Raw genomic sequence first — 52504 nt, forward strand, 5'->3', positions numbered from 1 at the left:
TATATACTTGGCCTGGTGGTCCTAACAAAAAAGCACTAAGTGGAACACCAAAAAAAATAATAGCTACAATGTAACGTTGAAGAAATAAAGAACGCTTTACTGTTTTAGAATGCCTCGCATAATGCAGATTAAATGCAATAAAATCTTGTTCCGTTAACGTATATTCTATTTGCATTTCTCCATCTCCATTCCCTACTAAAAGTTCCCTCTATTGTATCATTCATACATTTCTATTTCTCTAGATTTTTCTCGACAAAAAAGCCATCATGTACATGATGGCTTCATACATATAAACATATTATTTCTTTAATACAAATCCAAATTTATCCCACGCTTGTAAATAGTCCAATAAAAAAATCTCTTCTTCTACAACACGGCCAACTACATTTGTCTTCCCTGTATTCACCATATCTTTTAAAGCAATCTGCAATTCCCCTTTATACTGGCCATACTGTTCATTATCAATGAGAATATCGCCACGTTTAATCGGTCTTGTGTTATGAGGTTTAAACTCTTCTTTTTTATATTTTACACGGCTTTGTGTTGAACGAATCATATATTCAGACACATCCCCGCGGTAGAAATGTGGTTCTTCTACTACAATCTTTCTTTCTAATTCTGTTGTTGTTTCATAAATTTCTACATCAAACGTTTGCTTTTCTTTATTTACTTCTCCGAGCACCTTTAATTCTTCTTCTGATGCATATGCATTCGCAATGATTACATCATCAATCAATTCTGTTGCAAATAAATGTTTCGCCTGCGTTGTCATTGGCAATTCACGATGTTGTTCGATTGTACATAACCCTTCTGTTACTGGCCATGGTCCATATGTCGCATCAAATGATGTAATAAAAGCAGCAGTTCTCATGCCGTAATCTTTAAATTGTTTTGAGCATTTCATAAAATGATCATACGAAAGACCAGAATAACGATGCGGGTAAAAATTATGACAACCAATTAAATTTTCACAGTTTGGGCGATGACTCATAATATTATCAACATATTTCGTACCGTTACTCATATTAATCTCAATTTTTAATCCATATGGGTTATATGTCATAATGGATTCTTCTAATCCTGAAAAACCAACATCTAGACGAATACCATATGCACCTAATTCATGGAAGAATGAAAGGTCGTTATAAGAAATACCAAGCTGTTCAAAAACAGCTGGACTAATATCAACAAGTACTTGGAAACCTAATTCATTCGCATGCGAAATCGTTTCCTTAAACTCTTTAACAATGTTCTCTTTTTCTCCATCCACTGATAATAAACATGTGAATACACGTGTAAAACCATATTGATGTGCTAATGTTAAATATTCCTTATCTTTCTCTACTGTAGAATGTTCTGGATAAATAGAAATACCTAATCGTCTCATGCATATACGCCTCTTTCTTCATCGTCATTTTGTAAACCCTTTCAAACGGATAGTAAAGTAGTAGAAATCCCCTTCTACTTTACTATCCGTTTGAATCCGCTTTCTTTTCAGAAAAAACATCTCTATCAATCTTAACAACCAGCAGACTATACATCTATACTTTACCTTTTTTAAGAGCATTTGTGTATCATTTACACAAATTTGTAAATTTTTTCTCCCGAAAAATTGTTACATCATTTTAGCTCACCTTTCTTGACTGTTACATTGACCTCTACATATACTCGAAAGAACAGAGAAAAATATTTAGGGGATGAATATATGGGAGAAGCAGCACTCGTAAAACGAGAACCATTATGGACAAAAGAATTTATTGCGCTCATTTTAGCAAACTTATGTATGTTTTTAGGCTTTCAAATGTTAATTCCAACATTACCTGTTTACGTGAAAGAAATTGGTGGCACGAGTTCAAACATCGGATTTGTTGTTGGAATGTTTACTGTGGCAGCTTTAATTATTCGGCCGCTCACTGGAAATGCACTACAAAAATTTAGTAAAAAACTGATTTTAATGACTGGTACTGCAATTTGCCTACTAGCGATGGGCAGCTACCTATTTGCCTCTACTGTCTTCCTCCTTCTTGCTGTTCGCATTTTACACGGAGCTGGTTTTGGTATTACAACCACAACATATGGAACTGTAGTCTCCTATTTAATTCCTGCAGCCCGCCGTGGTGAAGGTATGGGATATTTCGGTCTCTCTGGAACGATCGCTATGGCACTTGGTCCTCTTATCGGACTCTGGCTTATGCAAACTTATAACTTTACGATTCTTTTTTTATGTGCACTATCTTGCACAGTCGTTTCATTAATATTAACAAAGCTACTCAAAATTCAAACTACTGAGAAACCAATTCAACAAACACACGAAACGTTTTTAGATGGATTTATCGAAAGAAAAGCTTTACTTCCTTCATTATTAATATTGTGTATTACATTAATGTACGGAGGAATTGGGAGCTTTATCACGTTATTTGCTACGCAAGTCGGTATCGCTGATATTAGCCTTTTCTTCTTATTTAACGCCCTTGCCATCGCTGTAACACGCCCCTTCTCAGGAAGACTATACGATGTAAAAGGCCATGCATTTGTTATTATTCCCGGTGTTATCTTAACATTCGCAGGGATTATCCTGTTATCGTATACAACAACAATACCAAGTTTAATCATTGCAGCAAGCTGTTACGGAAGTGGATTCGGCGCTATTCAGCCGGCCTTACAAGCATGGATGATTGACCGTGTAGCTCCGCATCGCCGTGGCGTTGCTACCGCAACATTCTTCTCGGCATTTGACCTCGGCATTGGAGCAGGTGCAATTATCTTCGGATTCATCGCACACTTTACAGACTATGCAACTGTATATCGGTACTCTTCTGTGTTACTTATCGCGTTTCTCTTTATTTACATTACAAATGTACGGAAACAAAAACAACTTAATAAAAAAAATGAAAAAGCTGCTGGATGATTCAGCAGCTTTTCATTTTATCTATACACTGATTTCAAATGTACATATTCCTATGGTTCTTTACATACCACCATTAAACTTCCACTTTTTTGCTCAGTGCGTATTCTCATTTAATACATACACATAATATGACTATTACAAGTAATTTGTACAGAATAACATTACATTTAAGCTATAATTTCCCATAATATAAACGGTCTTTTTTTAAAGTTACGTAAATTTTTTAAAGCTTTGTAAATTTAATGTAAAGTTTACATTGATATCATTTACACCGCCTCAAATTTTAGTTAATAATTACACCGTACATGAAATTTTAAGGAGTGAAATGTGTGGAATTTAATGTTCAAGACATGATCTTCCAGTTTATTGGTGGATTAGGTATTTTCTTATTTGGGATTAAGTACATGGGAGACGGTCTGCAACAAGCAGCTGGTGATCGCCTACGTGACATTCTCGATCGTTTTACAACTAACCCACTTATGGGCGTACTAGCAGGTATGTTAGTTACCGTACTGATTCAATCTAGCTCAGGAACAACCGCTTTAACAGTTGGACTTGTAAGTGCTGGATTTATGACGCTCAGACAAGCAATTGGTGTTATTATGGGTGCTAACATTGGTACGACCGTTACAGCATTTATTATCGGAATTAAAATCGGAGAATATGCTCTTCCAATTATGGCAGTTGGGGCAATCTTACTATTCTTCTTTAAAAATAAAAAAGTACAATCTCTTGGACAAGTCGTATTCGGATTTGGTATGTTATTCTTCGGTTTAGAATTAATGAGCACAGGTATGAAGCCACTACGCTCTTTAGAATCATTCCAAGAATTAACTGTTAGTATGAGTAACAGCCCAGTCCTAGGAGTTATCGTAGGTACAATCTTTACATTAATTGTACAAAGCTCAAGTGCAACAATTGGAATCTTACAAGAATTATTCGGCCAAGGTGCAATCGATTTAAAGGCTGCTCTACCTGTACTATTTGGTGATAATATCGGAACAACAATTACAGCTGTATTAGCAGCGATTGGTACTTCTATTGCAGCAAGGCGCGCAGCATTAGTACACGTTATCTTTAACATAGTTGGTACCATCATCTTTACAATTTTATTAGTACCATTTACAAACTTAATTCAATATTTCCAAACATCGTTAAACTTAAATCCAGAAATGACAATTGCTGTTGCGCATGGAACATTCAACGTAACGAATGCGATTATTCAGTTTCCATTCATTGCAGTTTTAGCGTGGATTGTAACAAAAATTATTCGCGGAGAAGATGCCGCTATTGACTTTAAACCGCAGCATTTAAATCCAATCTTTATTGAACAATCTCCTGCTATCGCCTTAACAGAGGCACAAAAAGAGATTATTCGTATGGCAGAGTTCTCATTACACGGCCTAAAAGAAGCAACTCAATTTTTAAATACAAAAGAAAAGAAACATGCTGATATGGCAGCTCAACTAGAGGGCGCTATTAACAACTTAGATAGAAAAATTACGGAGTATTTAGTGTTACTTTCTGAAAAACCACTTTCACCAATGGATTCCGAAAAACATTCTGTCTTAGCATCTGTTGTCGGAGATATTGAACGCGTTGGCGACCATGTAGAAAACGTTGTAGAACTTGTGGACTCCCAAATTTCTAACCGTGTCACGCTATCAGATGAAGCAATGGCGGAACTAAATGAAATGCTTGAACTAACAATTTCAACATTACAAAATGCAATTGGCGCTTTAACAAACTTCGACACTGAACTTGCACAAACAGTCATTACGAAAGAACGTAAAATTGACCAAATGGAACGTGTATTGCGTAAGCGCCACGTGCTACGCCTGAATGAACGTAGTTGCTCAGGTGATGCAAGCATCATCTTTGTTGATATGGTAAGTAATTTAGAGCGTATCGGTGATCACGCTGTAAATATTGCAGATGGAGTTTTAGGGGAACAAGGAAAAGTTGCATTAAAACAAACACTATAGTACAAAAAAAGACGATCTGGATGAAGTGCACCCCAATTGTTAGACACAGTCTAATAATTGAAGGTGCACTTCATGATGATAAGGTCGTCTTTTTCTATAAATACAATTTGAAAAAACAAATATAAACCTCTCCTTTTTGAGCGAGAGAGAGCGTCCGGTCTTGCATAGAAGCGGTCAGGGCCTTTTTTAGCCCCATTCCAGGTTAAAACAAATGGAGAAAGTAAGTGCAAGCCTCCTTTTGTTTTCATAGCAACGACTTATATGCCAGCAAATCAAATTGCTCGAAATGATGCATGATTCATTATGTCTATCTCCTTTACTCTTAACAAACAGTATTTCTACTTCATTATATAAGACCTATAGAAAATGATATAATCTTCCTCTTGAACATATTTCAACAAATCTTACTTCTTTATTATTTTTTCATAATATGTATTTCTATTTCTAATACGACAAACTATAATTGTTCTATTGCTTATTCTCCTAAAATTAACTTTGCGAAAGGCGGAAAAATCTGACTTTTCGTAAAATAAATCGGATATTAGCGAAATGTAAATGATTTGTAATGTTCTTTTTCGCTAATATTCATTATAATTAGGTGATATGAGTATCGTATTTCAATCCAAATGAAGGAGTATATGAAATGGATCAAAACCCATCTTTGCAAGAAAATATACGAAATAATAAGAAAAAAGGAAAGAAAAAAACAAAAATTATTATAAGTGTCCTTTTATTATTTTTAATAATAGGAGGCAGTTATACTTGGTTTTTAGTAAATAAAGCATCCTCTGCTGTTTTTAATGCCGCCCACGATTTAGCACGCGGTGATAAATCAGATTTACGTGATAAAGCAGTTAAACCTATTTCTAATAATGTATCTGTATTAATCATGGGCGTTGATGAAAGCGATGTACGTGGCAAAGAATACGGTGCTGCTATAAGAACAGATGCAATGTTACTTGCAACTTTTAATAAAGATAGTAAAACTGTAAAACTTTTAAGTATTCCACGAGACACATATACTTATATCCCAATAGAAAAGAAAATGGATAAAATTACGCATGCACATGCATTTGGTTCGGCTAAAAATGGAAAAGCTGGTGGCCCGCAAGCTAGTATTGATGCGGTAGAAGATTTACTCCACGTTCCTGTTGATTACTTTGTAAAATTCAACTTTAAATCATTTATAAAAATTGTGGATGATTTAGGTGGTATTGAAGTAGACGTTCCTGTTGAATTTACTGAACAAGATAGTAACGATAATGCAGGTGCAATCCACTTGAAAAAAGGCGTTCAAAAATTAAACGGTGAAGAAGCTCTTGCTCTTGCTAGAACACGCCATATTGATAGTGATGCAATGCGTGGTCAACGTCAACAACTTGTTATCGAAGCCATTCTGAAAAAACTAACAAACATTGATTCTGTAACAAAAGTAGGAAATATTATTGATCACATTAATGGACAATTCGTTACAAACTTAACATTTGATGATATGTTATCATTCTATAAATACGGTTCAGATTCTTCACTTGAAAAATTACAAATTAATGGTGAAGATTGTTATATGGAAGCCGGTGATGATACATGCGGTCGTCCTAACGGCAAACGTACTTATTACTATATGCCAGTAGAAAAAGATTTAGAAGATTTAACAAAACAACTTCGTACTCATCTTGGACTACCTGAGTATAAGAAAGTTGATTCTGATGATAAAGAGAACAAGAAAAAAACAAGCTCTGAGAAAACAAAAGATACGAAACAAGATAACGATAATCGTCAAAATTCTACTAACCAAAAAAGTAACAATAACGATGAAAACGTAAAGACCAAAACAACATCGAATGAGAAAACAAAAGATACGAAACAAGATAACGATAATCGTCAAAATTCTACTAACCAAAAAAGTAACAATAACGATGAAAACGTAGAGACCAAAACAACATCGAATGAGAAAACAAAAGATACAAATCACGATAACGATAATCGTCAAAATTCTACTAACCAAAAAAATAACAATAACGATGAAGACACAGAGACAACATCGAATAAAAATTAATAAAAAACCCAGCTCTATAGAGATAGAGCTGGGTTTTTTATACATCCTAATATAATTTTGAAAACAACAAAAATTCTAACTTTTTTAACTATCAATTTCAATATCTTTAAATTATAATAAAAGGTAGAGTTATATTCTAATTAACAGGAGGCACAAACATATGAAAGCCGCAGTAAAGCATAATGTTTCAGACTTTAAAGATTATCTACAATCCAATGAAATACATATGGAAGAAAACATAGATGAGAATGATGGCTCTGTATTTTTTTCAGTGAACTTAGACACAGAGAGTGGTGCAAAAGTTCGTCTTATCGCTGCCTTTCATAACGAGCATCCTACTGTCGATATATATTGCTTCAATGTCGCTCAAGTTCCTGATTCAGCTAAGAAAAGCGAAATATTGCATGTAATCAACGAACTAAATACAGCATATAGATTCGCAAAATTCACAATTAGTAACAGCGACTCCATTGATATTTCAACTTCCCTTGTATTTACAGAACCATACTTTAATCCTGCCCTTGTATTTGAGCATACTAGACTATTATATAAAGCTGCAAATGATGAATATGAAAGATTAATGAAACTTATTTGGGCTTAATAACTTGAACGCCACTGGAGAATCAGTGGCGTTCATACTTTCTATACTAGCCTTCTTCTTAAAGTATCTATATACTACTCTGTAATATCAGATAACAACCTTCCAACGAATCATATTACAATGCGATATCCATCCAAATTTTAATAGATGTTGAAACAATCAAAATCGCTAATATCCACTGCAATACTTTTTGATTTAATCTCTTCCCTACACTTGCCCCAAGTGGTGAAGCGATTAAACTTGCAATAGCAATCATTATAGACGGCAGTACCACTACTTGTCCTGTAGTTACTTTTCCGGCCGTAATACCGATAGATGAAATAAAGGTAATTGCTAATGAAGTTGCAATTGTCATATGTGTAGGAAGTTTGAGAATGACAAGCATAATGGGCACAAGAATAAATGCCCCTCCTGCTCCAACAATACCAGAAGAAGCACCGACAATAAATGCTAACATACTAGCTAATCCTTTATTATACGTCAGTTCTTCTAAAGGAAGCTCGCTGCGATTTTTTTTCGGAATAAACATCATAATAGCTGCTATCGTAGCTAAAATAGCATATACAATATTAACTTGCCCTGCATCTAATACTCTTGAACCTAGACTCCCGACAAAACTTCCCACTAAAATACTCGTTCCCATATATAATACCAATGTTTTATTTATATAACCGCTTTTCCGATAAACCCATATACCTGCAAATGTTGCGAAAAACACTTGAATAGCTGTAATACCACTTACTTCATGTGCCGTATAACCAGTAAACCCTAATAGCACCGGAATATATAAAATCATCGGATAATTAATAATGGCACCGCCAATACCAACCATCCCTGAAATAAATGAACCAACAAAGCCAATAAGAAAGATTACAATCATAAAACTGAAGCTCATCTTTATTTTTCCCCCTTCTAAAAAGAAGGCATTCTTTAATTACCTTTAAATAAATAGATTCACATTTCCATCAGAAGCATCTGCTAAATAAGCTGCCACACCAGCGAATTCAACATCTTTCATAATCTCTTCTTCTTTTAGCCCTAATAAATCAACTGTCATTTGACAAGCTACAAGCTTAACACCTTGCTCTTTTGCCATATCAATTAAATCTGGAAGTGGCATAGCATTGTGCTTTTTCATAACATGCTTAATCATTTGAGGGCCCATACCGGCAAAATTCATTTTAGATAAGCCCATCTTATTTGCACCGCTAGGCATCATCTTTCCAAACATTTTCTCTAAGAAGTTTTTCTTTACTTTTACATATTCATCTTTTCGAAGTGCATTTAACCCCCAAAACGTATGGAAAATAGTCACCTCTTGATCATACGCCGCTGCACCATTGGCAATAATATAAGCTGCCATCACCTTATCGTAATCTCCACTAAACAAAACAATCGTTGTTTTTTTCTTTTTCTCCATGTTAACTCCCTACCTCGATATACCCATACGGGTATTTTGTGAAATATACAAAATCCTTTATTTATAAAAGAACTCTGCGTCGTACTCCATATTATTCTATTTTACCTTCCCAATCTAACATACCACCAGTCATATTTATAACCCCAAAACCATAGCTTTCTAAAAACTGAACAGCTCGTGAACTTCTCCCACCAGAGCGACACACCATAATATATTCTTTGTTTTTATCTAATTCATGCATGCGAAATTCCAACAGACCAAGTGGAATATGAATAGCTCCCGGAATTTTTCCTTCCATCACCTCTTCCACTTCACGAACATCAATAACGTGTAATACTTCATGATTCATCAATTTATTTTCTAATTCTTTTGCTGTCATTTCTTTCATTTTTCATTTCCTCCTTAATTCCAAGCATTCATACCACCTGAGACATTCGTAATATGTTGAAAGTCTAATTTTTTTAACATTTTTGTTGCTTGTTTACTTCTCATTCCACTTTGACAAATTACAATTACTTCTTTGTTTTTATCTAAATGACTCGCTTTTTGTGCTAACTCGTTTAATGGGATATTCTGAAACCCTTGAATATGATTCCCTCTAAATTCACCGGGTGTACGAACATCAATAAATTGTTTGTTTTTTTTATTCATCTCCGTCTTTAGTTCTTTCCCGTTTATATTTTTAACTCCCTTAACCGGTAAAAAGCGAGAAATGATAAACCAAGCAACAAGTATAGTTAAAACAATATTGAATACTACATTTGCACTCATACACCATCTCCTCCAATCTTTCTCTATACAATTCGTATCCGTAGAGCAGACCTTTTTGTTTTACGCCTTTTTAATCCAGAACTTCAGCACACCATTTTCCTCCATATTTTGCAATACTTCGTGTCCACCTGTTTTTGACCACGCTGGAATATCCTTTATCGCGCCTTTATCTGTTAAGTGAACCTCTAGCACTTCTCCAGATTGTAAAGCTTCCATAGCTTTTTTCGTTCTTACGATTGGCATTGGACATGCTAATCCTTTTACATCTAATACTTGTTTTACGTTCATATTCTATACCTCCAAAATATTTTTTAATTTATACTTAATCATGTACCGCACAGCGATTTGGACCAATTTCCATTTCGCGCTCTTCTTCTACACTTGGATTGATTTTCCCCATATTCGTTTGACGAATATCTTGATATGCATTCGGCTGGGGCGGTAGATTTTCTGTAACTGTTTTTCGAAACTCCAACTCATCTTCAATATTTAATCCTGCATTTCGTTTAAATAGATCTTTCAGTTTTGCACGAACCCGCCCTTGCTCATTCATCTCACTTACTTTCGAATAATGTGCTGGTAAAACAATTAAATCTTGAGATAATGTTTTATAACGTGTATATAAAGTGTTACGTAAATCACTTACCCAGTCTTCCGCCTTACCTGCAAGGTCTGGGCGTCCAATGGAATCTACGAATAAAATATCACCTGATAGAAGGTAAGCATCGTCTACAATGAATGATGTACTTCCAATTGTATGTCCTGGTGAATAGATTGCCTCAATATCAATTTTCGTCTCTCCTACTGTAATTACTGTTCCTTCTACAAGGGATTCATAAGAAAAGACAACTTCCTCAGCATCTTTTGGTGGCAACCAATACGTACCTTTCACCTTTTCTGCTAACTTACGACCACCAGAAATATGATCGGCATGTAAATGTGTATCCATAACGTTTGTAATCATAGCACCTTGTTCTTTTGCAAACTCCTCATATGCTTCAATTGTTCGCATAGAATCAATGACTACAGCTTCCCCATTTGAAATAACCATATAGGACAAACATCCTTTTCCAAGACGGTTAAATTGATACACGCTGCCACCATCTTTTAAATCCCCTACTTTAATCGGCTTCACATATTCACTCCAAGCTTTCATACCACCAGCTAAATAATAAACATTTTTCAAACCAGCCTCTATAAGTTGCTCAGCAACAAACTTGGAAGATCCTTCTTTCGCACATACAACAAGAATATCTTTTTCCTTTGGCAACTCTTCCAAGATGCTTTCTACGCCTTCTAACAAATCAAAGTATGGTTTATTAATGGAAAAAACTTGTTTCCCTTCCATTCTCCAATCCATATAATCCGCTTCATTACGAACATCTAAAATAAATAATTCTTCAAATAAAACTTTCTCAGCAACATCTTTCGCTTGTAATCCTATAGCATCCACTACCTTACCCCCTATGGTATAAATTTTGTTAAAAAAATTAAAAGTTAACTGCCCTACTCAAATTTTTTCTTATTCTTTTTCTGTATTAGCTTACTATTGTAGCGCTCAATATACACATACCTGTACGGGTATATTAAAATGTTTTTTAAAATCTGTCAACACATTCGTTTGACAGATTATCTGCTTTTTACAAGCAGTTGTACAGCCTCTTTAATTAAATCTTCATTTGATGTATCGCCTTTTTCAAATTGTTCTCGCAAACAGTTTTCCAAGTTCGTTCCTACAATTAATCCAATTGTGCGATCCATAGCAGAGCGTGATGCTGTTAATTGTGTAATAACCTCTTTACAATCTTTTTCTTCTTCAATCATTCGAAGTACACCGCGAATTTGTCCTTCAATTCGCTTTAACCTATTTTTAATATCTTGATTATATTCCAACGTACTATCACCTCAATACTTTAATAGACATGCTTTATCTAAAAAAATGTCTACTGCACCAGATTGTAATAAAATTCTTATTTGAATTTACAACCTCATCATATACCCTTTAGGGTATTTTGTAAAGCCCTATTTTCATTTCGCCTTATCATAATCAATAGGGCTTTACTTTAAACCTATTTATATACAATCCGGTCTGGCAAAGCAGTTGCATACAATTTAAAACCACCATCTACATTCTTCACCTTATATCCTTTTTCCATTAACATACGTGCAGCAACATAGCCTCTCATACCTAGCTGGCATGTAATATATATTTCTTCATTTACTGGAATTTCATCCAATCTTTCACGTAATTCATCTAATGGAATATTAACTGATCCCTTAATCATCCCTTGTTTCAATTCATTCGGTTCACGAACATCCATTAAATATCCACCTTTTTCAACAATATGATTAATTTCATGCCACTGCACTGTATCTACAAGCCCTTCAATCATATTACTTGCAGCATACCCCACCATGTTTACTGGGTCTTTTGCAGAAGAATACGGCGGTGCGTATGCTAATTCTAAATCTGGTAAATCCATTACCTTTAGCTTAGCTTTCATTGCCGTCGCAATTACATCAATTCGTTTATCTACACCGTCACGCCCAACAGCTTGTGCACCATAGATTTCTCCTGATTCTTTATTAAAAAGCAATTTTAATAAAATTGGATATGCATTTGGGTAATAACCCGCATGAGAATTCGCCTGTACATGCACTACCTCATAGGGTATATTTAAACGCTGCAATACCTTTTCATTTACTCCTGTTGAAGCAACCGTTAATTCAAATACTTTTGCAATTGATGTTCCCATCGTCCCTTTGTATACAGACTCTGTATGCCCATGAATGATATCCGCTAATAGACGACCTTGTCGATTTGCTGGCCATGCTAACGGAATCATTGTCTCTGTTTCTGTTACAAAATCTTTTACTTCAATCGCATCACCAATGGCATAAATAGATGAATCAGACGTTTGTAGTTTTTCATTTACTTTAATTGTCCCGCGTACTCCAAGTTCTAGTCCTGCTTCTTTTGCCAAGCTACTCTCTGGCTGGACACCGATAGACAGAATTACCATATCAGTATTGATTTTCGAACCACTTTTTAAGCGTACGACTGCTCCGCCTTCTTCAAAAACATCTACTCCATCTTCCAAAATGAGCTGAACACCATGCTTTTTCATATGTTCGTGTACATATGCTGCCATTTCATAATCAATTGGCGGCATTACTTGATTTGCCATCTCAACAAGCGTCACATCAATTCCTTTTTCTCTCAAGTTTTCTGCCATTTCAACACCAATAAATCCTCCCCCGATGACAGTAGCATGACGTGGTTTCTGCTCATCAATATACCCTTTAATACGATCTGTATCTGGTACATTTCGTAATGTAAACAACGCTTTTGCTGTTTCAATTCCTGGAATAGGCGGTACAATTGGCTTAGATCCTGGTGAAAGAATTAAAATATCATAAGACTCTTCGTATGTTTCATTTGTCATTACATTTTTCACAATAATTGTTTTTTCTTCTTTATTAATTTTTATCACTTCACTTAAAACACGAATATCTAAATGAAATCGCTTTGACATCTTTTCAACAGTTTGCACTAACAACTTCTGTCTCTCTTGAATCACACCACCAATGTAATATGGTAACCCACAGTTTGCAAACGAAATATATTCGCCTCGCTCAAACATAATAATTTCATCCTCTTCACTTAAACGACGAAGACGTGCTGCCACTGATGCTCCTCCCGCAACTCCACCAACTACAACAATTTTTTTGCTCATCTTTTCATAACCTCCACGATTATTTTTACTTTTCTTCTTTTTACTTACTACATATAAATATACCGGATGGTAAATTACATATACCTGTATAGGTATATAATAAACACAAAAAAATATAATGACAATATATAAAGCTCAAACTTTATGCTTGTTCACAAAATTGAAACAAACTTGGTATGAAAAAAGCCACTGGTTTCAGCGGCTTCACACATACTTCCGATGTACCATCTTCCCATCATATGAGAAGACAACACCTTTATTCTCAACATTAGATTCCATATGCACCGTTCTTCCCCATAACTGATGAATGTATGGCAATACTTTTTCTAAGTATTTTAAATCTAGCTCGATTCCTTCGTAACTATGTTTAATATACAGTTCCCCATTCTTTAAGTAGTCACCATCTTCTACTACTAAATACGGGAAACCTCCATTTGTTCTCATATTAACAAGCTGATCACGAACATGTTCCCACTCTTTATCAATTACCTTATACTCTTTTCCTTGGCGCTGGAATAAGTACATATCTTCTCTCATAACCAATTCTTTATTTAAGTAATTCCTTAAGAAGGATACGTCCCATTCAATTTCCCGTACTTCAAAGATTTTGTCACGGCCTGATCCAGGTTTTACACCACGACGTTTCATTTCTTCAGTTGGATTATTATAACGTTCTTCAATATCTTCGAACATTTTAATGCCAAGGTAGTATGGATTAATACTTGTTTTTGATGGTTGAACTACACCCGCGTTAAGCTTCGCAAATTCGATTGCTTCAGAAGATGTTAAGTCCATTTCCCGGAGTATACGTTGATGCCAGTACGAAGCCCAGCCTTCGTTCATGATTTTTGTTTCTAGTTGCGGCCAGAAATATAACATTTCTTCTCGCATCATCGTTAAAATATCACGTTGCCATTCATCTAGTTCCCTACTATATTCTTCAATAAAGAGCAGCAAATCTTTCTCTGGCTGCGGCGGGATTTTCTTTTTCTTCCGCATATTTGGTCGTTCTCGTTTTTTATTTCTATCATCTAAATTCCACAAATCATCATACTGTGAAACTCGTTTCTTTTCTACTTCTTCCTCTTCTAAGTCATCTATGCTCCAAGCTAGCTTCGGCCGCATAAGCGATGGATCAATATGTTCTTGAATGGCCAAAACAGCATCTAAAAACGTTTCTACCTCTTCTTTTCCATATTTATGTTCATATGCTTTAATTCGTTCTGCCGTCGCTGCCATACTTTCAACCATATCGCGCTTTGTATTTGAGAAGCGGATATTATTTTTAAAGAAATCGCAGTGTGCTAATACGTGTGCTACAATCAACTTATTTTGAATCAATGCATTTGTATCGAGTAAAAATGCATAACATGGGTCAGAGTTGATGACAAGCTCATATATTTTACTAAGTCCCAAATCATAATGTAGCTTCATTTTGAAGAATTGTTTCCCAAAACTCCAATGTGAAAACCGCGTCGGCATGCCATACGCACCAAATGTATAAATAATTTCCGCTGGGCACACTTCATAGCGCATCGGATAAAAATCAAGTCCAAACCCTGTTGCAATTTCAGTAATTTCAGCGATTGCATATTGTAGTGCTTTATCATCACTAGTTCTCATTATTTTCCCTCCTTACACTTTCCCTTAAGAAAGTGTATGAGGGGAAACGAGCTTTCATGAGAAATGATGAAAAATAGATACTCTACCCTTTACTTTAACCAGTAGTCCTCTTCATAATCATATGACAGATACTGCTCTTCATAACAGCGTTGGCACATATTATAAGGGTAATCCCCTGGCATATATTTTTGACAATACTTGTACCTTTTACGATGGTTTAGCAAGTGTTTGCTTACATACTCATCAATTACTGCAATATAAAAAAGTACTAGAAAAGCACAAAAAAGCCGGATACAAATTTCACATCATTTGCATCCAGCTTTCCACCTTTATCTATTACCCCTCAATAACTTCAAGCCTCTCCATAATCGGCGTGCGCTCTTTTCCTTCTGGCTTCTTATCGAAATAACCAATATGAAGGATTCCAACAATGCGTTGTCCTTTTGTTAATCCAATTCCATCTATAAATAAAGGATTATAATTCAATCCGCCTGATTTCCAAACACATCCTAGTCCGCGCTCCCAAGCGAGTAACTGAAAGTTTTGTATAAATGCACATACTGCTGCGTAGTCTTCGTCGCGCTGGATTTGACGTGGATCTTCATCCATATACACAACGATTTGAGCTGGTGTACTTAGAAAACGATCGGATAAAACTTTACCTCGTTTTGCTCTGTCTTCTTCTGTAAAAGAATTTAATACAGCATCTACTAATTTTTGACGGCCTTCTCCAATAAATAATTTACATTTCCATGGCTCACGATGCTGATGGTTTGGTGCCCACGTTGCATCATTTAATAGTTCAATTAATAATTCTTTTTCTACTGTTTTATCTGTAAATGTACGAATGGAGCGTCTTTCTTTAATGATATTTGCAATGGAAGTATATGTAGTCATATGTTTCTCTCCCTTATCCTCATCTATATGTATAAGTTTATTACTGATATTGATATTGATTTTCAATTTCGATTATAACTCAGTTTTCTACCATTAATCAATGTTTTATGTTGTAAAACTAAGAAAATAATTTCTCGTGAATTATGGAAAAAAACTTGTAATGTTCACAAGTTCTTCACAACTTCTCCACAACTTTGGGAAACTCTATAGATAAAGTTTCCCATTTTATTCAATTAGGAGGAATATATGTATGTACAAAAAAGTAATAGCAAGCATTTTAGCAACAGGACTTTTATGCGGAATAGTAGTCTTCCCTGCTTCTGCTGCCTCTCAAAAAGAATTCACAGCGCATCATCACAAACCAATCTCAGATGAACAACTACAATCTTTAGAAAAACAAGGTTATAAAAAACATGAAATTTGGAAAGCAGCACACATTGCAAAGATTAGCAAAAAAGATATTAAAGATGTTTTATCGTACTATAAACAAAATAAATCTTGGAAAGAAACAGCAAAGCATTTTGGCGTGGATCCAAAGAAACTGCATAAACATCATATGAGTAAAGAAATGAAGCAAGCATTGCTGCAAAAAGTAGCCGAAATGCAAAACTCCACACCAGAACAAATGAAGAAAATAATGAAAGATAATAATATTCGTTTGCATCACCTTACAGTTTTAACCATCATTGCACAAAAAAGCAATACACCATTCAATGACGTATTAAAAATGAAAAAAGATGGCATGCATATTAAACAAATCGCAGAAAAATTAAATGTGAAAAAAGAAGATATAAGAGCTGAAATGATGAAATTAATACAGTCTGTGAAAGAAAAAAAGACAAATTAAACATAAAAAGGAAGAAGTATTTATCACTCTTCCTTTTATATACAAATATTAAAAAAAGCTGTTCAAAAGACAAACATTGTCTAACTTTTGAACAGCTTTTTTGTGTTTCCTGTATAAAATTTGTTCTTCCCAAAAAAACTAACGAGAGCATTCCATATCTTAGCACTCATTTCTTTCATGTACTTTAGTGAAGGACTTTTGCAGCGTACAATTTGGGCAACCTTAACAATGCTTAAAATTATTAAAGTTTCTTTCATTCAACGATTTGAGTACATCATTATTTTTGTTTGGTTTCTCATCATTTTACCTAATCTTTGTGTAACGATTTGGTCTTCTTGCCAATCCATGAAACGATCGTTCCATATTCCGTTTAAGTTTACATTGCCTTTTTTCATTTTCGTTGTGTATATAGCGTCTTTATTTATTATAAACAGAGAACATATTAATACATTGAACACGCTCCTATCTCGGGCTGGTCTGTATATTGTATATGTCTATATCCCTCTCCTTTTTCTATGGCATTCCATTCGCTGGCGGTTGAAAAATAAACAAAATAAAACTTCACCATAGGAAATCACTAGCGAGTTTGGTACAATTTTACTAATACAAAGGCAAAGGGGATATGCAGATGAAAAAATATCTATTCTCTCTACTTGTAATAAGCAGTCTCGTGCTTTCTGGATGTGGTGCAGCAGAAAAGAAACAATCATCTGAACCGAAAGAAGAACACGCTTCTCATTCTCAGCAAGGTGATATCCAAGAAACAACAAAAGGAATCGACACGCTACCAACGTTTCTGGACAAACTAGACCCACAAATGAAAGAAATCTATACAGTTGCAGGAAAAAATGCCGAATTATTAAATTGGATACCTTGTTACTGTGGATGCGGAGAAAGTGTGGGACATAAAAACAATAAAAACTGTTTTATTCGTGAAATTAAGAAAAATGGAGAAGTTGTTTGGGATTCTCACGCAACGACCTGTGTAAACTGTTTAGAAATTGCGGTCGAATCTGCATCTATGCATCAAAAAGGAAAATCGACTCTTGAAATTCGAAACTACATTGATAATAAATATAAAGAAGGCTACGCAAAACCAACGCCTACCCCAATGCCAAAAGCGTAAAAACGAGGAATTTCCTCGTTTTTTACTTTTTACGTAACATTTCCCTTAGCAAATTCTTTCAAGTGTTTTTCTTCTCGATTGACGTACACTATATGTAACTCCTCAGTAAGGAGGGTACACAATGCAGACATATAACGACTACGATAAAGCTCTCTATTACACGTATTGTTGTAATTGGGACAAGTTGCTTGTTTTAATGGTGCAAACTGATGATCAATTACTTTCTAAACGAATCGAGCATTTTTTACATGCTTACAAATATGGAAAAGAACTACCAGAAGTAGATAAACAACTTCAACTTCTATTCCAATATATCGACCATGCTTCACAAAAGTCGCATATAGAAGAAATAGACCAAGTACAAATGTAAATGAAGCGCTATTCTCCCTTTGAGAATAGCGCTTTTTGAATATTTTTCCATATATCTGTTCATAATACACATATCAATAGTGGACGGACGTGATGATTTGCATAAATCTTTATACTTATTTCTCTGCATGATGATACTGCTTATCGGTTGTGAAAAAACGAATAATCCTCATTCGTTTCAAGGGATAAAACAAGAGAAAGACATATGGAACATCCTACTTATCGGCAGCGATTCACGAGGTGAGCAACAAGCTCGTGCTGATACAATTATGATTGCCCAGTACAATAAAAAAGAGAATACAGCAAAGCTTGCTTCAATTATGCGGGATAGTTATGTAGAAATTCCTTCTTACGATAAAAAATATAATAAAATCAACGCTGCCTACTACTATGGCGGCCCTGAATTATTACGAAAGACGATTCAACATAATTTTGGAATCGATGTTTCTCATTACATTACGATTGATTTTGAAGCATTTGTTAAAATTGTGGATACCATTGCACCTGAAGGAATTGAAGTGAATGTTACACAAACAATAATCGATGATATGGGACTACATGTAAAGCCAGGGATACAACCTCTTCACGGGAAAGATTTACTGAAATACGCGCGTTTTCGCCATGATACTGAAAGTGACTTTGGCCGTGTGAAACGACAACAAGAAGTACTCCGGGCATTGAAACAAACCCTTACTGATAAAGTTCACTCTATAGATGGGGTACTAAATTTACCAATAATGGCACATGAACTCTCTCCATATATAAAAACAAATTTAGATATGTCAACGCTATTTACACTTGGAAATAGTATTTTATCTCAGCCCATTGATAAAATGGAAACGATGCGAATTCCAATTGATAACGAATATGAATCTGCTCTTACCAAACACGCTGGTTCCGTATTAAAAATAAATCCAGAAGCAAATAAAGAAGCCATTCAAAACTTCTTCAATGTCACAAAAGCTGTAAACCGACCGTAAAAACAAGGTTCATGGACCTTGTTTTTTTATTTCCAAGTTTCCCCCTTATAAAACTTTCCTTGATAAAAATATTTTCTCTTTATTTTCTTGTCCTTTTCATACTATAATTTAGTATGTAACTATTATAAGAGAGGTAAAAAACATGAAACGTGAGACAAAACAAGAATATGCATTGTTTACTGCTTGGGGAGCTTCTTTTATTGCTACACTTGGAAGCTTATATTTTTCTGAGATCATGAAATTTGAGCCTTGTGTACTTTGTTGGTATCAACGCATTTTTATGTACCCATTTGTTTTATGGCTTGGTATTGCAGTTGTAAAAAAAGACTACCGCATTGCTACATATTCTTTACCAATTGCAAGTATTGGTGCCTGTATTTCGTTATATCATTATGCCATTCAAAAAGTTTCTGCATTCTCAGCAGCAGGAGCAGCTTGTGGACGTGTGCCTTGTACGGGGGAATATATAAACTGGTTCGGATTTGTCACAATCCCATTTTTGGCACTTATCGGATTTATCACGATCGCGATTTGCAGCTTGATTGTAATTAAAAATAAATAAGGAGATGACATAATGAAAAAAATGCTTATCTTTGGTGGTATTATTATCGTCTTATTTGCAGCGATTTTTGCTGTAGTACAGATGGAAAACAAAAATACAACGAAACAAGAAAAAAATTACTATACAAATAAAATCTCTTCTTCTGATATTCGTAAAAATAACGAGGAAAAGAAAGAACAAACCATTTACTTCTATCAAACAGGTTGTCACTACTGTGAAAAAGTCTCACCTATTGTTGTACCAATGGCTAAAGACATGAACATTGATATGAAAGTCATTGATATTTTCAACGATAACCCAACTTGGGATGATTATAAAATTGAAGGAACACCAACAATTATTCATTTCAAAGATGGAAAAGAAGTAAATCGTATTAAAGGTGAGCAATCAAAAGATGCTTTTGAAAAATGGTTTAAAGAAAACAAAAAATAATAAGAAAAGGAAACTCCTTCTATACATGAAAGCTGTGTAAAATCCCACACTAATGTATAAGGAGGGGGTTTTATGCCAGAGGTACGCTGCTCTGTTTCCAATTGTTCATTTTGGGGACAAGGGAACTTTTGTCAAGCAAATGCAATCTTTGTTCAGCCTGATGACCAAAACGCGAATCAACCAGGCGATGATTCTTATACAAATGCAGCTTTAACGGGTGAAACACTTGAAAGCTCTGCGACAACAAGCGTTGAAACATGTTGTCAAACGTTTCAACCGAAATATTAACCTTTATCCCATCTCAGCTATATGAGGTGGGACTTTTATTCACCTCTTCTTGTTTACGTAATCTTTAATCCTCCCTATAATAAAATTAGCATTTTTATTAATACAAAGGTGGAATACTATGGCTAAAACAATTACAGATATTGCGAAATTAGCAGGCGTTGCAAAAAGTACTGTCTCTCGTTACTTAAATGGCGGATATGTTAGCGATAAAACAAAACAAAAACTTGAAATCATCATTCAAGAAACAAATTTTTCTCCCAATACATTTGCGCAAAGTTTAAAAGCAAAAACAACAAATTTAATTGGTGTTATTATCCCCAGATTAGATTCTTTCGCTACGACGAAAACGCTGATTGGGATTGACAATACATTGCGGGAAAATAGCTATCAAATGCTTGTTGCAAACGCAAACCAGAAAATTGAAACAGAAATTCAAGCAATGAAAAACTTTATAAAGCAAAAAGTAGCTGGCATTATTTTATTAACTAAAACTTTAACAAAAGAGCATAAACAAATCATTGCAAATTCCAGCATCCCCATTTTATTTGTTGGTCAGCAATATGAAAATCAATATTGTCTCATTCATGACGATTATGATGCTGCTTATGAATTAGGAGCATATGTGCTATCACAAGGTCACCGCGATATCGCTTATTTAGGAGTAGAAGAAGATGATGTTTCAGTTGGTGTGAATCGAAAACGCGGTTTTCAAAAAGCTATCGAAAATTTAGAACCTACTTGTGAAGTTTCCTATTATGAAACGACCTTCCAAATCGAAAATGCGATGAAACAAGTTCAACATATTTTAGACCATGCTCGCCCAACCATTATCGTATGTGCAACAGATAACATCGCTCTTGGAGCAATGAAAGTCATCCATTCTAACTACCTTTCCATACCGACTCATATTTCAGTAACAGGATTCGGTGGCTACGATATTTCTGAAATGGTACACCCTAGTTTAACTACAATCGCATTTGACTATGAGTACGCAGGGCAGCTAGCTGCTACTTCTCTTACAAAGCTTATAGAACATAAAACGATTCCGAAAACAATACACTCTCGCTATACATTAAAAATTCAAGAAAGCGTTGACAAAATATAAAGGCGCTCTATAATGAAATTAAAACCGGTTCCACATTTTAAAAACAGGATTTTTTAACATAAGCCCCCTGTTTTTTATTTTAACCAAAAACGGAACCGGTTCCACAAATTGAAACTGTAAGGTCAGGAGGAATTTTTATGGATATGAAACAAATTGCTACTCAAGTATTACAGCACATCGGGGGAAAAGAAAATGTTATTCGTGCTACACACTGCGCAACCCGCCTTCGTCTCGTACTAAAAGATAAGGCACAAGTAAACGTGTCGGAAATTGAGAACATTAACGGTGTTAAAGGGGCCTTCGCAACAAATGAGCAATATCAAATTATTTTTGGCACTGGCGTAGTCAACAAAGTGTACGATGAATTTTCAAAGCTAATTGGAGTGTCTGAACTCGACTCTTCCGTATCAAAAGAAGTTCCAAAGAAAAAAATGAATCCTATCGCTCGCTTAGCGAAAACTTTATCCAACATTTTCGTTCCTATTATTCCCGCTATCGTCGCAAGTGGTTTACTCATGGGACTGCTCGGAATGTTGAAAGCGTTTAAATTCGTTCCTGCTAATCATTCGCTTATCCAATTACTTGATATGTTCTCAAGCGCTGCTTTTATTATTTTACCTATTTTAATTGGTATTAGTGCTGCTAAAGAATTTGGTGGGAATATTTTCTTAGGAGCAGTTATTGGTGGCATATTAACACACCCAAATTTAACGAATCCTTGGTCTCTCGCAAATGCAAAACCAACTGTTTTACATTTCCTCGGTATGGATATTGATATGGTTGGCTATCAAGGTACTGTTTTACCTATTTTATTATGTGTATACGTTATGAGTACAATTGAAAAAGAACTTCGCAAACGAGTTCCAAATTCTTTAGATTTATTAGTTACACCTTTCTTAACTATTATCATAACTGGATTTTTATCACTTATTATTATCGGACCAATTGGATATAAAATTGGTGATGGTATTACTTATCTTTTAAATACGATTTATCAATTTGCTGGCCCAGCCGCTGGTCTTATATTTGGTGGTATGTATTCAACAATTGTTCTTACCGGTCTACACCATAGCTTCCACGCTATCGAAGCTGGATTACTTGCTAATAAAGATATCGGTGTTAATTTCTTACTCCCTATTTGGTCAATGGCCAATGTTGCCCAAGGCGGAGCCGCTTTAGCAGTTTATTTTAAAACGACAAACAAAAAAACGAAAGAAATCGCAATTCCATCAGCTGCATCGGCATTTTTAGGAATTACTGAACCAGCTATTTTTGGTGTTAATTTAAAACTGGGTAAACCATTTATTGCAGCCGCGATTGGTGGCGCAATAGGCGGAGCATATGTTGTCTGGATGCAAGTTGCTGCTAACGCATACGGTTTAACAGGAATTCCGATGCTAACAATTGTTGCTCCACTAGGAATGATGAATACTGTTCATTATGTAATAGGTTTTGCAATTGCAGTTATCACTGCTTTTATTGCCACTCTAATTTTATATAAAGAAAGTAAATAACCACGAGGTGAAAACCTATGTCCAAATATAAAACAATACTGCAATCCAATACAGAAGAACTAAATTCTTTATATGAAATTGCAAACCAAGATTCATGGAAACCGATCTATCACATTCATCCCCCATATGGATTAATGAATGACCCTAACGGTGTCTCGTATTACAATAATGAATATCATGTTTTTTATCAATGGTATCCATTTGGTCCTATTCACGGAATGAAGCATTGGGGACATGTAAAATCAAAAGATCTTATCCAGTGGGAAAGAATGCCTGTTGCCATTATTCCTACTGAAAGCTACGAATCACACGGAGCATACTCCGGTAGTTCTATTATAAGAGACGGGCTTCTCCACTTATTTTATACGGGGAATATAAAGAAACGAGATCATTCTCGTGATGCAAAACAATGCATGGTAACGATGAATTCACAATATGCAATGAATAAGTATAGTAATAACCCTGTCATTGATCGTATTCCTGATGGGTATACAAAACATGTACGAGACCCGAAAGTATGGAAGAACAATGATACTTACTATATGCTACTTGGTGCACAACGTGAAAATGAAACAGGTACCCTATTATTATATAAGTCACCGGATCTATATAATTGGCATTTCCAAGGTGAAGTTAAAACAAACTTAAAAACATTTGGATTTATGTGGGAATGCCCAGATTACTTTCAGCTATCAGGTAACGATGTACTACTCTTTTCTCCTCAAGGAATCGAAAAGGACGGGAGTAATTTCCAAAATGTATATAATGTAATATACGCAATGGGAACTTTTAATATCGAAAATTTATATTTTCATATTGAGTCTTATTATGAGATTGATAAAGGATTTGATTTTTACGCCCCTCAAACTTTAGAAGATGCTACTGGTCGACGCCTTCTATTTGCTTGGGCTGGCTCAAGTGAAATATCGTATCCTTCTGATGAGCATATGTGGGCTCATTGTTTAACACTTCCAAGAGAATTGACATTGGAAAATAATATATTGAAGCAAAAACCTGTTTCAGAATTAAAAAAACTACGAACATTAAAAAAAGAAATTTCAGGCGATATAGCAAATGGACTAAATATATTAACAGCTCTTGACCATGAACAAACCTATGAATTAATTGCTACTCTCAAAACAGAAGAAGCAAACACATTTGGTCTTGCTTTATTTCATCATGAAGAGGAATCTTTCCCGATTACATTTAACCGTGAAAAAGGAACTGTTTCTATAAACCGAGGCAACTTCCAGCATCACTTTGGAGGAGAATATGGATATGAACGCTGTAAGAAAATCGATATTCACGATACGATAGAGCTAAGAATTTTTGTAGACAACAGTATTGTAGAAATTTTCTTATATGATGGTTCTACTGTCTTTACTTCTAGAGTGTTTCCTCGAAAAGATATTGAGCATCATATTGCAATTTTTTCAGATGCAAAACTATACTTTACAATCACACAATATAAACTTAAAAGAGGGATTATATGAGCAATATTTTTTGTATAGGTGAATTATTAATTGATTTCGTTTGCCGAAATTCCAATATTTCTTTAGTAGATGGTGTAGATTTTGAAAAAAAAGCTGGTGGTGCCCCAGCTAATGTTGCTGCTGCTATTACGAAATTAGGTGGTCATGCGACATTTATGGGACAAGTCGGAAATGATCCTTTCGGAAATTTCCTAGAACAGACATTACAAAGTGCTAATGTAGATACATCGATGCTCATAAAAGAAAAACAAACGACACTTGCATTCGTATCTATAGATCAAGATGGTGAACGTGATTTTACTTTTATGCGCGGAGCAGATGGTGAATACAGTTTTAATAAAATTGATCTATCTAAAATTAATAAAAATGATGTGATACATTTCGGTTCAGCAACAGCCTTATTATCTAGTCCTTTAAAAGAAACATATTTTCAACTACTACAGTATGCAAAAGAAAATAATCATTTTATTTCTTTTGATCCAAATTATCGAAGTGTACTCATTACAAATACAGAGCAATTCTCTCAAGATTGCCTGTCTTTCATTAAATACGCTCACTTCGTAAAAGTGAGCCAAGAAGAAGCAATTATGCTTTCGAAAGAGACTGATTTACAAAAATCAGCTATAAAATTATTAGAATACGGTGCTAAAATTGTAGCCATTACACTTGGAAAATACGGTACCCTTGTCGCAACGAAAGAAGCACAAATCATCGTGCCTTCTATCTCAATAAAACAAGTAGATACAACTGGTGCTGGTGATGCTTTCGTTGGGGCGATGTTATATCAATTCTCGAAAACTGGGCATCCTCTTTCTCAAAATTTTACAGATTTAAAGCGATTTGTCTCATTTGCAAACAAAGTAGGAGCCATAACGTGTACAAACTATGGTGCTATTGCTTCCCTTCCATCACTAGTAGATGTAAAAGCATACGATTAATCGTATGCTTTTTACATTCCCCTCCAAACATCATGCATCATAAAGAAATACACTACAACGAGAAGAATCGTTCCACATAAAGTAATCCGACGATATATACTACTCTCCCCTTCCCTTGCTTTCACAAAAGCCCAAATAAATCCAACAAATAATACTAAATCAATATATGGGATATAAAAGGAAAACACGAGTAACGTATATAAATAAACGATGAACAAACACGTCGTTACTAAAAATATTTTAAAAGCAAATTCACCATTCATAGTGTAACCGCCCCCCAATCTGTACTGTATTATATTCACCAAAGTACGATAGTTGCGATTACGGTGTTTAATAACAAATAAGCTATCGCCTATTTACGATAGCTTTACTGTATATTATATTTCCTCTTATATATATTACTTAAAATGGAATAAGGCACTTGCTCATAACGAATTTTCCCGCCTGTTTCATCCATAATATACAAATTATTACCTATATAATAACTTCCATTTTTCCCTCGAGAATAAACAGCATATCGTTCATTCGGCAATACTGTTTTTACTTTCGTAAATTGACCATTTGGTTCTTGCCAATATATATTCATACGATCCACAAGTGTTAACATTCCAATTTGCTCTTCTTCTACTATACGTCCATTCCAACTTGTAACACGATATCCAAGCTTATGCGCTGCATATTCTGGAGATGTATAAAACTGAGAAATAATTACTTTTGTCCGTAACGATACTCGGTCATATAGCCATTGTATATCTCGATCATGCATGCGAATGCAACCGTTTGATTCTCTTCTTCCAATCGTCCCTTCTCGATTTGTACCATGAATTGCATATTCTTTTTCATTTAAACCGATCCATCTTGTTCCAAGTGGATTATTCGGTGCACCACCCGGAATATTTTTACGGTGATATTCTTTATTTTTATATTTATTAATGATACAAAATGTGCCTTCAGGGGTTGGTGTGTTACGCTTTCCAGTTGTAACAGGAAACGTCCTTACATATTTTCCATTTTCAAAAAAAGATAATTGATTTGTAGTAAGGTTAATAAGTATTAAATGATCTGCACTAGCAAAAGTGCTGATTGGTAGACAGAAAAAGAATATCACCATCAAACATATCTTCTTCATTCATATCCCCCCAGTACCATCATCTACGATGGTACCATTAGCTTTTACTATGCACTCAATTCTTATGAACAAAAACACAAAGATTCTTCAGATTTAACTTATCCATTCACAATTACACCACCATTTACGTGAATGATTTGTCCGGAAACATATGTGGAATCGCCTGAAGCTAAATATACATAAGCAGGCGCTAATTCATACGGCTGCCCTGGTCTTTTCATCGGTACATTACTTCCAAATTCCGATACCTTCTTCTTATCAAAACTCGCTGGAATAAGCGGTGTCCAAATCGGGCCTGGCGCAACACCATTTACACGAATTCCTTTTTGAACTAGTGATTTTGCAAGTGAACGTGTAAAAGCAACAATCGCTCCTTTTGTTGCAGAATAATCAATGAGTTGCTCGTTTCCTTCATACGCAACGATCGAAGCTGTATTTATGATTGTATCTCCCTGCTTTAAATGCGCGAGCGCAGCTTTTGTAACGTGAAAATAAGAAAAAATGTTAATGCGAAATGTTTTTTCAAGTTGCTGCGCTGTAATGTATTCTAAACTTTGCTGCGGGTATTGCTGCGCAACATTATTCACAAGAACATTTAAACCACCTAGCTTTGAAACTGCTTCCTTTACGATGTGCTGACAATGTTGTTCACTACTTAAATCACCTGGGAGTAATATGCATTTCACACCTTGCTTTTCCACAAGTCTTTTCGTCTCGTTCGCATCTTCAAGTTCATCTAAATACGCAATCGCAATATTGGCTCCCTCTTTTGCGAACGCAATTGATACCGCTCTTCCAATTCCACTATCCCCTCCTGTAATAAGCACATTTTTCCCTTTTAATTTTTCACTACCGCGATAATTAGGATCTTCGTACTCTGGGAGAGGATTCATCATCGATTCAATCCCCGGTTGTCTATTTTGATGTTGTGGTGGTAACGTTAAAAACTTTTTTTGCTCAGGCATACACATTTCAGCTCCTTCTCATTTCTCTTTCTTATGATGTACACATTTATAAAAAGTACTTATACATTAAAAGCCGAAACGTAGGAGCTGTTCTGTGATTAATATTCGAAATTAAGACATAAAATAGAAATTGTTATAAACTTTTTTGTACGAAACTCTTGCAATAGAACCAAAAAACGAATATTATATATAACTGTTGTGGCAATCATTCGTAAACAGAAAGGATGTTTATATGTTTAACCTTTCAAAACATAAAACTTCTATTAAAACTGAAATTATGGCAGGTATTATTACCTTCTTAACAATGGCATATATCATTGTCGTAAACCCTATCATCCTTGGGGATGCAGGTGTTCCATTTGAACAAGCATTTACAGCGACAATTATTGCCGCTGTTGTTGGAACATTATTTATGGCAATCTTTACAAATTTACCAATTGCAATCGCGCCGGGTATGGGACTTAACGCTTATTTCTCTTACTCTGTTGTAAAAGCGCATGAAGGAATGACCTTCGCAATTGCATTCTCTGCTGTATTTGTAGCAGGTATGATTTTAATTTTGTTATCATTTACATCTTTCCGTACAAAATTAATGGAAGCAATTCCTGAAAACTTAAAACATGCAATTACTGCTGGTATTGGCTTATTTATTGCTTTTATCGGTTTACGTCTGACGGGCATTGTAACAAAACATCCGTCTAACTTAGTTGGGCTTGGAGATCTTCATTCGCCTCCTGTACTACTAGCGTTAGCTGGACTTGGAATTACTCTGATTCTTATGTCCTTAAATGTAAACGGCGCATTATTCATCGGAATGCTCTTAACAGGAATTATCGCTTATTTCACAGGTCAATTAACATTTCCAAACGGTATTACATCAATGCCTGGATTACCAGAAGGAATTATTGTTTCAAATCCAATTACTGCTGTTTCTGATGTGATTCATTACGGATTATACGGCGTTGTATTCTCACTCTTCCTTGTTACACTATTCGATACAACAGGTACACTACTTGGTGTTGCTCAGCAAGGTGGATTTATAAAAGATGGTAAACTTCCAAAATCGGGACGAGCTCTTCTATCTGATTCTTTCTCAGCAACAATCGGGGCTATGTTCGGAACAACACCATCAACAGCATATATTGAATCATCTGCGGGTGTTGCAGCTGGTGGACGTACTGGTTTAACAACAGTTACAGTAGCTGCATTGTTTGCCGTTGCTGCATTCTTTGGTCCTCTAGTAGGTGCTGTTTCTGGTGTTTCAGCAATTACATCTCCATCATTAATTATTGTTGGTAGCTTAATGATGGGCGCTGTACGTCACATTGATTGGGATACATTCGACGAAGCATTCCCAGCATTCTTAGTAATCTTAAGCATGCCGCTTACATCAAGCATCGCAACAGGTATTGCACTTGGATTCATTTCGTATCCACTTATGAAAATGGCAAAAGGACAATTCCGTGCTGTGCATCCACTTGTATATGTATTTGGTATTTTGTTTGCTTATCAATTAGTTTTCTTACCGCACTAATAAAAAAGCCTTGGCTCACAAATTCTGTGAACCAAGGCTTTTTCTAATATTCCTTATTCATTTGCAATTCTTTACTATATTTTTGAATCAAAAATGAAGAAATAAACATCACCATTCCTGCGCTAAAACCAATTAGTTGATCTAATAAAAGTTCATCATGAATCAGAAAGCGTAATAGAAATACTCCACCAAAAATAAACATTGCCGTATATCCCATACGTCTAAGTCCCTTATATACATTTTCCATATGTATCATTCCTCTATACACTTTTACCCAAATTATACCACAATTAGCCCTGAATAGATTTTATATTCAGTCTATTACAAGAACAAAAACCCCTGAAAGAGGTTTTTCCATCCATTACCTTTGTAAAAACACCTGTAAATCCGCAAATTGTCTTGCTGCATCTTTATAGCCTTGTTCATATAAATTTTGCAGCTTTTGTGAATCTTTTTCCATTCGATCCACTTGAAGTGGTACTTCTGGACGAATGACAAATAGATTTCCGGCTAACTCTTCTTTTTCAATATAATGAAGTGTCTCATTGTATACTTCATAACGAGAAAGCATCGTATTGACAAGATTAGGATATTTTTTATAAGCTTTTGCTGCAATCCATCCAAATTTTGATTTTTTCTTCGCATATCCATGGTTTCTCGTTAAAATAACAATCGATTTCTCATAACCATCTTGCTGTGCTTTACGAACTGGGATTGGATCCGAAATTCCGCCATCCAATAATTGTTTACCACGATAATTTACAACTGGTGCGATAAATGGCAATGAGCTAGAAGCTTGTAATAAAGTCAATGCATCTTCATTTGTTCCTTCTTTTTCAAAATACATTGGTTCACCGGTTTCACAATCTGTCGTTCCTACTAGAAAACGCTCTGCACTATTAAAGTATGTGTCAAAATCAAATGGCACGTGCTGTTCTGGAATTTCACGAAAAATAAAGTCCATATCAAATAACTGACGTTTTTTCCATAAATTTTTGTAAGATAAATACCTCGGATGTGTTGCATAATCAATATTTACTGTTTTATTTCGATTTCTTTGTCTTGAAATATATGAAGCCGCATGACATGCTCCTGCTGAAACACCAATAATATAGGGAAAATATAAATCTTGCTCCATAAAGTATTCTAGTATTCCACCCGTATATACACCGCGCATACCGCCGCCTTCTAATACTAAACCCGTATTTTCAAGCATTGTTTTCTCTCCTCTTTATATACATAGACTCTTTAATTATTCATCTTGTTAAATATCTCTTTCTATTATATAAGAGTCTTCACAAAAACCATATTCAGAAGGCTTGGTGCGAACGAAAAATTATTCTTCTACTTCTCTAAATGGGATCCTACATCCTTTACAAACCTTTGAATCAATGATAATTCCTCTTCTGTATACTGATTTAAAAGTAACAACCACTTCTCTTCAGCTTGTTGATGCAATTTCTCATGCGCCATGTAAATTTCATTTCCGTTGTCTGTTAAACGAAAAAATATTTCCTTTTGATTATCTAACATTCTCATCTTTTCAACAAATTGTTTATTAAACAATTTTGTACAAATTTTAGAAATTGCTCCCTTTGTCATTCCCATCTCTTCAGTAATAGCTGTTACATTCATTAACCCTTTTTTTCCTATGCATTGGATCACATGTAATTCTGATAAAGACATGCCACTTACCCCTGTCTCACGAAGAAAACGCTCATCATTTCCTTTCATATGCTCTTCTTGTTTATGAAAAAGTGTACGAATATCCGAAAGTATTTCTATTTGCCTTACTGTACGGTCCAAGTCGAATCCCCTCCATGATACTTCATAAGTTTCCACAGAAACAATTTAATTATATACCATTTCAAAATAAAAATTAAATTCATTTTTATCTTTACAAGTAAGAAAATAATGTTAAAATTATTTTAGTTTCCTAGGAAACTAAAATAAGGAGGTTTTCTGATGAATCACTCATCATCTTCATCAAAATTAAAATCTATTTTGTATATCGTTTGTATTAGCGCTCTATTAGGTTCCTTCGCTCAAAACATTTACACGCCCCTCTTACCAATGATTCAAGATTCCTTTCACACCTCTCTTTATCTTGTGAATTTAACTGTCTCTATTTTTACTTTTGTTCTTGCAATTATGCAGCTTGTTTACGGACCATTGATTGATGCAAAAGGACGAAAATATATTCTCATTCCTAGCCTAATTATTAGTACGATCGGTTCAATCGGTTGTGCTTTTACAACAGACATCTATTTATTCCTTTTCTTTAGAGCTGTTCAAGCGTTAGGAATAGCCGCTATACCTATAGTTGCTGCTACTATTATCGGTGATTTATTCGAAGGAAAAGAACGCGGAAAAGCAATGAGTCTCTATCAAATGTTACTTGCTCTTGCCCCAGCGATAGGCCCTCTCATGGGTGGCTATCTCGGAAACATAAACGGGCACGTATCTATTTTTCTCTTTTTATCTACAATTGGTGTAATCTTATTAATTACAAATATTTCATTGCTTCCAGAAACAAAGCCAGACGTACTCAAAAAAGACAAAACTACAAATAATTATTGGCGTATTTTAAGAAATAAGACTGGATCTTCTATTGCAATCATTGGCTTTATGCAGTTTTGTATCTATTTTTGTTTCCTCGTTTTTTTACCTAGCATATTAACAAATGTATTTCATCTAAACACAGGTGAAATTGGGCTTATGTTTGTACCAATGTCTCTATGCATTATGCTAGGAAGTTATTGCTACAAATTTTTGCAAACATTACTCACAACAAAACAAGCTTTACTTATCACTAGCTTTTTCAATATCATATGCGTAATTTTATTCTCTTTCACATATCATATCAGCATCCCAATCTTAATTATTATTACATCCGTATACGGTTTCAGTATCGGATTATCCATGCCAACTCATATAACTTTATTAACAGAAGAGTTTGTAGGAGAACGAGCAACTGCCATTGGTATCTACAACTTTATCCGTTATATCGGAATGGGTACAGGACCCATCGTAGGTAGTTTTCTACTCTTTAATCAAAATTACTTTTGAATTTTCTTTACGGGATCGATAGTTTTCCTAATTGTGACCTTATATGCGATGAAAAAACTACCTCGTAACCATATAAGAAAAGCAGAGATTCAAAAAGCTGAATAATCTGTATGTAACATACAAACAAAAAGAGAATGCCCGAAAACAGCTATTTTACTGCATTTGGACATTCTCTTTTTTATACTCTCTGATCTGCCACAATATGAATATCAATATGCTTCGTCTGCCTCATAATTTCATTTACAATGGATCCTTTTCGAATTTCTTCCCATCTTGTTCTTGCTGATTGACCAAGTAAAATTTGGGTGACCTGTAATCGTTTTGCCACTTCAATAATGACATCAGCTGGCTTTCTTCCTTTCGCTTCTTCCAATACGAAAGTAGCATGAAATTGATTGGTTAACGATTGCCACTCCTCAATTGTTTGCCTTTTGCTTGCCGATATTAATTCTATATTTTCTCTTTCAACATTTAATACATACAATTCAGCGTTTAATCGATCTGCCATACGCCAACCACGCCGTATTAATTTCTCTGCTGTTGAACTATATTGCACACAAACGAGAATTTTTTCTTTTACACCTATTGGTTCTGTCACTGACTGACTAATCTTCTCGTCCATATCGTCGGCAACTTCACGAAGTGATAACTCTCGTAAAGCTCCTAAATTATTAACCGTAAAAAAATTTTGTAAGCTTTGCTGAATTTTTCCTTCTTTATATATCTTTCCATCTGTCAATCGTTTCCTCAAAACTTCAGGGGTTACATCAACAAGTTGAATTTCATTTGCTTTTTGTAAAATAAAATCAGGAATACGCTCTCGTACTTTTACATTCGTGATTTGTTCCACAATATCATGAACGCTTTCTAAGTGTTGAATATTAAACGCTGATAATACTGATATCCCAGCGTCCAATAATTCTTCTACATCCATATAACGTTTTTTATGTTTTAATCCAGGTATATTACTATGTGCCAATTCATCCACAACAACTACTTGCGGTGCTCGCTTTATAATCCCCTCTACATCGAGCTCATAAAATACTTTTCCTTTATAGTTTATTTCTTTTAACGGTATTCTTTCTAAATCAGCAATTGCTTCTTCTGTTTCTTTTCTTCCATGCGTTTCAATTAAACCTATTACAATATCAATATTCTCTTTTTTCATTTCTTGCGCATCAAACAACATTTTATAACTTTTCCCTACTCCTGGAGCAGCACCTACATACAGCTTTAATTTCCCGCGATTTTGCTGGCGTATATATTCTAAATATTCTTCCGGCGTTCGTCTTTGAAACGTCGGTTTATAATCATCTGCATACATTACGCGCACAACCTTTCCTAGTAAACAACGCTACCTCAATCGATTGGATTGAGGTAGCAACAATACTATTTCATTATTTTCTGTAATTCCAGATTTAATTTCAAAACGTTCACACGATCCTCTCCAAATAATCCTAGTGCAGCACCTTCTGTTTGAGACTTAATCATTTGATTTATTTTTTCTTTCGGAATATTCGTTAATTTCGAGATGCGATCAACTTGTACGTAAGCTGCCTTTGGACTAATATCAGGATCTAATCCAGAACCTGAATTCGTCACTAAATCCATCGGTACTTCCGTAACTGAAACAGTCGGATTTTTATCCTTCCAATTTGCTACACTTTCTTCTACACGTTTTACTAAATCAGGATTAGATGGTGCATAGTTATTTGATCCTGACGCTTCTGCTTTATATTCTATACTAGAGACGCGTCCATGAAAATAACGTGGGTCTGTAAAGTTTTGACCGATTAACTTTGAGCCAATCACTTCATTTTTTTCATTATATATAAGACTTCCATCCGCATTATCCTTCATCACTGCTTGCGCAATTCCAGTTACAAGCAGCGGGTATAAAAGCCCACAAAGAACAAGAAATGTAAAGGTAACACGAATGACCGGTGAAAGTATATTTTGTTTTTTAGCCATTTTCTTTTCCCCTCTTCCTTATATGAACAATCCTACAATTAGATCAATTACCTTAATCCCAATGAAAGGAACAATGACTCCTCCAAGTCCGTAAATTAATAAGTTGCGACCAAGCAATGCATTGGAACTCATCGGTTTATACGCAATCCCCTTCATTGCTAATGGAATGAGTAATGGAATGATAATGGCATTAAATATTAATGCTGATAAAATAGCTGAAAGTGGCGAAGTTAATTTCATTATGTTCAGTGCTTCCATTTGCGGAATTGCTAATGTAAACATCGCTGGAATAATCGCAAAGTATTTTGCTATATCATTCGCGATACTGAACGTTGTTAATGCACCACGCGTCATTAGCAGCTGTTTACCAATACCTACAACCTCAATAATTTTTGTTGGATTGGAATCTAGATCAATCATATTAGCCGCTTCTTTCGCAGCTGTTGTTCCACTATTCATCGCTAATCCAACATCCGCTTGCGCTAACGCTGGTGCGTCATTCGTACCATCGCCAGTCATTGCCACAAGTTTTCCTTTATCTTGTTCTGTTTTAATAACTGCAATTTTATCTTCTGGCTTACATTCTGCAACAAATTCATCTACACCTGCTTCTTTCGCAATTGTTGCTGCTGTTAATGGGTTATCACCTGTACACATGACCGTTTTGATTCCCATTTGGCGAAGTTGTTCAAAACGTTCGCGCATACCAGGTTTTACAGTATCCTTTAAATAGATTAAGCCATAAATACGATCATCCACTGCAACTACAAGTGGTGTCCCACCTTCTTTTGAAATTAAATCTGCCTTTTGATTCACATCTTTTGGAATCGTACCACCTTGCGCTTGTACCCACTCAATAACAGCACCAACTGCACCTTTTCTTACTTTTGTACCATCCAGTAAGTCTACACCACTCATTCTTGTTTCTGCTTTAAACGGAACAAACTCTCCTTGCTCAGCAAGCTCACTGCTATATGATAAAGCTTTTGATTTTACATATTCAATTACAGAACGACCTTCTGGTGTTTCATCTAAAACTGATCCTAATGCAGCCCATTTTGCTAATTGTTCAATTGTTTCGTTTCCTACAGGAAGTAATGTATGTGCCATCCGGTTTCCAAAAGTAATAGTACCCGTTTTATCTAAAATAATTGTATTAATATCCCCCGCAGCCTCTACAGCTTTACCTGACATTGCTAATACATTAAATTTCGTAACACGGTCCATTCCGGCAATCCCAATCGCGGATAATAATCCTCCAATTGTTGTTGGAATTAAACAAACAAGAAGTGCAACAAGTACGGCTGTATCAATCTTAAACCCTAAATAATTTGTGAAAATTGGTAGTGTTACAACTACAATTAAGAAAATAAGAGTTAAACTTGTCAGTACTGTATTCAAAGCTATCTCATTCGGTGTTTTTTGACGAGCAGCCCCTTCTACTAAAGAGATCATTTTATCTATAAACGACTCACCAGGATTACTTGTAATCGAAATTGTAATCTCATCACTAACAACCATTGTACCGCCTGTTACTGAACAAAAGTCTCCACCAGCTTCTTTAATAACAGGAGCGGATTCCCCCGTAATAGCAGATTCATCAACTGATGCTAAACCTTTAATAACCTCGCCATCACTTGGGATCATTTCTCCTTGTTTTACAATTACAACGTCACCTTTTCTCAGTTCAGTCGCTGATACTTGAACGATTTCCCCATTTTCTTTTACGACGCTTGCAAATACATCTTTCTTCGATTGTTTCAAAGAATCTGCTTGCGCTTTCCCACGCCCTTCAGCTAATGCTTCTGCAAAATTCGCAAATAAAACTGTAAATAATAGAATGAGAGAAACTGTTATATTAAACCAACCTGGTATACTATTAGATTCATTGGGAAGGAATGATAAAATCAAAGTAATAATAAATCCAATTTCTACTACGAACATAATTGGATTTTTCACCATTACTTTTGGATTCAGTTTTGCAACTGATTGTTTCATCGCATGTGTAACAATATCACGATCCATCGTTTTCGCTTGTCTAACCTCATCTTCTACAACATGTACCCGTGATTGATTCGCTTGTTTTTCTTTTACCACTACAGGTCTCATCATTTACCCTCCATTACTTCAATGTAAGAAATTCTGTAATTGGGCCTAATACTAACATTGGGAAGAATGTTAACGCACCGACAATTACAATTGTCCCAATGAAAATTCCACCAAATAAACTATTATCTGTTCGAAATGTTCCGACTGTTTCTGGTACTACCGTCTTCTCTTTCAATGAAGCTGCAACAGCTAACATCGTAATTAAACTGAAATAACGTCCTAAAAACATAACTAAACCAGTTGTAATATTCCAAAATGGTGTATTATCTCCTAATCCTTCAAATCCAGATCCATTGTTGGCAGCAGAAGATGTATACTCATATACAACTTGCGTTAAACCATGAAAACCTGAATGAGAAATCGCATCCGTCCCTAAATGAGTTGAAAGGGCCAATGCTGAAAATCCTAAAATAAGCAATGGATGAAATAATATTGTTACCGCAATTAATTTCATTTCTTTTCCTTCAATTTTCTTACCTAAAAATTCTGGTGTCCGTCCAACCATCAATCCAGATATAAAGACTGCAATAATTGCGTACATAATGATATTGACAAAACCTGCTCCAACACCACCAAACACTGTATTTAACATCATGTTTACAAGTGGTACCAATCCACCAATTGGTGTTAACGTATCATGCATTGTATCAACTGCACCTGTTTCGGCTGCTGTTGTTACTGTCGCATACAGTGAAGAAAAGACTGTTCCAAATCGTACTTCTTTTCCTTCTGTACTGCCTTGCACATGTTCCATACCCATTTGATTTAATACTGGATTCCCATGTAATTCAGATGAAACAATCGTTACAAATCCAATTAAAAATACCATAAATAGGGAAACGAAAAGGATACGTCCTTGTTTCTTATTGCCAACCATTCGTCCATACGTAAACGGTAAAGCTGTTGGCAGTAACATCATGAGCATCATTTGTAAGATGTTAGTGATTTGTCCTGGATTCTCAAATGGATGTGTGGAGTTTGCTCCGAAGAATCCGCCACCATTGTTACCAAGTTCCTTAATTGAAACAAATGAAGCTACAGGACCACGCAAAATACTTTGTTTCACACCTTCAATTGTTTGTGCTGTAACTGCTCCGTCTAAAGTTTGCGGTACACCAAGCGCAACAAAAATCAGTGCTGCAACAAATGCAATGGGAAGAAAGACCCTTGTTAAACCTCGAGTAAAATCAACGAAAAAGTTCCCCAGTTCCTTGCCTGCTAATCCTCTTATAAAAGCCATAACAAGTGCTAATGTCGTTGCCGGTGCAGCAAACATTAAAAATGTGATCCCAATTAATTGTGATAAATAAGATAATCCGTTTTCGCCGCTATAATGCTGTAAGTTTGTATCCGCCATAAAGCTGATTGCTGTATTAAAAGCAAGCGTTGGCTCCATCCCTTCAATATGAGCTGGATTTAATGGAAGCACGCCTTGTAAGCGAAAGATGAAGTATACAACAACGATCATGAAACCATTGAGTGCAACTAATGATAGTGCATACTGTTTCCAAGTTTGATTGTACGACTTAACACCCGCAATTTTGAAAATAAGCTTTTCAAAAGGGCCAAATACTTTATCTAATTTTCTACTACCTTGAAAAGCTTTCTCTAAATAAATCCCCGTTGGCTTTGCAACAAGAATAAACAATAACATTGTGATGACAACTGCAACCCAAATCATAATGAATGATTCCCCCTAATTAAAACTTTTCTGGATTTAATAACGCATAAACTAAATACACAGTAATCGCTGCAACAATAACCGATAAGGCAATCATCATGATTGCTTCCCTTCTTTCACAACTTTATCTGACCAGCTCGCTAGCCCTATCATAGATGCTACCAATACAACACAGATTCCGATCATCACAACATCAAGCATTATAATCCCTCACTTTAAAATGTTAAATTTTACCATCTATCCATCAAAAAAAGAACACTGAGGCTCTACTCAGTGTTCAAAAATGAACAACACAAAAGTAAACCTCCTCTCCAAACGCTTACGAGGTTAGCTGTCGGATTCGGGCCTAAAGAGTAGCCCTACTTTCGTAATGAAAGATTCACCCCAAGTGACAATGCACAAAATTGGTTCCCCCGCTCCATTTCTGGACTCAGCGATATCAGGTTGTTTTTGGAAATATTTATGAACAATTTATGAATGTAAATATACTCCTCTATATTTAACTTGTAAAGAGTAAAATTACCTAAAATAAGAAAATATTTCCTCATTAAAACGCTTACATTGGTTAAGATTAATATTTTATCATCTGTTTCCTTGTCTTTTCTTTCTTTTTCATTGAAATCAACTTTTAATATAAAATAAAAAAGAGCGAATTATGTTAAGTACTTCTTTTAGCACTTAACACTCGCTCTCTTCCTCATACTAATTTTATCCCGCTATTTGCGGACAGTAGGCCCCCCCCACAGAAACGAAGAAGTTTCACTTTATTCTCTACGCAAAAATGAACGTAAATTTCTCCCGCGAACAAAGACTTGTGTCAGCTCCACATGCATTTTTTCATACTCAATGATATCCGTTTCTAAATATAAACTATCTTCTGACGGCAATATCATATACGGCTTTGGAAACATAGAATCCATTGCTAATTCTTGAACTCGCTCTACTGATACTGCCCAACGATTCGCTATATCCTCGCGTAATAATACCTTCATCATCACTTCCCCCGCCCTATCCAAAAAATAAAAAAGAAATGTTATCACAATTTGTAAACACTACAAATGTAGCTCCAATTGTTTGATAGAGCCTTACTGGATATCTTTTATTTCTTGTGACAACTGTAATAGGTGCTTGAAAAGAAAATCGAATACGTTCGGTAAAAAAGCTAACTGTTGGAAGCTCATCTCCTAGCAGGATTACTTTTTTAATCCTCTTGCAAATATTAGTTACATTCTGCTCACCATTGCAACAATAAGTTGATTCAAATCCACACGCTCGCACTTCAGCCGCTACATGTTCAGTTGCGGTAAAAATAATCATATCTTGTTGAAAAGGCACTAATTCTCGTAAACTGTTTACTTTTTCCTCTTCCCCTACACAAATGAGCGTTACCTCTTTTTCCCCATCCATGTACATCATCCTCCTTAGCATAAAAGAATTCAAATATAGATTGATATTCTCCTATACTAATCAGACCGATGAAGTGATGTATCCATCCATGCACCATCCTCTCTCAAGACGCTTACGAAGTTAGCTGTCGGATTCGGACTTTGAGAGTAGCCCTACTTTCATCATGAAAGATTCACCCCTAGTGACCATGCACAATTTGGTTCCTCCGCTCCAAATGAATCGGACTCAGCGTTACAAAAACAGATTCTGGCTGATATAATACTCCTAAATATGGAAAAAGTAAACAATAAAAAAAGCCAGTTATAAAACTGACTTCCCCATCAAGACTTGAATATTTACGCACGAGTTTCTTGACGTTTACCCCGCATTAACAGGCAGTAAGATCCCCATCCCAAAATGCAGCGAAAGCAAAAACTACTAGGTGGGGAATCAACTTCCTGTAAAAGCCCGATTGGTTCAACTAATAATCAATGGGGGATGAAACTCCCCACTGATTAAAGTTTCACTTTATATGCAAAATGATTCGTTGGGCCATGACCACTTCCAATATTCAATTGCTGTTCAATTGCTATGCTAATAAACTTTTTCGCTTCTCGAACCGCTTCTTCGATTGGATACCCATTTGCAAGTCCTGCCGTTACAGCAGACGCAAATGTACAACCGCTACCATGCGTTTGTTTGGAGTCTATTCGTTCACTTTTATACTCAATAAATTGTTCACCATCAAATAAGAAATCAATAACTTCATTTCCTTGATAAGCGGCATGTCCACCTTTCATAAGAACGTACTTAGCTCCTAATCTATGCAATTCCTTCGCAGCTTCTTTACTATCTTGGATGTTATGAATCTCCATCCCTGTTAATACTTCTGCTTCCGGTACATTCGGAGTCACAACTGTTGCAATTGGCAATAAATGTTCTTTCAATGCTTGCACTGCTTCTTGCTGTAATAACGATGCACCACCTTTTGCAATCATAACAGGATCTAGTACAATATTATTCCAGCCAAACTTTTTAATATTTTCTGCAACGACCTTAATAATTTCACTACTAAATAGCATGCCGAGCTTAACAGCATCTGGTATTAAATCAGCACCAATTGAATTTAATTGCTCCTGAATCCCTTCAAGGGTAACAGGATATACTCCTTGCACACCAAGTGTGTTTTGAGCCGTAATAGCTGTAATAGCTGTCATTCCATATACACCAAGCTCTTGAAATGTTTTTAAATCTGCTTGAATACCTGCACCACCGCCGCTATCTGATCCAGCAATTGTTAAAGCTTTATTCACTTTCATCTCACTCATCCTTTTCTATCCAAAATAGCGATGATAAATCGTTTTTGCTTCTACTATATCTTTTGTTCCATGCACAAGTACGCGTCCATCTTGAAAGGCAACTAGTCGCTTCCCTTCAACTGAAAATGATAATAAATAGGGATTTACCATTAAATCTGCTACGCGATCGCGCAGCAGCTCTTTATATCGTTTAAAATCTAATTGTTCTTTATAAGGAGGTCTGATTTGAACTGTATTTCTTCCGCATAAAACTGCAGTTTTCGATGTATTCTCTTTACTTAAATATGGGTAGAGTGCTTCCCCACCACATGATGGACAATTCGGCTTTCGAAGCTTTTGCACATTCATACATGAATATTCGTTTTTCCATACATCAAACGACACAAGTCCATCACGAAGTGCTTCATAATCCTCTACTAAAATTTTAATCGTTTCCGTTACTTGATGAGAAACAACGAGAGATACAGCAGGTGAAATAATACCTGCTGTATCACATGTTGCTCCGCCAAGCGGAATAGATTGTAATAAACAAGATAAACATGGCGTTTTTCCTGGTAAAATCGTATAAGAAAGGCCGTAACTTTCTATACACGCCCCATAAACCCATGGAATTGAATTTTTTTGTGATATATCATTAACGATAAAACGTGTTTCAAAATTATCAGTCGCATCAATCATTACATCGACATTTGTAACAAGCTGTTCTAATTCCTCTGCTGTCACATCTTGAACATATGCTTCTACAATTACATTGCTATTAATCGCTTGCAAACGTCTTTGTGCTGCTACAGCCTTCGGAAGATTACTTTCTACATCCTCCTCACAATATAGCTGCTGACGTTGTAAATTGCTCCAATCAATATAATCGCGATCCACAATCGTCACATGGCCGACGCCTGCTCTTACAAGCATCTCTGCATTCGCGCTACCAAGTGCCCCAGCACCAATGATTAACACATGCTTTCCGCCTATTTTTTGCTGCCCTTTTTCACCAATTGGAGAAAATAACTCTTGGCGAGAATATCGATTATTCAACTACGCTCATTCCTTCTAACGGGCTACTTGCTGTCGCGCAACGCTTACGTGCAATACGTCCTGCTTCAAATCCTAAACGTCCTGCATGAATACCTAATTTCATTGCTTCTGCCATTTTAATAGGATCCTTCGCTCCAGATACAGCTGTATTTAATAGCACACCATCCGCTCCTAATTCCATCGCAAATGCTGCATCAGCTGGACTACCAACACCTGCATCCACAATTACCGGTACTTTTGCTTGTTCAATAATAAAGCTTAAGTTTAATGGATTTACAATTCCAAGTCCTGAGCCAATTGGTGATGCACCAGGCATAATCGCATGAACACCAAGTTCCTGTAATTTACGTGCTAATACAACATCATCAGATGTATAAGGAAGAACAATAAATCCTTCTTCTAACAACATTTCAGAGGCTTTTAAAGTCTCCACTGGATCAGGTAATAACGTTCTGTCATCACCAATAACCTCTACTTTTACCATGTCACAAAGCCCTGAAGCTTTTGCTAATTTCGCAATACGAACTGCTTCTTCAGCATTTTTTGCCCCTGCTGTGTTTGGGAGTAATGTATATTTTTTCACATCAATTTTTTCTAATAAATTGGGTTGGTCTGCATCAAATATATCCATACGACGTACTGCAAATGTTAAAATTTCTGCCTCTGATACTTCAATTGCTTTTCTTTGTACATCAAAATCAGAAAATTTCCCTGTTCCTAATAAAAGTCTAGAATGAAATGTAAATGGTCCAATGTTTAACATAATCAACCGCCTCCTACGAAAGTTACAATCTCAATTTGGTCTCCATCAAAAACAGATGTATCTCGATGGTCTTCTTTTTGCAAAATATCTTGGTTACATTCCACCACAACAATTTTTGTATCCAATCCTAAATGTGTAAGCAATTCTGCTACTGTCTTAACACTCCCAGGTACCTCTACTTTCTTACCATTAATTTTCAAATTCAAACTTCCATCCCCTTTCTATATAAACCTTTCTTGTTAGGTGGGAGAGAGCATCCGAACATGCATAGAAGCGGTCAGATCCTTTTCCTGCCCCATGCCAAGTAAAAACAAAGAAAAAAAAACGAGTGTAGTTCAGCCTTTATTCTTTGTCACATTGACTTACATGTTAAAAAATCAAAATACATTTATATAAAGTGAAACCTTAATCAACATGTGTTCTTTTTATCCTCCATCAATCAGGCGCTTACTGCCAGTTCATGCAGGATAAGTTGATTTAGAAACCAATGAATCTAGCAAATAATTCCCTTGCTTTCCTTCTATTAAATTTGCCATATATTGACCAGAAACGGGACTTAATAAAATACCGTTTCTGTAATGACCGGTACAAGCATATAATCCTTTTATTTCCTCATGTGCCCCCATATAAGGAACCTCGTGATTAGATTGCGGGCGTAATCCCGCCCACGTACTTTCCCATTCAGCTTCTTTCAAAGCTGGCAAGATTGTATAAGCACGTTCTAATATCGAAGTAATACTTTCTGGTTGTACAGACTTATTAAACGTATGAGGCTTCATCGTTGCTCCAATTACATAGCGTCCACCACGTTTTGGCGCGATATAAAACCGCTCTTGGAAAATAGGAGATTGCAGCAATGGTTTACGGCTCTTTACGGCAACAACTTCTCCTTTTACAGGATATGTACCCCACTCACTATGAAAATGATGAAGTAGTTTTGTACTCCACGAACCACCAGCAATTACTACCTTTTCACATGTAATCATACCTTCATTCGTAACAATTCCTACTACTCGGTTGTTTTCTATTTTGATATCAAATACTTCTGTTTGTTCATATATATCAGCACCAGAAATGGCCGCAGAGTGTGCAAATGCCTTTGTAAGTTCCGGTGCAATAACATGACCATCTTTTGGATAATATACAGCCCCAATGATCGATGAAGAGAGGAATGGCTCTTTTTTATAAAGCTCATCTCCTGTCAGAAAATATGATTCTTCACCTGTTTTCTGTTGCCAGTCCATAATATCTAGTATTCTTGTCTTCTCATCTTCATTTTGAGCTATACGATATATGCCTTTCTCTTCATATCCAATATCAATACCCGTTTTTTCACGTAAAGCTACTGCAAGTTGTGGAAATATTGTACGGCTTTCTCTAGCAAGCTCAAATAGTGGATCGTACGCATCCCACTCCGCCTGTACACCAAGTAAACCTGCCGCTGCTTTAGAAGCTTCAGACGCAATCCTTTGTTTCTCAACAATTGCAACTTGGTATCCTCTTTCCGCTAGAAAATGTGCAACTGAACTCCCAATCACACCGCCGCCAATAATGGCTACATCATACTTCTTACTCATGATTTTTCGCCCACTTTCTTATTTTCTCCTTGTACAACCTTGCCTGCTCATACGGATTACTATCACTTGCAATCCCAGACATAACAGCAATACCACTCACGCCAGCTCTAAGAACCTCTCCTATATTTTTAGGTGTTATCCCTCCAATAGCTGTAATCGGTATCGTTAACCGCCTTGCTATATCTGAAATCTCTTCCAACCCTCTTGCCGGAACATCTTTCTTACAACTCGTTGGAAATACATGACCATAAACAAGTGAATCTGCTCCATTTTTGAACGCTACTATCGCTTCTTCTAAAGAATGCACAGAATAACCAACATGCAAATAAGAAAACTTTTCCTTTACAGACCTGACATCAGCACTTCGATATCCCAATTGTACGCGAGGAATATTTAATAGAATTGCAATATCGATTCGATCATTAATCACAAGCTTAGATGCCGGAAAGCCTCCTTTTAGGAGACCTTCCACACCTTCATATAACTCTTTCGTACTTTTCTCTCGCTCACGAATATGCAAATAATCAATCTCACTCTCAATTTGCATCGCTACATTCGCTAACTCTTCGAATGCCATCTGGCCATTTGAGATAACGTGGAGCTCATCTTTCATATTCACTCGCCTACTTTAAAATGTTTTCGAATAATTCATTGGCAGGAACAATCTCTTTTGTCATGCCTTTTTCTTTCAACCATTTATTTTGTTTTTCCCATGACTCTTTCGTATCTGATAAAAATGGCTCATCTTTCGTTTCCATTTTCTCTAACAAAATTTTCATACTTTCTTTTTCAACTTCTGGAACAAGTGGGAAATTTTCCTTTTCTTGATGATTTAATAAAATATCCAGTGCTTCGTCCGGATTCTTTTTCATAAATTCATATCCTTTTTTCGCACCTCGTAAAAAGGCTTGCAACGCTTCTTTATCTTTTTTCAACGTTTTATCACCTGTTACAAAAACAAGTTCATGATAATTTGGTACACCATAGTCAGCTGGGTTGAAGTACGCTGGTTCATGGCCTTCATGACGCATAACAGGAACTTCATGGTTAATATAAGCACCTGTGACAGCATCTACTTTTTTCGTAATTAACGCTGGTACTAAATCAAATCCAACATCTACTACTTTTACAGTATCCGGATTGCCACCAGCTTCTTTTACCATCGTTTTTAAATACGCTTCACTTAAAGGTGTTCCAGAATAACCAACTGTCTTTCCTTCTAAATCTTTTGGTGAATTGATTCCCGCTGATTTTAATGATACGACGTGATTTAATGGTGAACGGACCACAGCTCCGATTGATTTCACTGGAATTTGTTCATTTGCTTTTGCGATGACAACATCTGGCTGATAATATAAACCAACTGTTACTTTCCCCGCTGCTGCTAACGTTAATGGATCGGTTGGATTAGAAGGGAATTTAATATTTACTTTCACGCCTTCTTCTTTAAAATATCCTTTTTCAATCGCCGCATAGATAAAACTATGGACTGCATTTGGATACCAGTCGAGCATAACAGTTACTTCTTTTTCATCCTTTTTCTTTTCTGATGATGAATTGCTGGAACACCCTGCAATCATTGCAACTAATAATGTAAACACAAAGATGCGTTTGAATAATTTCATGAATGTTTCCTCCAACTAATGAATTTCTTTTCTAATATAGAAACAACTAAAACAAATAAAATAGCTAGTAATGATAGAAGCACAATCGGTGCAAACACACCAGCTCCGTCTAACTGTGTCATCATTCGTTTACTAAAGTATCCTAAACCAGCTTGCGCACCAAGCCACTCACCAATTGCTGCTCCAATGACACTAAGCGGAACAGCAATTTTTAAAGCAGAGAAAAAGTACGGAAGTGCAGATGGCAACTTTAACTTTAGAAAAATATCTTTTTTCGTTGCGCCATATGTCACTAAAAGCTCCTCCCATTCCTTTTTCGTGCTGCGCAATCCATCATACGTATTTACCGCAATAGGGAAAAAGGTAATCAAAACTGTCACAACGACTTTGCTCCAAATTGAATAGCCAAACCATAAAACAAATAATGGTGCTAAAGCAGTAATTGGAATCGTTTGTGAAGCAACTAGTAACGGATAAAAAGCTCTTGCTACCCATTTACTCGCATTCATAGACATCGCCAGTCCAACACCAAGTACAATAGAAATAACTACGCCGATTAAGACTACATATAAGGTTGCTGGCAAATGAACTGTAAGTAATATGTCACGCAGTGCCCACATTTTAGCTAGAATTGCAGTAGGAGATGGCAAAATATACATCTCATCTACAATTCTAGCCCCCACTTCCCAAGCTATGAGTAGTATGCTACTTAAAATCAGTGCAGGTAGTAACTCTGTCACACGTTTCATACGAGCACCTGCCTTTGCAGCATACCGAGTAACTCATCTTTTAGCCCTAGTATCTCAGGCCTATGCAAATCTTTTCTTGAGCGCTCCGTTCCAAGTGGTACAACACGCTCCGTTAAAGTTGTTATAGGCTGCTCTGTCACTATTAAAATCCGATTAGAAAGAAAAAGTGCTTCTTCTACATCGTGTGTAATAAATAAAATGGTTTTTTGCCACTGTTTCCATTGCTCAAACAACCATTCTTGCAACGTTGCTTTCGTTAATGCATCTAATGCGCTAAACGGCTCATCTAACAATAAAATGTCCCCGCCTGTTAATAAAGTTCGAATAAAGGACACTCGCTGCCGCATACCACCTGATAAATCTTTCGGATATTTGTTCTCGTATCCTTGTAAACCAAATTGTTCTAACAGCTCTTTTGCCTTTACATGTGCTTCTTTTTTCTTTATCCCCTGGCACTCTAACGGCAATGCCGCATTTTCAATAATCGTTCTCCACGGCAGGAGCATATCTTTTTGTGGCATATACCCTACAGGATGACTCGAGGTTTCTGTAAGTTGAATCGTTCCAGCCGCTACATCTTCTAATCCTGTAATTAAACGAAATAATGTACTTTTGCCACAGCCACTCGGTCCAATGATGCTAACAAACTCTTTTTCTTGTACCGAAGCATCCAGACCCTTTATAATTGGCTTTTCATCATAATGAAAGGAAATATTATGAAACTGTAGTATGCTCTTGCTCCTCAAAACCCCACATCTCCTTACGATACGCCATATCCCAGAATAAATACTCAAAGCGGCTGGAATATAAGAAAATCTCTTCTAATTTGTCTAACTCTTGTTCAGACTTTCCTTCAGCTAGTTCATTTAATAAATCCATTAACCACGTGCAAAGATTCCCGTACTCTCCTGAGCTATATCCTTGAATCCACTCCCCAAAAAATTCATGATCTCTCGCTCCTGGAATATCATTTAAACGTTTTCCAATCTCCCAGTAGCTCCACATACATGGAAGCAGAGCCGCAATTAACTCTGCAAGCGTACCATTTTGAGATACTGACATCATATAGTTTGTATACGCTAAATTTTTAGCAGATGGTTTTGCCTCTTCCATCTCTTGTACAGAAATACCAAGGCGTTTTGCATACTGTTTATGGATCGTCATTTCTCCATTTAAAATGCCGTCTATTTGTTCTGCAAATTTTGCCATAACTTGCGGATTAGTCGCTTTCACAACTCCAATTGCATAAACCTTCGCATAATCTAGTAAATATAAATAATCTTGTATGATGTAATATTGGAATTTATCTTTTTCTAATGTACCGTCCCCCATCCCAGTTACAAATGGGTGATTATGACTTTTCTCCCAAACCAGCTGCACAGTCTCAAATAACCTCTCACAAAATCTCATTTATATTTCCCCTTCTTTCATATCTGTTTATCTAAATAAAAAAACCACTTCTCTATATAAGAAGTGGCTACAGCAAATAAAAATACATTTATTCGTTGTTCCACTTCCCTTCGCTAGTATTACCTAGATCAGGTCTGTAAGGGTTAAGGATTATTCCTCTCTCAGCACATAAAGCACCCCTAGTGGTTTTCACTATAAAATTGTCAAATAAAAAAGCCCTGTTTCTTTACGCAAAGAAACAGGGACTGATTGTTAATGTCCGAATCGCTTCCCTACGCTAGCATAATCTAGATCAGGTAATAAAAGGATCAAAGACTCTCGGCCTTACTCTCAGCTGGCAACACCAGCTCTCCTAGCATAATATGAAATTACCATAGTCAGTATAACACTGTCATGGGTCATCAGCAACTGTTTTAACTTATTCCAATCCTATTTACGAGCCATGAATCCAATACAAAGTAAGAATTCTTTCCATCAAAGTTCTACTTATATAAAATATGAAAAATAAATATATATATCCATTTTGATTTTCCAACATATAAGTCGCGGCTATGAAGAATAAAAGGTGACCTCTATTCATTTTTTCTTTTTGCTTAACTTGGTACGGGGTAGGAAAAGGATCTAACCGCTTCTATGCATGGCCGGATGCTCTCTCCCGCCTAAAAAGAAAGCTTTTCTGTCAGTTTTTCAATTCAGATTTATATATCTATTCAGAAAATATCAATTATCTTTAATCCATATTATAATGATTATTAATCTGTTATTCTTGTAATATATTTCGATTCCATTAAAAAATTGTTATTTTTCTCATTTCATATTACAGTTATGTGAATAATGCACAAAATATTATATCTTTATACTATAATAGGGAATGTATTAACACATCTATGGGGGGCTAATATTAGATGAAACAGAAAGCTACAGCTTTAACGGCAACTACTGTCGCAGTCGCATCTCTACTTCCATCCATAACTCAAGTAGATACACGTACTGTAGCAGCTCTAGAATTGCCTACACAAAACACTCAATATATAAAACCGAATCTAAAAATATTATATTCGAATAATAAAATAAAAGCAAGGAATAATGCTAGCTCCGTAAAAAATACAAATATTTCTACATCTACTAAACGGAAAAACAGTTATATTGTAACTGTTGATGATCAAGTTCAGACTGGGGAATTGTTAGGACATATAGGAAATACAGGCCATTCATTTGGGCAGCACCACCATTTTGAATTACATAATGGTGAATGGAATTTTGAAAAAACAAACGCGGTAAATCCACTGCAGTATTTAGTTCGGTAATATTATATGCCACGTAATATTCCCTTAATAATTGAGTATTTTGCTTTTCTCGGTTTAATTTGTTGTTTAGTAATTTACAATACTAACATTGTTTTTTTGAGTATTGTTATCTTATTTGTTACTATCGAATCTTTGATGGAAGCATTCAAGATCCGACTAAAGAAACACATTTCTCATATATATACTGCATTTGTTATTATCGGCGGTTTAATAACAAATATTATTTATAGTGGTTTTCACCTGGCTGCTATATTCCCTGTATTTTTTATAGGGGTACTACTCATTATTTCCCAATATATTTACATTCCTGATCACCGTAAGAAACAACAAGAAGCTTAGAATGGACGTATGTCTACTTCTCATTTACGACTAAATAAAAAAAGAGTCTCACTTTGAAGTGTGAGACTCTTTTTTTATTTATTCATTATATAGAGTGAACAAGGGAAAGCACAAAACTTTTCTTTATCCACACGCATATCGTTCATAAATAAAACTTAAATTATATTTCTTCTCTAAGCCCACTCGTTGTTCCTCATCACACCAGTAAAATAAAATATCATGAATCGTTGCATAACGCTTATTCTTTAGAAATTGTTTAATAAATGACGGTAAACAATCATGTAATTGTATAAATATATAATTCCGCAAAAGTTCTTCCTTATGTTCAATTCCTTTACAAACATACATCAACTCTTCACAATAATATGCATGTTGCGGAACTTGAATCATTTCAAAAAATGGTACATATGATAATAGTTTTCCAATGAAATGCTCATATCGAGTCATAAATTCAAACGACATGTGCTCCATCATTTCTTTCATTACATAAAGATAATCATCCACATGCGTGGTTTTTAACGGATTAAGACGATCAGAAATTTGAGCAATTACAGCCCTTTGACATGCAACAACAGAACGACTCGGTCCATAATATGTTAAAAAATCCGTACACTTACGATATTTTTTTAATAAGTCATATATGTATAAGTCATAAACGTATGTATTGCAGTATATTGCTAAATTCATCATCTCTTGATCTAATTCTTCTTTAGACAATAGTTTTGCCTGTTTGCAAATATAAAAGAATGTAAGTTCCATTACTTCCTTATGAGATAATAGCTTCTCACATTTTTCAATACACTCTGTATTAAATTTAATTCTTTCCCATATCATTACATCATCATTTTCTAATTTACCAATTCGATATTTTACAATTAAGTAGTTCCAAGCCACAACTTGAGTTAAAATATCCCACGTTTCATATTCCATAGATGTATGTACAAATTCATCTAATCTTTGGTTCACCATAAATGTATACGCTTCCTTATACCAACCGATTTTCTGGCATAAACGAACAATACGAATTAAAGTTGGTATTTCATCCTTATGGAACTGTGGCAAGTCCTGCACCTTATTCATTCCATATAAAATAAACGGAGCCAAGTTTTCTTGTTTATAAAATTCTTTTTCTTTCCAGGCTAAAATTGTCCGTTCTTTTCCTTCGCCTTTTGGATGATTTGGTACAAGTAAAGAAAATAAATCCGCAAAATTATTGGGTTCTACATAAACATCTGTAACCAAATTCCAATTTGGATTACTTTGTACATCCCTCATATCATTTCCCCTCCATTTCTATTTATATATAAAATCTTTGATAGATTAGTAGATAAACATAACATTATAAATATTAATATATTCAAAATAAATTATAAAACTTATATTTATTATTATATCATTTTTTAACATAACAAAAATTAGCAATAGGAATTTTTAACCAAAAATTCAAATGAAATTAACATATATCATTCTTCATATATACTTAGTTAAGCATCTTTACACCTTATATACATCTATGCCTAACATTTTGGATACGTTTTAATAACAATATAATTTTGCTTACAGTATTAATAAAGTGAAACTTCCATCAGTAGGCATTTTCTTCATCCACCACTGATGGAAAGTCCTCACCAATCGGGCTTTTACAGGCAGTTATCCCCCACCTATCTTCCTTGCTTCTCTCTAAACCTTGAGGTGGGGGGTCTTACTGCCCGTTAATGCGGAATAAAACGTATCCAATCTTACCTATTCTCTAGCATCTAAATACACTGTATTTTCTACCCTAAAAATAATCTGCATCTACTCGTTATTCTGTATGCTCGGAAATCTCACTTAAAGCAAATCCAGCTTGATCATCAGCTTTCTCTGCTATTGCTAAATCACCTAGCGCTAACATCCCAACAAGCTCGCCATTCTCAACTACAGGTAGTCTTCTGATTTGATGCTGCGCCATTAACTCTGTAGCATTTTCGATAGGGTCATCAGGAGATACGGAAACAATTTCTGTTGTCATGACATTTGTAATTTTATTAGACCCAGGGTGTTTCTCAGCAATTCCACGAACAACTAAATCACGATCTGTGACAAGACCAACCACTTGATTGTTCTCTACAATTGGAATCATCCCAATGGCCTCTTCTTTCATTTTCACAGCAGCTTCATATACATTATCTAGCGGTGTACATTGCACAATATCGGTACTCATAAATTCTCTAACTATTGTCATGTAGCTCTATTCCCTCCTTTTTATACATACTATAGTTTTTCCAAAATCCCTCTATTTATTTCATAATAAATAGAGGGATTTTGGATTGACGATATCGTATATTAGAAAAGAACGTAGCTTCACATTATATTTTTCACAAGAAAAAAAGAGCCAGCAAATTGCTGACTCTTTTGTATGACCCGTACGGGATTCGAACCCGTGTTACCGCCGTGAAAGGGCGGTGTCTTAACCACTTGACCAACGGGCCATGGCTCCGCAGGTAGGACTCGAACCTACGACCGATCGGTTAACAGCCGATAGCTCTACCACTGAGCTACTGCGGAATATGGTGGGCCTAAATGGACTCGAACCATCGACCTCACGCTTATCAGGCGTGCGCTCTAACCAGCTGAGCTATAGGCCCATATTTCTTACAGGGGCAGTAGGAATCGAACCCACACCGGAGGTTTTGGAGACCTCTGTTCTACCTTTAAACTATGCCCCTAAGTGGTGCCGGCTAGAGGACTTGAACCCCCAACCTACTGATTACAAGTCAGTTGCTCTACCAATTGAGCTAAGCCGGCTTGTCAAAAAAAAAAAGATGGCTCGGGACGGAATCGAACCGCCGACACGAGGATTTTCAGTCCTCTGCTCTACCGACTGAGCTACCGAGCCTTTATG

The 52504-nt window shown here is 35.7% G+C and carries 55 protein-coding genes, 6 tRNA genes, 2 pseudogenes and 4 riboswitches; of the genes and pseudogenes, 20 read left to right on the forward strand and 43 right to left on the reverse strand.

Annotated elements, in window-relative coordinates:
* Nucleotides 1–298: 298 nt before the first annotated feature.
* Nucleotides 299–1387 (reverse strand): DUF871 domain-containing protein, encoded by a 1089-nt coding sequence (locus ACM6HU_RS16870; RefSeq protein ID WP_016113215.1) that lies wholly within the window; start codon nt 1385–1387, stop codon nt 299–301.
* Nucleotides 1388–1705: 318 nt separating this feature from the next.
* Between ACM6HU_RS16870 and ACM6HU_RS16875 the strand changes: the two genes are divergently transcribed.
* From ACM6HU_RS16875 to ACM6HU_RS16890, 4 genes are all read left to right on the forward strand, one after another.
* Nucleotides 1706–2908, forward strand: a complete 1203-nt coding sequence (locus ACM6HU_RS16875) for an MFS transporter (RefSeq protein ID WP_016113214.1) — start codon at nt 1706–1708, stop codon at nt 2906–2908.
* 329 nt (nt 2909–3237) lie between these two features.
* Nucleotides 3238–4893 carry a Na/Pi cotransporter family protein gene (locus ACM6HU_RS16880; protein ID WP_016131198.1) on the forward strand — a complete coding sequence of 552 codons (1656 nt, stop codon included), beginning with the start codon at nt 3238–3240 and terminating at the stop codon, nt 4891–4893.
* A 643-nt stretch (nt 4894–5536) separates the two neighbouring features.
* Complete coding sequence (locus ACM6HU_RS16885; protein WP_414848327.1) at nt 5537–6949, forward strand: LCP family protein; 1413 nt, start codon at nt 5537–5539, stop codon at nt 6947–6949.
* Between the two features lie 160 nt (nt 6950–7109).
* Entirely contained in the window at nt 7110–7550 is a 441-nt protein-coding gene (locus ACM6HU_RS16890) for a hypothetical protein (protein ID WP_016113211.1), read from the forward strand.
* A gap of 115 nt (nt 7551–7665) precedes the next feature.
* Here ACM6HU_RS16890 and ACM6HU_RS16895 read toward each other — a convergent pair whose 3' ends face one another.
* The 10 genes from ACM6HU_RS16895 to ACM6HU_RS16940 form a co-directional block, all read right to left on the reverse strand.
* Nucleotides 7666–8445 carry a sulfite exporter TauE/SafE family protein gene (locus tag ACM6HU_RS16895; RefSeq protein ID WP_016113210.1) on the reverse strand — a complete coding sequence of 260 codons (780 nt, stop codon included), beginning with the start codon at nt 8443–8445 and terminating at the stop codon, nt 7666–7668.
* Between the two features lie 45 nt (nt 8446–8490).
* Nucleotides 8491–8970 carry a DsrE/DsrF/DrsH-like family protein gene (locus tag ACM6HU_RS16900; RefSeq protein ID WP_016113209.1) on the reverse strand — a complete coding sequence of 160 codons (480 nt, stop codon included), beginning with the start codon at nt 8968–8970 and terminating at the stop codon, nt 8491–8493.
* A 91-nt stretch (nt 8971–9061) separates the two neighbouring features.
* Nucleotides 9062–9358, reverse strand: coding sequence for a rhodanese-like domain-containing protein (locus ACM6HU_RS16905; protein ID WP_006093617.1), 297 nt, complete (start codon nt 9356–9358; stop codon nt 9062–9064).
* 14 nt (nt 9359–9372) lie between these two features.
* The gene (locus ACM6HU_RS16910; protein WP_016113208.1) at nt 9373–9741 is read right to left on the reverse strand and encodes a rhodanese-like domain-containing protein; all 369 of its coding nucleotides are present in this window, start codon (nt 9739–9741) and stop codon (nt 9373–9375) included.
* Between the two features lie 60 nt (nt 9742–9801).
* Nucleotides 9802–10029, reverse strand: a complete 228-nt coding sequence (locus tag ACM6HU_RS16915; protein WP_016113207.1) for a sulfurtransferase TusA family protein — start codon at nt 10027–10029, stop codon at nt 9802–9804.
* A gap of 34 nt (nt 10030–10063) precedes the next feature.
* Nucleotides 10064–11194, reverse strand: a complete 1131-nt coding sequence (locus ACM6HU_RS16920; protein WP_016113206.1) for an MBL fold metallo-hydrolase — start codon at nt 11192–11194, stop codon at nt 10064–10066.
* A gap of 176 nt (nt 11195–11370) precedes the next feature.
* Nucleotides 11371–11634: a metal-sensitive transcriptional regulator gene (locus ACM6HU_RS16925; RefSeq protein WP_003195373.1), complete on the reverse strand. Its 264-nt coding sequence runs from the start codon at nt 11632–11634 to the stop codon at nt 11371–11373.
* 176 nt (nt 11635–11810) lie between these two features.
* On the reverse strand, nt 11811–13478 hold the full coding sequence (cdr, locus tag ACM6HU_RS16930) for a CoA-disulfide reductase (RefSeq protein WP_275857341.1): 1668 nt from the start codon (nt 13476–13478) through the stop codon (nt 11811–11813).
* Between the two features lie 204 nt (nt 13479–13682).
* Nucleotides 13683–15101 (reverse strand): stage V sporulation protein SpoVR, encoded by a 1419-nt coding sequence (gene spoVR, locus ACM6HU_RS16935; RefSeq protein ID WP_016113204.1) that lies wholly within the window; start codon nt 15099–15101, stop codon nt 13683–13685.
* A gap of 336 nt (nt 15102–15437) precedes the next feature.
* Nucleotides 15438–15998, reverse strand: coding sequence for a nitroreductase (locus ACM6HU_RS16940; protein ID WP_016113203.1), 561 nt, complete (start codon nt 15996–15998; stop codon nt 15438–15440).
* A gap of 250 nt (nt 15999–16248) precedes the next feature.
* On the opposite strand from ACM6HU_RS16940, the gene ACM6HU_RS16945 reads away from it, so the two are divergent.
* From ACM6HU_RS16945 to ACM6HU_RS17000, 12 genes and pseudogenes are all read left to right on the forward strand, one after another.
* Nucleotides 16249–16845, forward strand: a complete 597-nt coding sequence (locus ACM6HU_RS16945) for a hypothetical protein (RefSeq protein ID WP_016113202.1) — start codon at nt 16249–16251, stop codon at nt 16843–16845.
* A 159-nt stretch (nt 16846–17004) separates the two neighbouring features.
* Nucleotides 17005–17415 (forward strand): annotated as a pseudogene (locus ACM6HU_RS16950) (GerAB/ArcD/ProY family transporter); the annotation flags it as partial.
* A gap of 58 nt (nt 17416–17473) precedes the next feature.
* On the forward strand, nt 17474–17971 hold the full coding sequence (locus tag ACM6HU_RS16955; RefSeq protein ID WP_016113201.1) for a PCYCGC motif-containing (lipo)protein: 498 nt from the start codon (nt 17474–17476) through the stop codon (nt 17969–17971).
* 121 nt (nt 17972–18092) lie between these two features.
* Nucleotides 18093–18341: a YhdB family protein gene (locus tag ACM6HU_RS16960; protein WP_016113200.1), complete on the forward strand. Its 249-nt coding sequence runs from the start codon at nt 18093–18095 to the stop codon at nt 18339–18341.
* Nucleotides 18342–18468: 127 nt separating this feature from the next.
* The gene (locus ACM6HU_RS16965) at nt 18469–19320 is read left to right on the forward strand and encodes an LCP family protein (protein ID WP_176505856.1); all 852 of its coding nucleotides are present in this window, start codon (nt 18469–18471) and stop codon (nt 19318–19320) included.
* A gap of 142 nt (nt 19321–19462) precedes the next feature.
* Complete coding sequence (locus ACM6HU_RS16970; protein ID WP_414848328.1) at nt 19463–19882, forward strand: disulfide oxidoreductase; 420 nt, start codon at nt 19463–19465, stop codon at nt 19880–19882.
* Between the two features lie 12 nt (nt 19883–19894).
* Nucleotides 19895–20314: a thioredoxin family protein gene (locus ACM6HU_RS16975; protein WP_016113197.1), complete on the forward strand. Its 420-nt coding sequence runs from the start codon at nt 19895–19897 to the stop codon at nt 20312–20314.
* A gap of 72 nt (nt 20315–20386) precedes the next feature.
* Nucleotides 20387–20602 carry a DUF1540 domain-containing protein gene (locus ACM6HU_RS16980; protein ID WP_414848329.1) on the forward strand — a complete coding sequence of 72 codons (216 nt, stop codon included), beginning with the start codon at nt 20387–20389 and terminating at the stop codon, nt 20600–20602.
* 118 nt (nt 20603–20720) lie between these two features.
* The gene (locus ACM6HU_RS16985) at nt 20721–21707 is read left to right on the forward strand and encodes a LacI family DNA-binding transcriptional regulator (protein WP_414848330.1); all 987 of its coding nucleotides are present in this window, start codon (nt 20721–20723) and stop codon (nt 21705–21707) included.
* 137 nt (nt 21708–21844) lie between these two features.
* Complete coding sequence (locus tag ACM6HU_RS16990; protein WP_414848331.1) at nt 21845–23221, forward strand: sucrose-specific PTS transporter subunit IIBC; 1377 nt, start codon at nt 21845–21847, stop codon at nt 23219–23221.
* A gap of 17 nt (nt 23222–23238) precedes the next feature.
* Entirely contained in the window at nt 23239–24714 is a 1476-nt protein-coding gene (locus ACM6HU_RS16995; protein WP_414848332.1) for a glycoside hydrolase family 32 protein, read from the forward strand.
* A complete protein-coding gene (locus ACM6HU_RS17000) occupies nt 24711–25652 on the forward strand; it encodes a carbohydrate kinase family protein (protein WP_414848333.1) in 942 nt (313 codons plus the stop codon). The genes ACM6HU_RS16995 and ACM6HU_RS17000 overlap by 4 nt, the downstream gene beginning before the upstream one ends.
* Nucleotides 25653–25663: 11 nt before the next feature.
* Here ACM6HU_RS17000 and ACM6HU_RS17005 read toward each other — a convergent pair whose 3' ends face one another.
* The 3 genes from ACM6HU_RS17005 to ACM6HU_RS17015 all read right to left on the reverse strand — a co-directional run bounded on the left by ACM6HU_RS17005 (nt 25664) and on the right by ACM6HU_RS17015 (nt 27746).
* Entirely contained in the window at nt 25664–25915 is a 252-nt protein-coding gene (locus tag ACM6HU_RS17005; RefSeq protein WP_414848334.1) for a hypothetical protein, read from the reverse strand.
* A gap of 104 nt (nt 25916–26019) precedes the next feature.
* Nucleotides 26020–26781, reverse strand: coding sequence for a L,D-transpeptidase (locus ACM6HU_RS17010; RefSeq protein WP_016113194.1), 762 nt, complete (start codon nt 26779–26781; stop codon nt 26020–26022).
* 98 nt (nt 26782–26879) lie between these two features.
* Nucleotides 26880–27746: an SDR family oxidoreductase gene (locus ACM6HU_RS17015; RefSeq protein ID WP_414848335.1), complete on the reverse strand. Its 867-nt coding sequence runs from the start codon at nt 27744–27746 to the stop codon at nt 26880–26882.
* 232 nt (nt 27747–27978) lie between these two features.
* On the opposite strand from ACM6HU_RS17015, the gene ACM6HU_RS17020 reads away from it, so the two are divergent.
* A complete protein-coding gene (locus tag ACM6HU_RS17020; RefSeq protein WP_016113192.1) occupies nt 27979–29280 on the forward strand; it encodes an NCS2 family permease in 1302 nt (433 codons plus the stop codon).
* A gap of 43 nt (nt 29281–29323) precedes the next feature.
* On the opposite strand, the gene ACM6HU_RS17025 is transcribed toward ACM6HU_RS17020, so the two are convergent.
* From ACM6HU_RS17025 to ACM6HU_RS17035, 3 genes are all read right to left on the reverse strand, one after another.
* On the reverse strand, nt 29324–29527 hold the full coding sequence (locus tag ACM6HU_RS17025; RefSeq protein ID WP_016113191.1) for a hypothetical protein: 204 nt from the start codon (nt 29525–29527) through the stop codon (nt 29324–29326).
* Between the two features lie 114 nt (nt 29528–29641).
* Nucleotides 29642–30496: a patatin-like phospholipase family protein gene (locus tag ACM6HU_RS17030; protein ID WP_414848336.1), complete on the reverse strand. Its 855-nt coding sequence runs from the start codon at nt 30494–30496 to the stop codon at nt 29642–29644.
* Nucleotides 30497–30624: 128 nt separating this feature from the next.
* The gene (locus ACM6HU_RS17035; protein ID WP_016113189.1) at nt 30625–31086 is read right to left on the reverse strand and encodes a MarR family transcriptional regulator; all 462 of its coding nucleotides are present in this window, start codon (nt 31084–31086) and stop codon (nt 30625–30627) included.
* Between the two features lie 159 nt (nt 31087–31245).
* Here ACM6HU_RS17035 and ACM6HU_RS17040 point away from each other — a divergent pair.
* Nucleotides 31246–32454: pseudogene (locus tag ACM6HU_RS17040) on the forward strand (MFS transporter).
* Between the two features lie 73 nt (nt 32455–32527).
* On the opposite strand, the gene kdpDN reads toward ACM6HU_RS17040, so the two are convergent.
* The 18 genes from kdpDN to tenA form a co-directional block, all read right to left on the reverse strand.
* Nucleotides 32528–33673, reverse strand: coding sequence for a KdpD-like non-kinase potassium sensor (gene kdpDN / locus ACM6HU_RS17045; RefSeq protein WP_016113187.1), 1146 nt, complete (start codon nt 33671–33673; stop codon nt 32528–32530).
* Between the two features lie 65 nt (nt 33674–33738).
* Nucleotides 33739–34320 carry a K(+)-transporting ATPase subunit C gene (gene kdpC, locus ACM6HU_RS17050; RefSeq protein ID WP_016113186.1) on the reverse strand — a complete coding sequence of 194 codons (582 nt, stop codon included), beginning with the start codon at nt 34318–34320 and terminating at the stop codon, nt 33739–33741.
* Nucleotides 34321–34338: 18 nt separating this feature from the next.
* Nucleotides 34339–36429: a potassium-transporting ATPase subunit KdpB gene (gene kdpB / locus ACM6HU_RS17055; protein WP_414848337.1), complete on the reverse strand. Its 2091-nt coding sequence runs from the start codon at nt 36427–36429 to the stop codon at nt 34339–34341.
* 13 nt (nt 36430–36442) lie between these two features.
* Nucleotides 36443–38110, reverse strand: coding sequence for a potassium-transporting ATPase subunit KdpA (kdpA, locus tag ACM6HU_RS17060; RefSeq protein WP_414848338.1), 1668 nt, complete (start codon nt 38108–38110; stop codon nt 36443–36445).
* Between the two features lie 19 nt (nt 38111–38129).
* A complete protein-coding gene (kdpF, locus tag ACM6HU_RS17065) occupies nt 38130–38210 on the reverse strand; it encodes a K(+)-transporting ATPase subunit F (RefSeq protein WP_000972378.1) in 81 nt (26 codons plus the stop codon).
* Complete coding sequence (locus ACM6HU_RS17070) at nt 38207–38311, reverse strand: hypothetical protein (RefSeq protein WP_016113183.1); 105 nt, start codon at nt 38309–38311, stop codon at nt 38207–38209. The genes kdpF and ACM6HU_RS17070 overlap by 4 nt, the downstream gene beginning before the upstream one ends.
* A 101-nt stretch (nt 38312–38412) precedes the next feature.
* A riboswitch (cyclic di-AMP (ydaO/yuaA leader) is annotated at nt 38413–38556 on the reverse strand.
* A gap of 318 nt (nt 38557–38874) precedes the next feature.
* Nucleotides 38875–39102, reverse strand: a complete 228-nt coding sequence (locus ACM6HU_RS17075; protein ID WP_414848339.1) for a hypothetical protein — start codon at nt 39100–39102, stop codon at nt 38875–38877.
* 16 nt (nt 39103–39118) lie between these two features.
* Nucleotides 39119–39517, reverse strand: a complete 399-nt coding sequence (locus ACM6HU_RS17080) for a hypothetical protein (protein WP_414848340.1) — start codon at nt 39515–39517, stop codon at nt 39119–39121.
* A 93-nt stretch (nt 39518–39610) separates the two neighbouring features.
* Nucleotides 39611–39758: riboswitch (cyclic di-AMP (ydaO/yuaA leader) on the reverse strand.
* 253 nt (nt 39759–40011) lie between these two features.
* Nucleotides 40012–40824, reverse strand: coding sequence for a bifunctional hydroxymethylpyrimidine kinase/phosphomethylpyrimidine kinase (thiD, locus tag ACM6HU_RS17085; protein ID WP_414848341.1), 813 nt, complete (start codon nt 40822–40824; stop codon nt 40012–40014).
* A 6-nt stretch (nt 40825–40830) separates the two neighbouring features.
* Nucleotides 40831–41850: a thiazole biosynthesis adenylyltransferase ThiF gene (locus ACM6HU_RS17090; RefSeq protein WP_414848342.1), complete on the reverse strand. Its 1020-nt coding sequence runs from the start codon at nt 41848–41850 to the stop codon at nt 40831–40833.
* A complete protein-coding gene (gene thiG / locus ACM6HU_RS17095; RefSeq protein WP_003195314.1) occupies nt 41843–42613 on the reverse strand; it encodes a thiazole synthase in 771 nt (256 codons plus the stop codon). Before thiG ends, ACM6HU_RS17090 begins: the two co-directional genes overlap by 8 nt.
* Nucleotides 42614–42615: 2 nt before the next feature.
* On the reverse strand, nt 42616–42819 hold the full coding sequence (gene thiS, locus ACM6HU_RS17100; RefSeq protein ID WP_016113177.1) for a sulfur carrier protein ThiS: 204 nt from the start codon (nt 42817–42819) through the stop codon (nt 42616–42618).
* A 252-nt stretch (nt 42820–43071) separates the two neighbouring features.
* On the reverse strand, nt 43072–44190 hold the full coding sequence (gene thiO, locus ACM6HU_RS17105) for a glycine oxidase ThiO (protein ID WP_275857349.1): 1119 nt from the start codon (nt 44188–44190) through the stop codon (nt 43072–43074).
* Nucleotides 44183–44803, reverse strand: coding sequence for a thiazole tautomerase TenI (gene tenI / locus ACM6HU_RS17110; protein ID WP_414848343.1), 621 nt, complete (start codon nt 44801–44803; stop codon nt 44183–44185). Before tenI ends, thiO begins: the two co-directional genes overlap by 8 nt.
* Nucleotides 44804–44813: 10 nt before the next feature.
* Nucleotides 44814–45815: an ABC transporter substrate-binding protein gene (locus ACM6HU_RS17115; protein WP_414848344.1), complete on the reverse strand. Its 1002-nt coding sequence runs from the start codon at nt 45813–45815 to the stop codon at nt 44814–44816.
* Nucleotides 45812–46564 (reverse strand): ABC transporter permease, encoded by a 753-nt coding sequence (locus tag ACM6HU_RS17120; RefSeq protein ID WP_414848345.1) that lies wholly within the window; start codon nt 46562–46564, stop codon nt 45812–45814. The genes ACM6HU_RS17115 and ACM6HU_RS17120 overlap by 4 nt, the downstream gene beginning before the upstream one ends.
* Nucleotides 46561–47310, reverse strand: coding sequence for an ABC transporter ATP-binding protein (locus ACM6HU_RS17125; RefSeq protein ID WP_414848346.1), 750 nt, complete (start codon nt 47308–47310; stop codon nt 46561–46563). Before ACM6HU_RS17125 ends, ACM6HU_RS17120 begins: the two co-directional genes overlap by 4 nt.
* Entirely contained in the window at nt 47279–47974 is a 696-nt protein-coding gene (gene tenA / locus ACM6HU_RS17130; RefSeq protein WP_414848347.1) for a thiaminase II, read from the reverse strand. The genes ACM6HU_RS17125 and tenA overlap by 32 nt, the downstream gene beginning before the upstream one ends.
* Nucleotides 47975–48062: 88 nt before the next feature.
* Nucleotides 48063–48165, reverse strand: a riboswitch (TPP riboswitch).
* 61 nt (nt 48166–48226) lie between these two features.
* Nucleotides 48227–48338, reverse strand: a riboswitch (TPP riboswitch).
* 541 nt (nt 48339–48879) lie between these two features.
* On the opposite strand from tenA, the gene ACM6HU_RS17135 reads away from it, so the two are divergent.
* Together ACM6HU_RS17135 and ACM6HU_RS17140 are read left to right on the forward strand one after the other, a co-directional pair.
* The gene (locus ACM6HU_RS17135) at nt 48880–49281 is read left to right on the forward strand and encodes a M23 family metallopeptidase (RefSeq protein ID WP_414848348.1); all 402 of its coding nucleotides are present in this window, start codon (nt 48880–48882) and stop codon (nt 49279–49281) included.
* Between the two features lie 6 nt (nt 49282–49287).
* A complete protein-coding gene (locus ACM6HU_RS17140; protein ID WP_088093960.1) occupies nt 49288–49620 on the forward strand; it encodes a hypothetical protein in 333 nt (110 codons plus the stop codon).
* A 123-nt stretch (nt 49621–49743) separates the two neighbouring features.
* Here ACM6HU_RS17140 and ACM6HU_RS17145 read toward each other — a convergent pair whose 3' ends face one another.
* From ACM6HU_RS17145 to ACM6HU_RS17180, 8 genes are all read right to left on the reverse strand, one after another.
* The gene (locus ACM6HU_RS17145; RefSeq protein WP_016113168.1) at nt 49744–50895 is read right to left on the reverse strand and encodes a DUF3965 domain-containing protein; all 1152 of its coding nucleotides are present in this window, start codon (nt 50893–50895) and stop codon (nt 49744–49746) included.
* Between the two features lie 529 nt (nt 50896–51424).
* On the reverse strand, nt 51425–51844 hold the full coding sequence (locus ACM6HU_RS17150) for a CBS domain-containing protein (RefSeq protein ID WP_016113167.1): 420 nt from the start codon (nt 51842–51844) through the stop codon (nt 51425–51427).
* Between the two features lie 175 nt (nt 51845–52019).
* Nucleotides 52020–52091: transfer RNA gene (locus tag ACM6HU_RS17155), tRNA-Glu, on the reverse strand.
* Nucleotide 52092: 1 nt separating this feature from the next.
* A tRNA-Asn gene (locus ACM6HU_RS17160) sits at nt 52093–52167 on the reverse strand.
* Between the two features lie 3 nt (nt 52168–52170).
* Nucleotides 52171–52247, reverse strand: a tRNA-Ile gene (locus ACM6HU_RS17165).
* A 10-nt stretch (nt 52248–52257) separates the two neighbouring features.
* Nucleotides 52258–52328: transfer RNA gene (locus ACM6HU_RS17170), tRNA-Trp, on the reverse strand.
* A gap of 3 nt (nt 52329–52331) precedes the next feature.
* A tRNA-Thr gene (locus tag ACM6HU_RS17175) sits at nt 52332–52407 on the reverse strand.
* 18 nt (nt 52408–52425) lie between these two features.
* Nucleotides 52426–52498, reverse strand: a tRNA-Phe gene (locus tag ACM6HU_RS17180).
* Nucleotides 52499–52504: the final 6 nt, after the last annotated feature.

This window comes from Bacillus sp. IT-79MI2 (assembly GCF_949768135.1).
Lineage (GTDB): Bacteria > Bacillota > Bacilli > Bacillales > Bacillaceae_G > Bacillus_A > Bacillus_A pseudomycoides.

Excerpts from the sequence above, each read along its gene's own strand:
- ACM6HU_RS17010 (WP_016113194.1), bottom strand. The coding sequence starts at position 26,781 with ATGAAGAAGATATGTTTGATGGTGATATTCTTTTTCTGTCTACCAATC.
- ACM6HU_RS16980 (WP_414848329.1), top strand. The coding sequence starts at position 20,387 with ATGCCAGAGGTACGCTGCTCTGTTTCCAATTGTTCATTTTGGGGACAA.
- kdpF (WP_000972378.1), bottom strand. The coding sequence starts at position 38,210 with ATGATGATTGCCTTATCGGTTATTGTTGCAGCGATTACTGTGTATTTA.
- ACM6HU_RS16905 (WP_006093617.1), bottom strand. The coding sequence starts at position 9,358 with ATGAAAGAAATGACAGCAAAAGAATTAGAAAATAAATTGATGAATCAT.
- ACM6HU_RS16985 (WP_414848330.1), top strand. The coding sequence starts at position 20,721 with ATGGCTAAAACAATTACAGATATTGCGAAATTAGCAGGCGTTGCAAAA.
- ACM6HU_RS16895 (WP_016113210.1), bottom strand. The coding sequence starts at position 8,445 with ATGAGCTTCAGTTTTATGATTGTAATCTTTCTTATTGGCTTTGTTGGT.
- ACM6HU_RS17030 (WP_414848336.1), bottom strand. The coding sequence starts at position 30,496 with ATGCTTGAAAATACGGGTTTAGTATTAGAAGGCGGCGGTATGCGCGGT.
- kdpB (WP_414848337.1), bottom strand. The coding sequence starts at position 36,429 with ATGAGACCTGTAGTGGTAAAAGAAAAACAAGCGAATCAATCACGGGTA.
- ACM6HU_RS16995 (WP_414848332.1), top strand. The coding sequence starts at position 23,239 with ATGTCCAAATATAAAACAATACTGCAATCCAATACAGAAGAACTAAAT.
- ACM6HU_RS17000 (WP_414848333.1), top strand. The coding sequence starts at position 24,711 with ATGAGCAATATTTTTTGTATAGGTGAATTATTAATTGATTTCGTTTGC.
- tenI (WP_414848343.1), bottom strand. The coding sequence starts at position 44,803 with ATGAAAGATGAGCTCCACGTTATCTCAAATGGCCAGATGGCATTCGAA.
- kdpDN (WP_016113187.1), bottom strand. The coding sequence starts at position 33,673 with ATGTATGCAGATGATTATAAACCGACGTTTCAAAGACGAACGCCGGAA.
- spoVR (WP_016113204.1), bottom strand. The coding sequence starts at position 15,101 with ATGAGAACTAGTGATGATAAAGCACTACAATATGCAATCGCTGAAATT.
- ACM6HU_RS16955 (WP_016113201.1), top strand. The coding sequence starts at position 17,474 with ATGAAAAAATATCTATTCTCTCTACTTGTAATAAGCAGTCTCGTGCTT.
- ACM6HU_RS16890 (WP_016113211.1), top strand. The coding sequence starts at position 7,110 with ATGAAAGCCGCAGTAAAGCATAATGTTTCAGACTTTAAAGATTATCTA.
- kdpA (WP_414848338.1), bottom strand. The coding sequence starts at position 38,110 with ATGATTTGGGTTGCAGTTGTCATCACAATGTTATTGTTTATTCTTGTT.
- ACM6HU_RS17015 (WP_414848335.1), bottom strand. The coding sequence starts at position 27,746 with ATGCCTGAGCAAAAAAAGTTTTTAACGTTACCACCACAACATCAAAAT.
- ACM6HU_RS16875 (WP_016113214.1), top strand. The coding sequence starts at position 1,706 with ATGGGAGAAGCAGCACTCGTAAAACGAGAACCATTATGGACAAAAGAA.
- ACM6HU_RS16910 (WP_016113208.1), bottom strand. The coding sequence starts at position 9,741 with ATGAGTGCAAATGTAGTATTCAATATTGTTTTAACTATACTTGTTGCT.
- kdpC (WP_016113186.1), bottom strand. The coding sequence starts at position 34,320 with ATGGCTAAAAAACAAAATATACTTTCACCGGTCATTCGTGTTACCTTT.
- ACM6HU_RS16965 (WP_176505856.1), top strand. The coding sequence starts at position 18,469 with ATGATGATACTGCTTATCGGTTGTGAAAAAACGAATAATCCTCATTCG.
- ACM6HU_RS16975 (WP_016113197.1), top strand. The coding sequence starts at position 19,895 with ATGAAAAAAATGCTTATCTTTGGTGGTATTATTATCGTCTTATTTGCA.
- ACM6HU_RS16960 (WP_016113200.1), top strand. The coding sequence starts at position 18,093 with ATGCAGACATATAACGACTACGATAAAGCTCTCTATTACACGTATTGT.
- ACM6HU_RS16915 (WP_016113207.1), bottom strand. The coding sequence starts at position 10,029 with ATGAACGTAAAACAAGTATTAGATGTAAAAGGATTAGCATGTCCAATG.
- ACM6HU_RS16990 (WP_414848331.1), top strand. The coding sequence starts at position 21,845 with ATGGATATGAAACAAATTGCTACTCAAGTATTACAGCACATCGGGGGA.
- thiD (WP_414848341.1), bottom strand. The coding sequence starts at position 40,824 with ATGAGTGAGATGAAAGTGAATAAAGCTTTAACAATTGCTGGATCAGAT.
- ACM6HU_RS17145 (WP_016113168.1), bottom strand. The coding sequence starts at position 50,895 with ATGAGGGATGTACAAAGTAATCCAAATTGGAATTTGGTTACAGATGTT.
- thiO (WP_275857349.1), bottom strand. The coding sequence starts at position 44,190 with ATGAGTAAGAAGTATGATGTAGCCATTATTGGCGGCGGTGTGATTGGG.
- ACM6HU_RS16940 (WP_016113203.1), bottom strand. The coding sequence starts at position 15,998 with ATGACTACATATACTTCCATTGCAAATATCATTAAAGAAAGACGCTCC.
- ACM6HU_RS16885 (WP_414848327.1), top strand. The coding sequence starts at position 5,537 with ATGGATCAAAACCCATCTTTGCAAGAAAATATACGAAATAATAAGAAA.
- ACM6HU_RS17075 (WP_414848339.1), bottom strand. The coding sequence starts at position 39,102 with ATGAAGGTATTATTACGCGAGGATATAGCGAATCGTTGGGCAGTATCA.
- thiG (WP_003195314.1), bottom strand. The coding sequence starts at position 42,613 with ATGTTAAACATTGGACCATTTACATTTCATTCTAGACTTTTATTAGGA.
- ACM6HU_RS17115 (WP_414848344.1), bottom strand. The coding sequence starts at position 45,815 with ATGAAATTATTCAAACGCATCTTTGTGTTTACATTATTAGTTGCAATG.
- cdr (WP_275857341.1), bottom strand. The coding sequence starts at position 13,478 with ATGAGCAAAAAAATTGTTGTAGTTGGTGGAGTTGCGGGAGGAGCATCA.
- ACM6HU_RS17135 (WP_414848348.1), top strand. The coding sequence starts at position 48,880 with ATGAAACAGAAAGCTACAGCTTTAACGGCAACTACTGTCGCAGTCGCA.
- ACM6HU_RS16970 (WP_414848328.1), top strand. The coding sequence starts at position 19,463 with ATGAAACGTGAGACAAAACAAGAATATGCATTGTTTACTGCTTGGGGA.
- ACM6HU_RS17005 (WP_414848334.1), bottom strand. The coding sequence starts at position 25,915 with ATGAATGGTGAATTTGCTTTTAAAATATTTTTAGTAACGACGTGTTTG.
- ACM6HU_RS17020 (WP_016113192.1), top strand. The coding sequence starts at position 27,979 with ATGTTTAACCTTTCAAAACATAAAACTTCTATTAAAACTGAAATTATG.
- ACM6HU_RS17070 (WP_016113183.1), bottom strand. The coding sequence starts at position 38,311 with ATGCTTGATGTTGTGATGATCGGAATCTGTGTTGTATTGGTAGCATCT.
- ACM6HU_RS16870 (WP_016113215.1), bottom strand. The coding sequence starts at position 1,387 with ATGAGACGATTAGGTATTTCTATTTATCCAGAACATTCTACAGTAGAG.
- ACM6HU_RS16945 (WP_016113202.1), top strand. The coding sequence starts at position 16,249 with ATGTACAAAAAAGTAATAGCAAGCATTTTAGCAACAGGACTTTTATGC.
- ACM6HU_RS16900 (WP_016113209.1), bottom strand. The coding sequence starts at position 8,970 with ATGGAGAAAAAGAAAAAAACAACGATTGTTTTGTTTAGTGGAGATTAC.
- tenA (WP_414848347.1), bottom strand. The coding sequence starts at position 47,974 with ATGAGATTTTGTGAGAGGTTATTTGAGACTGTGCAGCTGGTTTGGGAG.
- ACM6HU_RS17025 (WP_016113191.1), bottom strand. The coding sequence starts at position 29,527 with ATGGAAAATGTATATAAGGGACTTAGACGTATGGGATATACGGCAATG.
- ACM6HU_RS17080 (WP_414848340.1), bottom strand. The coding sequence starts at position 39,517 with ATGGATGGGGAAAAAGAGGTAACGCTCATTTGTGTAGGGGAAGAGGAA.
- ACM6HU_RS17140 (WP_088093960.1), top strand. The coding sequence starts at position 49,288 with ATGCCACGTAATATTCCCTTAATAATTGAGTATTTTGCTTTTCTCGGT.
- ACM6HU_RS17120 (WP_414848345.1), bottom strand. The coding sequence starts at position 46,564 with ATGAAACGTGTGACAGAGTTACTACCTGCACTGATTTTAAGTAGCATA.
- ACM6HU_RS17150 (WP_016113167.1), bottom strand. The coding sequence starts at position 51,844 with ATGACAATAGTTAGAGAATTTATGAGTACCGATATTGTGCAATGTACA.